Consider the following 49515-nt stretch of genomic DNA (forward strand, 5'->3'; position numbering starts at 1 on the left):
GGGGGTAGACCAATTATTCTTCTAAAAGTTCATCAGTACCAGTTGACGAAGAACCCTTTTTTTGCATGTCAGATAAATTTAGGGGAATGCTTGTCATTTCACTAGCGCTTGCGTTACAATCTACAAATGGCCCCACGTAAATCCGCCATTTGGATTGCGTGGGGTGAAATCTTACAATTGTTTTTTATATAGGAGAGAAAAATGTGGCGATATCTGAAACGGGTTTTGATTGGGAAACCACTGAAAACCCTTGATGAAGGGCAGGCCCACTTGACTAAGTTCAAGGCCTTGGCCCTCTTGTCATCGGACGCTTTATCGTCGGTTGCCTACGGGACGGAACAAATTACGACCGTCTTGGTAACCCTGTCCGCGGCGGCTTTGTGGTATTCGTTGCCAATTGCGGCCGTGGTCTTGATTTTGCTGTTGGCAATTACCTTGTCCTACCGCCAGATCATTCACGCCTACCCCAGTGGGGGTGGGGCCTACGTGGTGGCAACGAAGAACTGGGGCGACAACGGGGGCTTGATTGCCGGGGGGTCGCTACTGGTCGATTACATGCTGACGGTGGCGGTGTCAACGACCTCGGGGACTGAAGCGATTACTTCAGCCATTCCGGCCTTGTATAAGTACTCGGTACCGATTTCGTTGCTCATTGTCTTGGCGATCATGCTCTTAAACCTGCGGGGGATGAGCGAGAGTGCCAATTTCTTGACGATCCCGGTCTACTTCTTCGTGGTGATGATTTCCGTCATGATCATTTGGGGGTTGATCAACATCGTAACTGGGCACGTTGCTTACCACGCCCCAGCTGACTATGGGCACCCCGTAGCGGGGATGTCTTTGGTCTTGTTGATCCGGGCGTTTTCCGCCGGGTCAGCTTCCTTGACCGGGGTGGAAGCGATCAGTAATGCGGTGCCAAACTTTAACGCTCCCAAGGAGAAGAATGCGGCCAGCACCCTGACGATTATGAGTCTGATTTTGGCGGCCTTCTTCGCGGGCATTACCTTCCTGAGCTTTTACTTTGGGATCATTCCTAACCCCCGGGCGACGGTCTTGTCCCAAATTGCGGCGACCGTTTTTGGTGGCCACGGGGTCGGCTTCTACCTGTTGCAATTAGCAACGGCGATGATTTTGGCCGTGGCGGCCAACACCGGCTTCTCGGCCTTTCCGATCTTAGCTTACAATATGGCCAAGGATAAGTTCTTGCCACACGCCTTTATGGACCGGGGGGACCGGTTGGGGTATTCCAACGGGATTATCAGTCTGGCCGTGGGGGCGATGATTTTGATCGTGATTTTCCACGGGCAGACCAACTTGTTGATTCCGTTGTACGCCGTGGGGGTGTTTGTGCCCTTCACCCTTTCCCAATCCGGGATGATTATCCACTGGTTCCGGGAACGCGATGGCATTTGGCTAGGCAAGGCCGCCATTAACCTGGTTGGGGCCTTGATTTCCTTGGCCCTGGTGGTCTTCTTGTTCTGGCAACACTTTAGCAACGTCTGGCCGTACTTGATCATCATGCCAATGCTGCTCTTGTTGTTCCACAACATTCACAGCCACTACCAAAAGGTGGGCAAGCAGCTGCGGGTGGCCGAAAAGACTAAGGTGCAGTTGCATGATTACGATGGGGCGACGGTGATTGTCTTAGTTGGTAACGTTACGCAGGTGACCCGTGGGGCGATCAACTACGCGCGCTCGATTGGGGACTACGTGATTGCGATGCACGTTTCCTTTGATGAAAATCCAGGCAAAGAACACAAAACGGCCAATGAATTTAAGGCCGAATACCCGGATGTCCGGTTCGTTGACATTCACTCGTCTTACCGGTCGATTGCAACGCCGACTCTGCGGTTTGTCGACGTGATTGCCAAACGCGCGGAGGCCAAGAACTATTCGACGACGGTGCTGGTACCGCAATTTGTGCCGAAGCACCCGTGGCAGCTGGCTTTGCATAACCAAACCGCCTTGCGGTTGCGGACCTTGTTAAACAGCCGGCAGAACATCATTGTTTCCACTTACAATTATCACTTACACGAATAACGGCTGGGGCTGGGAGAAAATATGCTTTTCTTACCAGCCCTTTTGCTTGGCAAATAAGAAAGGATCAGCAAATGCAGAAACGACAACTTGGGGCGACTGTGGCAGGGCTCGGCGGAATTTTATTAATGGCGTCATTTTCTGTGCAAGACAACTGGTTTCATTCTGGCTGGTTGGGGATTTTTGGCAGTGGGCTGATTGTGGGCGCCTACTTGAGTTTAAATTGGCCGCAGTGGCAGGCCCGCAATCCCCGGGTGCGCAAAGTGACCTGGTGGCTGCTGGGCCTCTGCTTGGTCTTGGTGGTTTTACGGGGGCTAGAGACGCTGGTTTAGCCCGCTCCCCGGTCCCGGGCCAACTTCAGTGCGTAAAAAAACTGCGGCAACTGGGCCGCAGCGGGGGAATTATTTAATTTTCATCATTGGTCAGGGGCACCTCGTGGAAGCGCGGGGTGCCTTTTTGAATGGTCAACTGGTTGTTAAAGCGGGTGGTTAAGGCAGCAATTTGGGCTTCAACCTGATCTTCATCGACAAAGACGTGGACCGTGACGGCGGTAGCATAATCCGGTGCCGTTTGGGTCAGGGCAGCTTGATTAAGGTAGTAGTTAACTTGGTCGTACAGGGGGTAGGGGACGGTAATATCCAAAGTTGTCTGCTTGATCCGTTTAATTAGACCGGCTTGGTGAATCGCGCCGGTCGTCGTGTTGCTGTAAGCCCGAATCAAACCCCCGGCCCCGAGCTTGATCCCGCCGAAGTAACGGGTGACGACGGCACAAACGTCGTGGAGGTGTTCTAATTTCAAGGCTTCGAGAATCGGGACGCCCGCGGTCCCACTGGGCTCACCGTTGTCGCTTTCGCGTTGGATTTGATCGTGATCGCCCAGCAGGTAGGCAAAGCAATTATGGGTTGCCTTGCGGTGCTCTTTGGTGATTTGACTGATGAAGGCCTGGGCGGCGGCTTCGTTGGTCACCCGCGCCAACGAACAAATGAAGCGCGATTTCTTAATGGTGACCTCATAGGTCGTATCAGCTGCAATGGTGATGTAGGGTTGGGCTTGGCTCATCGTGCTTTTCCTCCGGAATCAAAATTTGCCCCCTTTAAAAAAGTAAAAATTCGCTTTTTTGACGTATATATAAAGTAGGGGGTGAAAAAACGGAAATTGAATTGTTATATGGGCGCCGGGAATTAGTCCCAGCGGCAACGGCCCTGCCCGCACCAGCGGGAGTGGAAGTCTTGCCCACCATGGCAATTGAAGGCCAGCAGGTGCGCTGTTTGCGGTGCAACCAACGCTTTGATCGGGCCGCGGTCGCCTTGCCTAACGCCCAGTATTATTGTCCGGCCTGCCTGAATTTGGGCCGGGTCGCGACGTTAAATAAATTTTACCATGTTAAGGAGCCAAATCAATTTTCGCCGCCGGCGACGGTGCTGCGGTGGCAAGGAAAATTGTCGCCCTTGCAGGCGCAAGCGGCCGCCGTGGTCAAACAACAAATGGGCAAGCACGCCCACCATTTACTGTGGGCGGTGACCGGGGCCGGCAAAACGGAAATGACCTACCCGGCAATTGAACAGGCGTTAAAGCGCCGGGAACGCGTGGGGATTGCTTCGCCCCGGATTGACGTTTGTCGGGAATTATACCCGCGCTTTAAGCGGGACTTTGCCCTGACTCCGGCCTTATTGTATGGTGGGGCGCGCGAGCCATATGCTTATCGCCAATTGACCATTTGCACCACCCACCAGTTGCTGCGGTTTTATCACGCCTTTGACCTGCTGATTGTGGATGAAGTGGATGCGTTCCCGTACGCCATGGAGCCGGGCTTGCATTACGCGACCCAACAGGCGCTGAAACCGACCGGGGGGTTATTGTTAATGACGGCCACGCCGGATGCGCGCCTGTTGCGTCAGGTCCGCCAGGGGAAATTATCAATCAGTTACCTGCCCTTGCGCTACCACGGCCATTTACTGCCGCCGATTCACCCGGTTTTGGTCTGGAACTGGCGCAAGCAGGTCCAACGGGGCCGTTTACCAGCGGCGGTCTTGAATTGGATTAGTCAACGCTTGGCAGCGAAACGTGAATTTTTATTTTTCGTTCCCCACGTTGCCGATTTACCGGGGGTAGCCGCTGTTTTACGGCACCACTTTCCGGCGGTGGCCTTTACGACCGTGCATGCTGCCGATCCCGAACGGGAAGCCAAGGTGTTGCAAATGCGGCACCACCAGCTGGCGTTTTTGGTGACCACCACCATTTTGGAACGCGGGGTCACGTTTCCGGCCATTGATTTGCTGGTGCTCGGGGCGGACGACCCGGTCTTTTCGGCAGCGGCCCTGGTCCAAATTGCGGGCCGGGTGGGCCGGGCCAGTAGTCGCCCGGATGGGGAGGTAACCTTCTTTTTGAGCGCGTATGCCCGGAATGTGGTGTTAGCAATGAAACAAATTCGGCTGGTCAACCAGAAAGGACGGCGGTTGCAATGACGGGATGTTGTTTGTGTGGGGGCAATTTGGCCTGGCGGCCCACTTTGCTCGAGTTGCTACGGTGGGGGGATGTCCGGCCGCCGGTAATTTGCGCGGCCTGTCAAGCCAGCTTCGCCCCCTGGCCGGCGCCGCATTGTCCGGGGTGTGGGCGGACCAGTGCGCAGGGCCAGCTGTGTGCAGAATGTCGAGCGTGGCAAGATCAATTTGGCCGCTTGGTACCGGTGACGCCTTGCTATCAATATAATCAGGCGATGAAAGCCTTCATGCACCGTTATAAATTTCAGGGCGATTACCAGCTGCGGCGCGTTTTTCAAGCGGAATTGACGGCCCGGGCTGGCCAACTCGGGTCCTTGGTTGTGACCGTACCCGTCAGTACGGAGACCATGGCCACCCGCGGGTTTAACCAGGTGAATGGTTTATTGGCTTTAAACCGGGTAGCGGCCCTTAAAGTCAAAGGCCAGCGCAAGGGGCGCCAAGCGGAAAAAGACCGGGCGGCACGGCTGGCAACGCCCCAACCGTTTGCCTTGACGAAGGCGGCCCAAAGTTTAGCGGGCCAGTCAGTGGTCTTGGTAGATGATGTCTACACCACCGGCCGGACGTTTTATCATGCGGCCAGTTTGTTGTGGCAAGTGGGGTGCACGGAAATTCGAGGCTTGGTGTTGGCCAGTTAAACAGTGCATTAAATTGAGCAAAAGTCAACCAAAATTGCCAAAAATGATCGCAAATCCGTTAATTTTGTGAGAATTTCCAAGAAAAAGAAAACGATTTCCGGAAATGATTGTATATTTTTTATTATTCCTCTATAATATAAGTAAGATATCAAGGAAAGGGCTTTCTTGATATTTCGCAAGCCTTATCGCTTGTACTGAAAGGAGAGAGGTACAATGCTACAATTCAATATTCGCGGAGAAAACGTTGACTTGACTGATGCAATCCGTGATTATGTAACGAAGCGGATCAGCAAGCTCGAAAAGTACTTTGAGGACAACGTTGAAGCCACTGCTCACGTTAACTTGAAGGTGTACACCGACAAGACGTTTAAGGTTGAAGTGACGATTCCACTGCCATACTTAACCTTACGGGCAGAAGAAACTTCCAACGATATGTATGCCAGCATTGACTTGGTAACCGACAAGCTTGAGCGGCAAATCCGGAAGTACAAGACGAAGGTAAATCGTAAGGCCCGGGAAAAGGGCTTTAAGGGACTTGAATTCGTCAACACCCAAGATGATGAACCGGCTACGGATCCATTAAAGATTGTGCGGACGAAGCAAATTTCTTTGAAGCCAATGGATTCAGAAGAAGCCGTTCTTCAGATGGATATGCTTGGCCACGATTTCTTTGTCTTTGAAGACTCCGAAACCAACGGAACCAGTATTGTTTACCGTCGGAAGGATGGCCGGTACGGTTTGATTGAAGTGAACTAAAATACCAATTGTGTGATGAAGCATTTCGTTAGCGCTTGAAATGCAAATCAGGGGAATGGTGGCGATCACCATTCCTTTTTTCTTTTCTTACGGTGATCGTAAATTTTCCCGCACGAGCCAAAAAGCTAGTATAATGGGTAGAGTAACTTTGAACGTCAAGGGGCGTTCAAAGGCAGGCTAGGATTGATTATGGGAGGAATTTGCGATGAGCTATCAGGCTTTATACCGGGTATGGCGGCCCCAACGCTTTAGTGATGTGGTGGGGCAAGGATTAGTGGTCACCACCTTAAAAAATGCCATTATTACCAACCAGATCAGCCACGCCTACCTCTTTGCGGGGCCCCGGGGGACCGGGAAAACCTCGGCCGCCAAGATTTTTGCCAAGGCGATTAATTGCCACCACCAAACGGATGGTGAGCCATGCAATGAATGCCCGACTTGTCAGGCCATTACAGCCGGCCAGCTTGGCGACGTAATCGAAATTGACGCGGCTTCCAACAACGGGGTCGAAGAAATCCGCGACATTCGTGATAAGGCTAAGTACGCGCCCACCCAGGCTGATTACAAGGTCTACATTATTGACGAAGTGCATATGTTGTCGACGGGGGCCTTCAATGCCCTGTTGAAGACCTTGGAAGAACCGCCGGCCAACGTGATCTTTATTCTGGCGACGACCGAACCCCACAAGATTCCGTTGACGATCTTGTCCCGGGTGCAGCGGTTTGATTTTCACCGCATCAGTGCCCAGGATGCGTTTGAGCGGATGAAGTTTATCTTGGACCAAAAGGATTTGGCCTATGATGAACAGGCGCTGTGGGTGATTGCTAATGCGGCGGAAGGGGGCATGCGGGATGCCCTGAGCATTCTTGATCAGGCCCTATCATTTAGTGACAACCAATTGGCCCTCAAAGATGCCCTGTTGGTGACCGGTAGTGTGACCAAGCAATTGCTCAAGCAGTACTTCTTGCAAGTGGCCCAAGGCGACAGTGCCCAAGCGTTGGCGACGATGACGGAAGTCTTGGGGCAAGGCAAGGACGGTCAGCGGTTTATTGAAGACTTGATCTCCTTTATTCGCGACATCTTGCTCTACCAAGAATCGCCGGACTTATTAACCCTGGCCGCGACGGGCTTAGCGGCGGCTGACTTTGAGGAGTTGAGCCAGGCGGCCACTGCGCCGGTCTTATACACAATGATCGATACGCTCAACGAGATTCAAGAGGAAATGCGGTTTACCACCCACCCGGACGTTTACCTGGAAGTGCTCACGGTCCGGCTCAGTCAGCACCGGCCCGCCAGTTCGGCAGCGGGGGCGGCGCCGGCCGAAATTGCGCAGCTGCAAGCGCAAATCGCCGAGCTGCAAAAGCAGGTTCAGAGCTTACTGAACCGGCCGGCTCAACCCGCTACTCCGGCGAGTCAACCAACGGTGCGCTCTGCGGCCAAGAAACCGGGGGGCCGGTCCGGGGAGTTTCGCTTGAATGTTGAGCAGGTTTACCAAGTGCTTGATCACGCCACTAAGGCGGATCTGGCCAACTTGCGGGAGCTGTGGGGCGACGCGCTGAGCTTGCTTTCACCGGCCCAACATTCCCTGTTAAACTTAGCCAAGCCGGTGGCGGCCAGTCCCGCTGGGGTGGTGGTCGCTTACGATAATGACTTTTTGTTGGCCAAGGCGGCTGGTGGTGATTTAGCTACGACTTTGGGCCAAGCCTTGCAACAAGTCAGTGGGACGGCCCGGCAGGTGGCCTTTGTCCCGAGTGGCAAGTGGCCGACGATTCGCCAGGAATTTTTGACCTCGCGGGGGTATTACGATCAGGCCGGGAAAGCGGCGGCGCCCAAGGCACCGCCGCCGCCGGCTGACCCCTTGATTGCCCAGGCCCAACAATTATTTGGCGCGGACGGCATTAAAATTGAAGACAACTAAATTAACGATAAAGGATGGATGAAGATTATGATGCGCGGAATGAACATGCAACAAATGATGAAGCAAGCCCAAAAGATGCAAAAGCAGATGATGGAAGAACAAGCCGCTTTGGCCGCCCAATCTTTTACTGGGGTAGCCCCAGATGACATGGTGAAGGCGACCTTTACCGGTGACAAGAAGTTAGTCGACCTGCAAATCAAGCCGGCGGCGGTGGATCCAGATGATCCAGAAATGCTGAGTGACTTAGTGATTGCCGCCGTTAATGATGGCTTGGCCCAAGTGGATCAAGCTACCCAAGCCAAGTTGGGCAAGTACACGAAGGGGCTGGGGCTCTAATGCAGTACCCGGAACCAATTGCCAAGCTGATTGCTTCGTATATGAAGCTACCCGGGATTGGCGAAAAGACGGCGACCCGGCTGGCTTTTTACACCTTGGGAATGGCGGATGAAGACGTCAAGGACTTTGCCAGTGCCTTGACCGCGGTGAAACGGGATCTGCACTATTGCACGATTTGCGGTAACATTACGGAAGATGACCCCTGCCCCTTGTGTAAGGATGCTTCGCGCGACCAAAAGACGCTGCTGGTGGTGGAACGCTCGCGGGATATCATGGCTATGGAACGCATGAATGAATATCACGGCCTGTACCATGTTTTGCATGGGACGATTTCCCCTAGTGCCGGGACGGGACCGATGGATATTAACATTCCCAGCTTGATTGAGCGCTTGAAGAGCCACCCCGAGATCAACGAAGTGATTATTGCAACCAATGCGTCCTTGGACGGGGAAACGACGGCCCAATACCTGGCGAAGCTAATCAAACCCGCTCAGATCAAAGTAACCCGCTTGGCCCACGGACTCTCAGCAGGGGCCGACATTGATTATACCGATGAAGTAACCCTCTTTAAGGCGGTGCAAGGACGAACGGAGATGTAGACAGGATGAGCCTTTTTAAGCGCACGCCTGACGTGAAGCAGGCAGCGAATGCAGATTTATTAGCGTTGATCTATGCAACTAAGGCCAGTTGGGATCACGCGAAGGAAACGGCCCAGGCGGTGTACGAAAGCCAGGTTGATACCGAATTGGTAGAACGGACCAAATTACAAGAACAAAAGTACCTGTACTTGTATAACTTGGCGCGGCAACGGCACGTGCACGGGACGCTAAACGACGGGGTTATCCAAAATTAGGGGGTGCACATGACAGCACAAGGCTTTTTTATCTCATTTGAAGGACCGGATGGGGCCGGGAAGACCAGCGTCATGACGGCGGTGGCTGCGACGTTGGCCGAACGTTGGGGTAACCAGCGGATCATGCAAACCAGAGAACCCGGTGGCAACCACATTGCCGAACAAATCCGGGCCGTCTTGTTTGATGATGCCAACCGGCAAATGGATGCCCGGACCGAGGCCCTGCTCTTTGCGGCCGCCCGCCGGCAACACGTTGTGGAAGATCTCAAGCCGGCCTTGGCGGCGGGACAGATTATTTTATCAGATCGCTACGTGGATAGTTCCGTTGCTTACCAGGGGGCCGGTCGGGGCCTGGGGATGGCACAAATTTGGGAATTAAACCAGTATGCCGTGGAAAACTGTATGCCCCAGCTGACGATTTATTTAGATCTGCCGGTGCGCGTGGGCTTGGCCCGGATTGCCCAACACCGGGCCGATCAAGTCAATCGCCTGGATGAAGAAGCCCTGAGCTTTCACGAAACCGTCCATGCAGCCTTTGATCAATTGGCTGCCCAACATCCGGCGCGGATTGTCAAAGTCGATGCCAACCAACCCCAAGCGGCAGTGGTTGCCGCGGTCTTGGCTGTGATCAAGGCGCGCTTGGGATTGTAACACGGAAAGCAGAATGGAGGAATTACCATGAAAATGTTGATGGCAATTGTACAACCAAAGGATGCCAGCAAGGTGCAAGCGGCCCTAGCGAAGGCCAAAATTGGGGCAACCAAGCTGCAATCTACGGGGGGCTTCTTGCGGGAAGGTAATACCACCTTTATGATCGTGGTCGATGACGACCGGGTGGACCAAACCCTGGCGATTATCAAGGAAAACGCCAAGACCCGCGAACAATTCGTGGCCCCATCGGCGTACATTGACAATGCCGCCAATGCGGTGCCGATGAACGTCCAAGTCGGTGGCGCCACGGTCTTTGTGCTGCCGGTCGATCAATTCATTCATTTCTAGTGAGCAAGCAGACGGGAGGAAATGGTGGCTTTTCAAGCAGAACTTTTACAGCCGCAATTGTTGGCCCGGATGCAACGGGTAATTGCGCAAGGTGAATTGGCCCACGCTTATTTGTTGGTCGGCCCCAGTGGGTCCGGTAAACTGGCCCTGGCCCAGTGGTTGACGATGCGCTTATTTTGTGAATACGTGGTGGCTGGCCAACCCGACGGCACGTGCCCGGAATGCCAGCGGATTTTGTCGGGCAACCACCCCGATGTCGTGATTGCTCAGGCCGAGGGGCGGCAGATCAAAGTCGATCAGGTTCGACACCTTAAGGCTGAATTTACTAAGACCGGGATGGAAGGCCAAACCAAAGTGTTTATCATTGAAGCGGCCGAAAAGCTGACGGTCAGCGCGGCCAATTCACTGCTGAAATTCATTGAGGAACCGGGCCCAGGGATCTACATTTTACTGTTAACTACCAACAAAAATGCCGTCTTGCCCACGATTCAATCCCGGACCCAGGTGCTGGAATTATTGCCCTTGAGTACCGAGGCGGTGCAAGCCAATTTACAAGCCGCAGGGGTGCCGCCTTACCTCCAACCGGTGATGCTGGGGCTGACGACGGATGCGCAGCTGGCCCAGGCCTGGTTGGCTGATGACTGGTTCCAAAAGGCGGTGGAGGCGGTTTGGCAGTGGTTTAAGGCGGTCAGTCAGGGGCAAGCGCTGGCCTTTGTCCAGGTGGCGACCGATTTGGTGCCCTTGGCAAACGAGCGGCAACAAGCGCAAGTCCTCTTGGATTTGATGACCCTGCTATGGCGGGATGCCTTGCTGGTTAAAAATGGGGTTCAAGCCGGGCTGCACTTTCAACAGTGGGCTGCGGAACTGACGACCCAAAGCCAAGCCCTCCCGGCTGCGCGGGTTCTGGCTGCCAGCGAATTAACCCTGGAGTGCCGGAAACTATTGGATCAGAATTTAAACTTTCAAACGGTCGCAGAGCAATTAACCCTGCGCCAACTTGCAGTTATTAAGCCAGAAGGGGGCAGGTAAGGTGGCAGACCATTTTGACATGAGTGATATTTATGAGCAATTTGCGGCGGTAACGCGCCAAACCAAGGACCTGGTCGACAGCATGGAAGTCCTGTCCGAAAAATTAAGCCTGGTCCTGGCGGAAAACGCCAAGTTAGCGATTGAAAATGATCATTTGCATGAGGTGATCAATAAGCAGCACCGAAAAAAGCAAGAAGAGGGCTTATCGGATTCGCGCAAAATGTTGCAAAAGCTGTACCAAGAAGGCTTCCACGTTTGCAACGATATGTACGGAAAACGCTTGGAAGACCACGAATCGTGCACCTTTTGTCTGGATGCGATCTATGGTCGCCACCAGCAAGCCTAAAGCACTAAAAAACAGCGGGGAGCCTTGTTTGCACCCGCTGTTTTTTGGTACCCTTAAACTAACTACGACACGCAGAAAAGAGAGGAAACTATGCAGCAAGTAAGCAGTTTTGCCCCGACTGAGATGGGGACGTTATACCTGGTGCCCACACCGATTGGCAACCTGGGTGATATGACAATGCGGGCGCTGGAAGTGCTCAAGACCGTGGATTTGATTGCCGCTGAAGATACTCGGCACACCCAACAGTTGTTAAACCACTTTGGGATTAAACAAAAGTTGGTCAGTTTGCATGAGCACAACCACGAGCAACGGGTGCCCCAATTGCTGGCCGCTTTGCAAGCGGGCCAGCAAATTGCCCAGTGCAGTGATGCGGGGATGCCGTCGATCTCTGATCCCGGCAAGGAGTTGGTTGCCGCGGCCACGAAGGCTGGGATTCCGGTCGTGGCCTTGCCGGGGCCCAACGCCGCCTTGACGGCCTTGATCGCTTCGGGGTTGGTCCCGCAACCCTTTACCTTCTATGGCTTTTTGGAGCGCAAGCACCAGCAACAGGTAACGGCTTTGACGGCTCTGCGAGACCGGCCGGAGACCTTGATTTTTTATGAGGCGCCCCACCGCTTGAAAAAGACGCTGCAGGCAATGGCTGAAGTCTTTGGGCCCCAACGGCGCGTGGTGTTGGCCCGTGAATTAACCAAGCGCTACGAAGAGTACTTGCGGGGGAATTTGGGAGAAGCGGTGGCTTGGGCGGAAAGCGAACCGGTGCGGGGCGAATTTGTCGTCCTGGTGGCGGGTAATGACCACCCAACGCCAATTGCAGCCGCTGACACCAGCAGTCCAACCGAAGCGATTGACGCTGCGATTGCAACGGGCCTGTCAACTAATGCAGCGATCAAGCAGGTGGCCAAGCAACGGGGACTGAACCGTCAAGCCTTATATAAGGCCTACCATGGTTTGGCTTAGGGAAGGGACCACGAGAAAAGATGACTATTTTAAACCAATTTGAAATGCAACACGCCATTCCATATTACGAATGTGATGCTAGTGGGCACTTAACGGTGGCAATGTTGTTTCGCTTGTTGATTTTAGCATCGGAGCAGCACAGTGACGCGTTAAAGGTCGGACCGGCGGCAGTTAAAGCCTACGGGGGTGGCTGGGTAATTATCAATTACGCTGGTGAGTTAGCGGCGCTGCCCCGCGAAGGGACCACGATCACGATTGGAACCAAAATTGCGGCCTACAATCGGTTCTTTGTGGTCCGCGATTTTTGGGTGCGCGCTGCGACCGGGGAAGAATTGGTGCGGCTGCAAGGCCTTTTCGCCTTTATGGATCTGACCAAACGCAAAATGGTGACGATTCCGTCGGCCTTGATTGCTCCGTATCAATTAACGGAAAGTCGGCGCCTGCCAAAGGTACCGCGCCCCCTGACGCTTGAACAGCCTGATCCGGCTTGGCAGGGACAAACTTACCGGGTCCGCTTTTTTGATATTGATTTAAATAATCACGTCAACAACGCTGTGTACTTTGACTGGCTCTTGGATCCCTTGGGCAGTGAATTTTTGCTGCACCACCGCTTGATTCACGTAAAGATGAAATACGATCATGAGGTGCGGGCTGGCGAACAAGTCACCAGTCGCTTTGTGATCACCCCGGCGTCCGATCGGGTGGTGACCCACCACCAAATTTGTAATTCTGCCGGCTTAGCGGCCGAAGCGGAATTTGAATGGGTGCCGGCTTAATGAAACGCCCCTGTTTGCCAGGACCAAAATTGGTCTAGGTGGCAAGCAGGGGCGCTTTGCGTAAAAATAATCTAAATTGGTCTAGTTAAGTTCTTCGCTGATCAAGGACAATTCAGTGTCTGCACATTCAGCGTCTAATTGGTGGCGATCCTTGTTGTCAGCGTGGGCTTGCATTAAGGATAATTCCTTTTGGATCTTCATTTCAAATTGTTTCATGGTTTGTTCCTCCCCATTTGATGCGCGGCAGAGCGGATTGGTTGGCCGCACCTTTTTCCTTCTGAATTAGTATGATGATATCATAGCGCTAATTGGTATAGTTTTCAAGGGAGATTAACATTACAAATTTGCTAAAGGTTTAACAATCGTGGTCTAGCTGGTGGGGAAGAAGTTGGGAAAAATGGGGCGCCAGAGGTTGATTTTTTGCCCAAAGTTGGTTACAATCGGAATGTTGATTATTAACGATAGAAAAAAAGGAGGCAGATAGCATGCGTAAAGCACATCCACATGGTGTACAAGGCCGTCGCCCAGTTGCTCCTAAGTACAAGCGGGCATTAAAGGAAAAGAAGATCGAAGAAATTCGTAAGTGGGCCAAGGAAAAGCCAGCTGACGAAAAGTAATTTTATCGATAACAAGTTGTTAGCAGGGTTTTTCAAAAAAGATTGGGAAACAGCTTGCAATTTAGTTATCAATCAGGTATTATAATACCTGTTGATGACGCGCTCTTAGTGTAATGGATCGCACGTGAGATTCCGGTTCTCAAAATCCGGGTTCGACTCCCGGGGAGCGCATTTAGAATTTAATAATTCTATGCCCCAGTGGCGGAACTGGCAGACGCGCAACGTTCAGGTCGTTGTATGGGTAACCATGTACAGGTTCGAATCCTGTTTGGGGCATTGGTGAAACGGCTCGGTTGGCGAGTCGTTTTTTTGTTGGTGTGGGACGAAAAAAGTTAAAATCCCCCTTGGCAAGTGGGGGGATTTTTGGTATTATATATCTTGTTGACGCGCTCTTAGTGTAATGGATCGCACGTGAGATTCCGGTTCTCGAAATCCGGGTTCGACTCCCGGGGAGCGCATTTAAAAACTTAATCTTCTATGCCCCAGTGGCGGAACTGGCAGACGCGCAACGTTCAGGTCGTTGTATGGGTAACCATGTACAGGTTCGAATCCTGTTTGGGGCATTTGAGATGCTCGCTATCGTGATGATAGCGGGCTTTTTTTGTTGTTACCCAATCTCGGTGTTTGTGCCTTCGTTTGAGGCGTGTGATCGGTTTAGCCGGGAAGAAGACTCGACAACAGTTAAACACTCGTGGGAGAGCTTGTAGAGGCTCTATAGAAGCGTAAAAAACGGCTACCGAGTCGGTAACCGTTAAAGTTTGATTAAGTGTTTCTTGATCTCAGTGATTAAACGCTGTTTGTCTGCTGGAGTTAACATTGGCGGGACTAGTTCGTCGATTGAGTCGAAATAAATATAGGCGTCAATGGGGCTAAAGCCGATTTTTTCGTGATCTTCGTCAAATCCTAAAGGATAACAGAACCAATCGCCCATGAAATTGCTAATTTCACCAATTTCTTGATAATGGTACTTATCTTTTATTACCGAACCTGCATTTTCATAATCTACGGGACTGATACGGTATCGCTTAGCCATTCGATCACCTCCAGATTGAGAAGATTGAACTACCTTAAGACTAGGATGGCATTTAAGGACTGGTTTTGTATCTCTAGGTATCAAAAAACGCCCGGTGCGGTGGCACCAGGCGTTAGAAAGAGTAAGAGTGGGTATGAGTGATGGAGAGAGGTTTATTCTGGTTCGTATACCAGGTGGTGGTTAACAAATTCAGTGAAGCCGAATTCGCTTAATTCCCGCCCGTAACCGGAACGCTTTACCCCACCGAATGGGATTTCAGCTAAGGAAGCCCAAGCGGAGTTGATCCAGCTCATCCCGGTTTCAATTTGGGCAGCCACTTCGCGGGCGTGTTGAATGTTAGAGCCAAAGACCGTGTTCCCTAAGCCGTAGCTAGAGTTGTTGGCCATCGCGACGGCTTCAGCTTCCGTCTTGTACGTGTAGACTTCCGCCACCGGCCCGAAGAGTTCTTCGTTAAAGATTGGGCTGTCTTGGTCCAAGTCGGTCAAAATCGTTGGCATAAAGAATTGCCCTGGCAAGTCAACTGGTTCATTCCCGTAGGCTACGGTTGCCCCCCCGGCAATGGCCTTATCCACTTGCTTTTGCAGCTTTTCCTTGGCCCGCTTAGAGGACAGTGGAGCCAATGTCGTGGAACGGTCCAGCGGGTCGCCCATCTTGACTTGGGAGAAGGCGGCCTTGAGCATTTCGACAAATTGGTCCTTCATGCCTTCTGGCACAATGAACCGCTTGGAAGACGTGCAGACTTGGCCGGCGTTGTAGAGCCGGGCAAAGCCGACCGTCGCAGCTAATTTGTCAAGGTCAGCATCTTCTAAGACGATGAAGGCGTCGTTCCCACCGAGTTCCATCGTACTCTTCTTTAAGTGCTTGCCGGCTTCAGCGGCGACCGCTTCCCCGCCCCGTTCGGAACCAGTCAGGCAGACCCCAGCGATCCGCGGGTCGGCAATGATTTCGGAAACTTGGTCGTAGGAAACGAAGAGGTTGGTCAAGCTCCCCTTTGGGGCCCCAGCTTCCAAGACTAAGTCACAGAAAGCTTGGGCGGAAGTCGGACAGTTGGAAGCGTCCTTTAAGACCATTGGGTTCCCGACCAGGAAGTTTGGAATGAAGACCCGGGCGATTTGGTAGAACGGGAAGTTCCATGGTTCTACGGCCAACAGAACCCCAAGGGCTTGCTTTAAAATGTGGGCGTTGCCAGTCGTGGTGTAAATTGGCTTCGGGGCCAAGAATTCGTCGGCCTTTTCGACATAGTAGTCACAGAAAGAAGCGCACAGGTCAACTTCGCCTTCTGCTTCGCCGATCAGCTTCCCCATGTCGCGGGTCATTAATTCGGCCATTTCAGTGCGGCGTTCACGCAGCAATTCGCCTAAGCGGGTAATTACGGCCTTGCGTTCGGCCAGGCCGGCGCCGGTCCGCCATTGTTGGTAGAGTTCGTGACCAGCTGCCAGGGCCGCTTCGATTTCGGCGGCGGTGGAGTTGGCGTATTCGTGTTCAACTTCATTGGTATATGGGTTAACCGTCTTGTAAGCCATTTGTGAATTCCTCCATTCAAGTTGAGTCAATCTTTATTGGTTACTATTGTAATCGTTTTCTGAAATTTCACAAGTCTTTTGGCGAAAAAGATCCTTTGCACAAACCATGAAGATTGGTCTAGCCACAACGAGCCGGCCGTGGTGGGGGCAAAAAAATTTCTTTCACAAATTTTTTCACAAGCCCTCCCAACCCCGGCCAAGAAAAAAAGCCTTGGGGTCTCTGCAGACCTCAAGGCTGGACAGTAAGGGACAGGCGGGCTTCAATCGCTTGGGCTACTTCTAAGGGCGTCAGCTGGTTGGTTTCAATCGTGAAATCAGCACACGCTTGGTAGGCGGCGTGGCGGGCGGCTTTTAGTTTGGCCAGCCCCGTTTGGTCGAGCTTGGCGGCCAGGGGACGGTTTTGATCGTGACCAATCCGGCGCTTGGTTTCGGCTGCCGTCGCGCGCAAGTGGACGACCGGAACGTGACTGGCCTTTAGCAAGGTCCGGTTGTCCTCGCGCAGGGGCGTCCCGCCGCCCGTGGCCAGAATGCCGGGCTGGTCAATTACTTGGGCCAGGACCTGGTGCTCAATCGCCCGAAAGTGGGCTTCCCCGCCCGCCGCAAAAATTTCGGGAATCGACTGACCGGTTTGGGCAACGATTTCGGCGTCCAAGTCCAGGACGGGCAAGTGGTACTTTTGTCCCAGCAGCTGGCTGACGGTAGTTTTGCCGCTGCCCATAAAGCCAATTAAAATCAGTTCCATTAGGTTACCCCCGTTCAATAAGTTCGTACTCGGTCGCTAGTAGCGCTTGGGCTGCTTGGTGCGCCGCTGCGGTGCTGAAGGTCAGTTGCAGAATGCCATTAATGTCTTCTCGGACTTCCAAGAGTTGGATGTTGGTAATTGAGATTCCCGCCGTTGCCAGTTTCCCCGTTACCGCGGCCAGGGTCCCAACCTGATCAGGCAGGTTTAAGAACAAATCGTAAAACGGGGCTTTGACCGGGGCGTTGAGCTGGTCACGACTGTGTTTGGCCTGGGCAAAGAAGCGGTGAATCGCCGCGGCTTCCTGGGTGGCGATCGCCTGATCCAGGGTTTGCAAGTGGGCAATATAATCGGCCAGTTGACGGCGAATCACGGGCGCGTTAGCTAAGAGGATTGCCGTCCACATCGTTGGGTCGGCCGCTGCAATCCGGGTAACGGATTTAAAGCCCCCGGCGGCCAAACGCATCCCCAGGGGCTGGTCGGCAAAGCGTTCCTTGGTTTGGTTGACCAAAGCGGCGGCGATAATGTGGGGCAGGTGGGAGATCTGGGCGACAATCGCATCGTGGGTGGCCGCCGTCACGGTCAGCCACTTCACTTTGGCGCCAACCAGGAGCGCTTGTAAGCGCGCTTGCTGGGCGGCGGTAGCGTTCAGTGGAACCTGGAAGTAAAAGGCGTTCTCAAAGAGGTCGGGCCGGCCAGCGGTAACCCCGCTTTTGTGCGACCCCGCCATCGGGTGTCCCCCGATAAAGGTGATTTTCTGGTCCGCCAGGGCGGCCGCGGCGGTTAAAATCGCCTGCTTGGTCGAACCGACGTCAGTAACGATGACGCCGGGCTTGAGGGGGCGGGTCGCGAGGGTTTTAAGGTCCGCCACGATTTGATCGACCGGGCTGGCTAAAAAGATGAAGTCGGCTTCGGCCACCCGCTCAAATTCGCTGACGCCCGCATCCAACCACCCTTGCTGGCGGGCGTAGGGAATCGTTGCCGGGGCGGGGTCACTGGCCAGGATGATCACGTCGGGATGAGCCAACTTAATCGCTTGGGCCAGGGAACTGCCGATCAGCCCCAGCCCCTTAAAAAAGACGGTCGTCATTAGCGTTCATCCCCCTTCAATTGGGCCAGATCCCGAAAGAAGGTCGGGTAAGAGATGGCAATGGCCTCCGGTTCAGCCAACGTTAAGGATTGGTGGGCCTTGAGCGCTGCCACGGCCAGCATCATGCCAATGCGGTGATCGCCGTGGCTGGTGAGGGTTGAAGTTTGGAGCGCCCAGTTCGGCCGCCCGGTGATGATCATCCCATCGGGCAGTTCTTCAATGGCAACCCCCAGTTTGCGCAACTCGCTGGCGACGGTCGCGATCCGGTCGGTTTCTTTAACCCGTAGTTCGGCCGCCCCACGAATTTCACTGGTTCCGTCAGCACAGGCGGCCAGCAAGGCTACTAAGGGCAGTTCGTCGATTAGGGCCGGGATCTCTGCCGCCCCGATTTGGATCGGGCGCAAGGGACCGTGCGAAACGGTAATATCACCCAGGGGTTCGCCCTGACTGATCCGCGGGGTAATCGTGACGGATGCCCCCATGGCCTGTAGGACCCGCAAAATGCCGGTCCGGGTCGGATTTAAATTGACCTGGGTGAGGGTCACGTTTGATCCCGGAACGATCGCGGCCGCTACCAGGAAGAAGGCGGCCGAAGACAGGTCCCCGGGGACCTGGACGGTTTGCCCGTGCAAGTGGGGAGCCGGGTGAACGGTGATGGTCCGTTGGTCAGCAGCCGTGGTTAAGTTTGCGCCAAATTGTTGCAACATCAATTCGGTGTGGTTGCGGGTTGGCAATTGTTCAATGATTGTTGAAGGGCCGGGGGCTTGCAGGGCTGCTAAAATCAAAGCACTTTTGACTTGGGCCGAGGCGACCGTCATTTGGTAGGTTGCGGCGTGCAGGGGCTGACCGAAAATGGTGGCCGGCAGGGTCCCCTGGGGACTCAAGCGAACTTCCCCGCCAAAGTGGCGCAGCGGCTCGGTGACCCGCCGCATGGGGCGCCGGTGCAAGGATTGATCGCCCTGGAGCGTAGTTTGAAAGGGCCGCCCGGCCAGCAGGCCCATTAACAGGCGAGTAGTGGTGCCGGAATTGCCCATCTCCAGTGGGTGGGCGCTGGCCGTTAAACCAGCCCACCCTTGACCGTGAACGACAACGGTTTCGCCCTGCCGCTCAATTTTCACCCCGAGGGCTTGCAGGGCTCCCAAGGTACTGAGGCAGTCTTCGCCGGTTAAAAAGTGGTGGATCGTGGTATCGCCTTCGCTGATCGCACCCAACATCAAGGCACGGTGGGAAATACTTTTGTCACCGGGGACGGCGAGGGTGCCGTGCAGGCCGGTAGGCGCAGGGGTAAGGGTTTGCATTGAATCTTCCTTTCGTTAGTTGATTAAATAGACGCTCCACAGCATCGGGACCGTCCACCGTTGGTGAATCCGCAGGGGCAAGTGGGTGGGCAGGGCGGCTTGGCTGGTGATGACGTAGCGTCCGTCGGCCAGAAACTGGTCGGCGGCGGTGATTTTGCTGGGACACAAGCAAATTTCGGCGGTGGGAATCAATTGGCGCAGTAAATCCGCGTTCGCAGGGTGGACGTAAGCGCGCTGGTTGGCCCGGGTGGGCAGTTCTGCTAAGACCAACGGGGCCAGCTCATAAAGAAAGCCGTCGACTAAGGTCAAAGCCGCTAAGTAGCGGTAGTGGAGCTGGCCCCAGCTCAGCCCAGCCGGGCTTTGGTAGGCAGCCGGCACCAATAGTTGATCACCGCGATATTTGGTCAGATGCGCATATAATTCCTCAAAGCTGGGGTGATAAGCAACCTGTAACGCCGGGTGGGTCTGACAATACTGGGCGGCCGCCGCGGCGCTGTCTGTTTCTGCCGGCCCTAGGGTGTGTAATTTCATCCGCGTAACTCCTGGCGCCAAGCGGTCACTTGGTCTTGCAAGCGGGCCAGGTTGTCGGCGGCAAAGGCGTCCGTCAGGGCCTTGACCAACTCAATAGCGACCACGTTTTCCACGACTAAGGCGGCGGGCACGATCGCGGTGGTGTCGGAGCGTTCGACGTTGGCTTTTTTGGCTTCCTTGGTTGTGGTGTCAACGGTCGGCAGCGCCTTGTAGAGGGTGGGAATCGGCTTCATGGCCGCGTTAATGACTAATGGCATCCCGTTGGTCATCCCCCCTTCAAAGCCACCCAGGTGGTTGGAAGTCCGGTAGTAGCCCTGGGCTGGGTCGTAGGCGATTGGGTCCATCACCTGACTGCCGGGACGGGTGGCGGCTTCAAAGCCATCGCCAATCGAGACCCCCTTCATGGCGTTGATGCCCATCACCGCGGCGGCCAGCTTGCCATCCAGCTTGGTGTCCCAGGAAATGTAAGAGCCAAGCCCAGCCGGCATGTTTTCGACGACCACCCGGATCAAGCCCCCCAGGGTATCGCCAGCCCGACGGGTATCATCGATCAGGGTGTGGATGGCAGCAACTTGGCTGGCGTCGGTGATCCGTAAGTCGTTGGCCGCAGTTTGGGCCTTGATGGCTTTAACCGTAGTGACCGTTGGATCCTCGGCCAAGACGGGCCCGATTTGGCGCACGTAGCCGACTAAGTGGATGTCCAGGGCGGCCAAAAGCTGTTCACAGATGTTACCGATCGCTACTCGCATCGCCGTTTCCCGGGCCGAGGAACGCTCTAAGACGTTGCGCATATCGGCGTGGCGGTACTTGAGGCCACCGACCAGGTCGGCGTGGCCGGGCCGCGGTCGGGTTACCTGGCGGGTCGTGTTTTCCGGGGTAGCCGGGGCGGTGGGGTCCATAATGGCACTCCAGTGGGCATGGTCGCGATTTTGAATGACCAAGGTGATCGGTGAACCTAAAGTTACCCCGTGGCGGACGCCCCCTAAAATTTGGACTTGGTCGTGTTCGATCTTTTGCCGGTTCCCCCGGCCGTAGCCCCGTTGGCGGTCGGCTAAGGCGGCGTTGATTTGATCCACGTCGAGCTTGAGTCCGGCCGGGATTCCTTCAATAATGCCGGTCAGTTGGGGGCCGTGGGATTCACCGGCGGTCAGGTATGTGAAAGTCATTTACGGTTCCTCCTTTGTGAGCAGGGTTTGTTCCAGGGTGCGCGATTGGGTCATGATGGTTTGAAAAATGGCCTGTAGAGCTGGTTGCAATTCTGGGGTACTCTGGCCCAGCTGGGCCAGGATGGCAGCCTCCCGTTGGGGGTCGCAAACGGGCTGCTGGGTGCGCGCCTTGTGGGCGGCGACTTGTTTGACCAGGGCGAACCGTTTGATGAGCAAATGCTCTAATTCCCGGTTGAGTTGATCAATGTCTTGCCGTAAAGTCGTTAAATCTGGCATGGTCATCCCTTCCTTTCCAAAAGTGCGAGGGTGGCGCGAACCGCGCCGACCGTCAGTTGCCCCGGGGCTGACGCGGCGCCGGCTGTCGCAAAGGTAATGGCGGATGGGAAGATCCCCCCGGTCAGCCGGGTTACCTTCCCCCAATCGCCCATTGCCATTGCGATCAGCGGTTGGGGGCCGTGGTAAGCATTGATGGCTCCCAGGACGGTTAAGACGTCAGTAGCTGATTGGGGCATGACGGCCCACTTGATCAGATCGGCGCCGGTTGCGGCCAGGCGGGCATTAATGGCGGCTAGTTCCGGGGCCGCCGGGGTCGCCGTAAAATTATGGTAGCTGGCGATGACTTTGACGCCTTGTTGCTGGGCTTGCTGACGCAAGGGCTGTACCAGCTGAGCGGGGAGCGCGGCTTCGAGGTCCAACAGGTCAACGGCTGGGGCAGCCAGCAAACTTTGGTAGACGGTGCGGTATTGCGCCGGAGTTGGGGCCAACTGTCCCCCTTCAGCTTGGGTGCGGATGGTGGCTAAGAGGGGAATTTGGGCGTGCATTCGCTGGGCGATTGGTACGATAGCTGCGGTATCAAGCGGGTCGCTGAGGCAATCCAGGCGCCACTCCACCAGGTCAATTTGGTCCAGCGGTAATTGGGTAAACGCCTGCCAAGCGGCCGCGGGGGTGGCGGCGACAATGGGGACGGCGATTTTGGGTTGCCCCGCCCCGAAAGTCAACCGCCCATCAGAAGTCGTTACTGGCATGGGTTCAGTCCTTTCCATTAAAGAGCAAATCGGCAATCGCTTGGACCGGCATCGCTTGGCCCGTCCAGAGTTGAAAGGCTTCGGCGCCTTGGTACAGCATCATCCCTAAGCCGTTAAAGACGTGGCGGACGCCGGCGGCTTGGGCAATGGTCATTAACTTGGTGGTCCGGGGCGCGTAGACCGTGTCGTAAACGATCAAATCCTCGCGCAGCCAGCTGGGGTCAGTGATCAAACTTTGGTCGGCCAGCGGTTTCATCCCCACCCCGGTCGCATCACAGTAAATGGTTGCATCCGCCAATTCGGCTTTGAATTGGGCTTGATCAGCCAGGGGGACGAAGCGGGCGTGGGCGTTGGTTTGTTCATTGATGATTTTCACGTTCTTTTGGGCTTGACTACCTTGGGGATCCGTTGCCCGGTTGACGATGACGATTTCTTTGACCCCGTCGAGGGCGGCTTGAATCGCAATCGGGGTTCCGGCTCCCCCAGCCCCGGCCAGGACCATTTTTTCGCCGCGCAGGTCGATGTTTTCAGCGGCCAGGGCCTGCATGAAGCCAATTCCATCGGTGGTGTAGCCGGTCAATTTGCCATGGTCGTTGACCACGGTGTTGACCGCCCCGGCCAGTTTGGCGGCGGGCGCTAAGTCATCCAAGAGGGGGAGAATGGCCTGCTTGTTGGGCATCGAAATGTTGGCCCCGCGCATTTCCAGGGTGCGAATTGCTTGGACGGCGCTGGGGAGTTCCTGTTGGCCAACTTCAAAGGCCAGGTAGGCGTAGTTGAGGCCGAGCATGGCAAAGGCGTTATTGTGCATGGTCGGTGACATGGAGTGGCGAATCGGGGTGGCTAATAAACCGATTAAAATAGTGTGTCCATCGATGCGTTCCATTATTTTTCCTCCTGTTGGTGATGAGTAAGTGCTAAGCCAATCATTAAGCAGCTGCCGATTAGACTGACGATGAGGTCGCCGCCAAAGGCTGCGGTAATGCTGGTCTTTGATAAGACCCCGGTGATCAGCGGGACGGTAAAGGAAGCCAGGCTGCCAAAGAAGTAAAAGGCCCCCGTGACCATCCCGTGGCGGGCTGGGTAAAGCTTCATGAAGACGGTCAAACCAGTCTGCATGATCCCCCCGGCGGCCGCAAAGCCAAACAGTAAGCTGGTAAGGTTGGCGACCCACGGGGTTTGCCCCGCCCACAGTAAGCTGGCCAGAGCTACGGTGGCGAGCAGGTTTAAGCTGACGAGCAATTTAAGTTCACTGACGGCCCGGTTCAAAAGAATAAATAAGACGACGACCCCGCTGATTGAGCCAATACTGTAGAGTGATAATAAGAAGTGGGCCGCGGTTTCGCCCATCCCTAGGCTTTGTTGGGCAAAGAGGGTCACCCACTGGGTGAACCAGATCATCAAGGCCATCGAGGTGTAGCCGTAGCCAAGCAACAGCAAGGTCGCTCCCAGCCGGTGGTGGGTATTGGTGGGGTGAGCGACTTGGGCGTGGGCGGCCATTTGCTTTAATTCCGCCCGGTTCGGGAAGCGGACGGTCAGGACGTTGAGCAGGTTTAACAAGATCAAGGCCGCCATGACGAGAAAGGACCAGCCGAACCACCAGCCGTGGCTGGCCAAGGTGGCAACCAAGAGCGGCAGGATAAATTCCCCCAGCGAGACGAAGGCCTTGATCAAAATCGTGCCGTCCCCCTTACCACCGTTGATTTCGACCAAGGTGGTGTAGGTCCCGGCATCCAGAGCCGAATTGGCGATCCCCGCCAGGATGGCGAGCCCGTAGGCCACCGGGATCGATGGATTGGCCACCATCCCCAGGGCAAAAATCAGGTAACAGCCCATCCCCAATAAGACGAAGAGCTTGCGGCTCAAGAGGTCGGCTAAACTCCCGGTGATCAGGTAGGCGACTAAGCGCCCGATCCCGATCCCGGAGATGACAAAGGAGACGGTCGCCAGCGGGACGTGCCAAGCCCCGCTGAGGGCGGTCATATTTTGGGCCAGGATGATGATCCCAAAGCCGTGGACTAAGTAGTTGAGGTATAAGGTTAAGGCGAGCCGCCATTTTTGCAGGTTGACTCGGGACGTAGTTGACGGAATTTCCATATTGCCCTCCTTAAATTATTTTCAGTATGCATCAAGATAAATAAAAAAACCAACTAAATGGGTGAAGGGAACCACATCTAGCTGGTTAGCAGAAAAAATTGGAGAGTCTGAGGTGCTCACCGCGCTGCCTAACTAGATGGAAGTACCTAGCTGACAGCATCCACAAAAGCTGACTTTGCTTAGGTACGAACGTCCCCGTCCGTACCAAGCAGTACGGACGCTACTTAAAATAAGCAAAGCCAAAATAAAACGCCATTAATTGTGGTTGGTGAAGCATGATCACAAACTCCTTTCCGATTTGATTGACTATATTAAAACATTCTCATTTTGGTTTGTCAAACCCTAATTTTAATTTTTTGCCCCGGGCGAAAGTGGAGGGATCCCGGCCCGAAAAAACTGGCTGGTGTCCATATTATGTAGAAAAATACCGATTAGTTGATAAAAATAAAAAAGACGGTTGACATTTTCCGAAGTGGTGGTAAGCTGTTCGATAATTAGAAATTGATGAGATGCCGATGAAAAGAAGAGTAGGCCGGCGGCGGTTGCCAAGCGAGCTCGGGGGATGGGAAAGAGCGAACTGCCAAGGGTTGAAGATGAGCTTTGAGGCAGAGTGAGGGTTGTTTAATGCAGCTACTCACCCCGGGCGCAACCGATACCTTGCAAAGTCTCCACTCCCCAGTGAGTGGGTACTTAATGAGTCGCCAACTGTGAGGTTGACGAAGTGCAGGGTGGTACCACGAACCTTCGTCCCTGGATTTCAAGTCTGAAATCCGGGGGCGGAGGTTTTTTTGTTGGCCGAAGCAAGAAGGAGGGAATTACAATGGCAAAATTTCAAACTCAATTAGTTCATGGTCCAGTAGATACCAATGATCCTTACGGGGCGGTGGTGTTGCCAATTTATCCGGCTACAACTTACGCCTACCCCGCGATTGGCACGGCCCCGCAATATGATTACGGCCGCTCGGGCAACCCGACGCGCCATGCCGTGGAGGCTCAATTGGCAGCCTTAGAAGGGGGCCAAGCGGCCTTTGCCTTTGCCTCGGGGATGGCGGCGATTCATGCGGCGCTGGCGATTTTTCAGGCTGGCGATCATTTGGTGGTTGGCAAGCAAATCTATGGAGGGACCTTTCGCTTGCTTAAGGAATTTTTTGCCCGGTGGGATTTAACGATTACCGCCGTCGATACCCGGGATTTAGCGGCGGTGGCCGCAGCGATCCAGCCCAATACCAAGGCCATCTACTTTGAACCGGTCACCAACCCCTTGTTGCAGGTTACCCCGGTCGCTCCGCTGGCGCGCTTGGCCCACCAGCATGGCTTGTTAACGATCGTGGATAACACCTTTTTGAGCCCGTATTTGGCCCAACCCCTGCGCTGGGGAGCCGACATTGTGATCCATTCGGCTACCAAGTACCTGGCGGGGCATTCCGAGGTTTCGGCTGGCGTTTCACCAGGTGGTTAATCCCGCCGCTTTAGCAGTCACGGGGATTACCGCTTTATCCCCGCAATTACTGAACGCAGCCCGGCAGTGGGGACTGAAAATTCGCCTCTTGGCGCGGGCCCAACGCCGGGACCAGCGGCTCTTGGCGGAAGTCGCTCCCGTTGCAATCGGGCCCCAATCGGTTTTTTATGGCCTCGATGGGGTCGACAATGCGGTGGCCTTAACCAGTGAACGGCTGGGGCAGACGGTTTATCAAGGTCCTGGGGCCGGCGGCTTGGCCACGGCCAACAGTATCTTAAGTGACCTTTACCGTCTGACCAGTGCGCGTGGCATCAGCTTTACCCCAGCGGTGCCTGGTCGGGTGTACCCGTTAGCCCAAGCACCGCGCACCTATTTGGCGGTGAGCGCCGCTTCGTTGCCCCTTGGGGGACCCTGGCAAAAACGCCAAGCGGGCAGTGCCTTAACCCGCCCCCTAACGGCAAGCCAACAGGCCACTTGGGCCCAGCGCCTGCCCCAAGTGGCCTGGATGCCGGTCAGTGCGATATCCGGTTAACTACCGCGCTAATTAAAGGCGGAAAAAGGGTTGACAATGGTCAATTAGTCGGATTATGATAAATCCGTTAGAAAATTTAAGAATATGCTAATTTGACAGTAAGCAACCGGAAAGGAGGAAAACATGATGTTAACGCTAATTAAGTTGATGATTGTTTTTCTGACTGACCGGGCGCTGCTGACGGCCTGTTGTTAATTCTGATTTCCAACCGGGGTTGCGGGAAGGCAACCCGGCTTCTTTAAGGTTCTCATCGTGAGGTGGGACGGGAATCAGCGGGGACAACAGGCTTTTTTTGTACCTAATTTTAGGCCGAAAGCGGATTAGCGAATAGAAAGGGTGAGGTAATGTGGATTGGGCAGTAATCCAGCAAAGTTTGCCGGAGTTTGCCAAGGGCTTTCAATTAACGCTGTGGCTATCAGCCAGCGGCATTGCGGGTGCGTTGGTGGTTGGCGTGGTGGTCAGCTTGCTGCGGTACTTTCAAGTTCCCGTTTTGGGGCGACTCAGTGGGGCGTATGTCGAAGTGGCCCGCAACACCCCGTTGTTGATTCAGTTGTTCTTCTTGTACTACGCTTTTCCGGTGCTGGGGCTGAAATTTAGTGCCGCGACCTGTGGGATCATTGGCTTGGTCTTTTTGGGTGGGGCGTACATGGCCGAAGGCTTTACCGGGGGCTTTAACGGCGTCAGCCAAACGCAAGTGGAATCAGGCCGGGCCCTGGGGATGAACCAGTGGCAATTGGCCCGCTACGTGGTCTTACCGCAGGGCTTGGCCCTCAGCGTGCCAGCCCTGGCAGCTAATGTGATTTTTTTGATCAAGGAAACTTCGATTTTTTCGGTGATCGCGATTCCGGAATTGACCAATACGGCCTTGGATTTAATCGGTCTGTACTACCGGTCGAATGAGTACTTGCTTGTCTTGGTGGTCGCCTATGCCATTATTTTGATTCCCTTGTCCTTGCTCTTAACTTGGTTGGAAAGGAGGGTGCGGTATGCCACATTCGGGGATTAACGTCTTGTTTGAAGGCCATAATTTGGTGCGCCTGCTGGGTGGTTTATGGACAACGGTTTGGATTGCCGCTTTGGCCCTAGTGCTTGGCCTGAGTCTGGGGGCGCTGCTCGGCGCTTTGCGGACACTGAAAAATCCGGTGCTGCGGCTTGGTTTGCGCTTATATTTGGAATTTTTTCGGATCGTGCCGACGGTGGTCCTGCTCTTCTTGGCCTACTACCTGGTGCCGGAGCTTTTTCACGTCGATAGTCTGCCGGGCAGCTGGATGGCGGTAATTGCCTTTGGCCTCTGGGTGGCGGCGGAATTCAGCGACATTGTCCGCGGCGCGCTCCTGTCGGTCCCAGTGCACCAGCGCGAATCGGGGCTGGCCTTGGGAATGAACCGCTGGCAACTTTTCCGCTACGTCTTGTTGCCCCAAGCCTTGAAGTTAGAATTGCCCGCGACAATTAATTTGGCCACCCGGGTGATCAAGACGACTTCGCTGTTGATGTTGATCAGTGTGATGGACGTGATCAATATCGGCCAGCAGATCATTGAAGCCAATAATACGACTTACCGGACCGGGGTCTTTTGGGTCTACGGGGTGATTTTTATCTTTTACTTTGTGGTCGACTATCCCCTCTCCCGCTGGGCCCAGCGTTTAGCGGCCCAGCAAAAGGTCTGATCGGCAGAAAGGAAGCAGTAATGGAAACGGAAATTTTAAAGGTAACCCACTTAAACAAATTCTACGGGGCGCGCCAGGTCCTCTTTGATGTGAATTTTACCCTGCACCAAGGCGAAGTGCTGACCCTGCTGGGCCCCTCGGGGTCGGGGAAGAGTACCCTGCTGCGGACCTTAAACGGCTTGGAAGCCTTTCAGGCCGGGACCTTGACGTTTAACGGTCAGCCCGTGGTCGCCGATGAAGCCCACTGGCAAAAATTGCGGCAAAAAATCGGGATGGTCTTTCAAAGCTACGACCTGTTCCCGAATTTGACGGTGCTCGAAAACATCACCCTGGCCCCGGTAAAGATTCAAGGCCGGTCGGCCGCGACCGTGCAAGCAGAAGCCCTTGCCCTGCTCGAACGGGTGGGGCTGAGCGCTTATGCGAAGGCCTATCCGCGGGAGCTGTCCGGGGGGCAAAAGCAGCGAATCGCGATTGTGCGGGCCTTGGCCTTGCACCCGGAATTAATGTTGTTTGATGAAGTCACGGCTTCCTTGGACCCGGAAATGGTGCGGGGGGTCTTGGAAATTATCAAGCAGTTGTCACAAGAAGCAGCGATGACGATGATCATCGTGACCCACGAAATGAACTTTGCCGCCCAAATCGCCGACCGCGTCCTCTTCTTAGCTGATGGCAAAATCGTCGAGGACACGCCGGGGCAGCAATTTTTTGCCCAGCCGCAAACGCAGCGGGCGCAAGAATTTTTGGATAGCATGGACTTTTAAGAAGGAAGGTCAACCAAATGAAGAAAATTTTCAAAGCAATTATCCTGAGTCTCGGGGCCCTGCTCTTAGCCTTGGCCCCGCTAGCCACTTTGGCCCGGCCCGCGCAGGCGGCCACAAACCCCAGCTCAGTGGCCGCGATTAAGAAGCGCGGCACCTTGCGGGTCGCCGTTTTTGGTGATTTAAAGCCTTACGGGTGGGTTAATCAAGACGGCAAGCGGGTCGGTTACGACGTTTACTTGGCGCGGCGCTTGGCCAAGGACTTAGGGGTTAAGGTCAAGTTTATCCAAGTCAACGCCAACAACCGGGTCGATACCTTAAATGCCAATAAGGCCGACTTGGTCTTGGCCAACTTTACGGTGACGCCGGAACGCAAGCAGGTCGTCAGCTTTGCCAAGCCATACATGAAGGTTTCCGTCGGGGTGGTGTCCAAGAAGGCGAAGCCAGTAACCAAGGTCAGCCAGTTAAAGGGCCAAAAGTTGATTGTCACCAAGGGGACCACGGCGGAACAATACTTTACCCAAAAACAAAAGCAGGTCCAATTGCTGAAGTTTGACTCCAAGACCCAACAGTTCAACGCCTTAAAGAACGGGCGGGCGACGGCCTTGGCGGATGACAATTCTTACCTGTACGCTTGGGTCAAGCAACACCCAAAGTACACGGTCGGCATCAAGCAATTAGGGGCCAGCTCCTACATTGCCCCGGGAATCAAGAAGGGGAACACTTCCCTGCTGAAGTGGACGAATCGAGAAATCACCAAGCTGAATAAGGAAGGCTTCTTTGCCAAGGACTACAACCAAGAATTAAAGCCGTACTTTGGCAGTGAAGTGAAGCCAAGTGACATTATTTTGGATAAGTAAGCAGGTAACGCGGTTCCGGGGGGAGCCGCGTTTTTTGGTGGTATGATTAAAGAAAACGACGCATGCCAAGTACGGAGGAAATGACATGAAACAAGTTCAGCAACTCGAAATTCTTAAGCGCTTAATTGCCATCCCCTCGGTCAATGGCCGAGAAGCAGCAGTGGCCGATTACTTAACCAAACTTTTCACCCCCTACCAAGATCAAATTCAAATCGAGCGGGTGACCTATGCGCCGGGACGCGACAACTTAGTGATTACCGCTGGTCAGGGTGCAAAGACCCTCGGCTTGGCCGGCCACATGGACGTGGTTGCCCCCGGAGATCTGGCTCAGTGGACAACTGATCCCTTTAAAGCCACGGTTAAGGCCGGTCGTCTATACGGGCGGGGCGCGTGTGACATGAAGAGTGGTCTGGCAGCGATTGTGGTGGCCCTGCTGGAAATGTTGGAGCACCAGACCCTGCCGGGGAGGATCCGGTTGTTAGCCACGGTCGGTGAAGAGACTGGCGAGTACGGTGCTGCCCAGTTGACCAAAGCGGGGTATGCTGATGACCTGGCCGGGTTGGTGATTGCCGAGCCAAGCGCCGACCTTCGCGAGGTCGGCTACACCGCCAAAGGAGTGATCGATTACATCTTGACTGCCAAGGGCCAGAGCGCGCATGCCTCCCAGCCGCAACTGGGGATCAACGCTCTCGACCATGTGCTGGAATTTGCCACTCAGGCTAAGGCCCGCCTGGCTAAGCTCGATCAAATCGATCCGGTGCTGGGGCCTTTGACCCACGTGATCAGTGTGATCAACGGTGGTGAGCAAATCAACAGTGTCCCAGCCCAAGCGACCTTGCAGGGCAATATTCGCACGATTCCCGCCCATCCCAACCAGCAGGTCTACGATATTTTGGCTGGCCTAGTGGCGGAATTGAACCAGCGGCCAGGCTACGATTTGCGCCTGACTTACAGCTTTCCGGAAGAGCCGATGCCGGGAGTAGCAGACGCCTCGCTGCTGAAATTGATTGATCAGGTCCATCAGGACGTCTTTGGTACTTCGGTCACGCCGGTGGGGCAAGCCGGGGCCAGTGATGGTTCCGAATTTCTGCATGCGAAGGGCGACTTTACGATCGCTTTGATCGGTCCTGGTGGTGACACTAGCCACGCCAGCAACGAATTCGTTGACCTGGCCGTCTACTACCAGGCGATTGAATTCTATCAGCGACTGGCCGCTGCTTTCTTTGCACCGGATAATTAAAGCGTTTTCTAACTTGTGAAAAGCATTGCTGGCTGCAGGACGCCAGCAGTGGTGCAATCAACTTGAAGGCTGTTGAAATAAAAAAGTTTGTGAAAAAAGTTAAAAATCGCTCCGTTTCGCGTATATATAATTAGGGAGAAAGCTCCCGAGTAAAAGTGGCACGCCCGGCTCGCTGAAAGGCAGTGGGGATGCTACAATAAGAATAGGAGCGATGAAATGGCGCAAGAGTACTTTGATTTCACCAACGATTTGATTTTCCGCTGGGTGATGGAACGCGAGGAAAATTGTTTGGCAATCCTGCGGGCGATCTTACCGGAGCTCAAGATCACGGCGGTCAAACGGCGGGAGAATGAGCACCCTGTCAATTACCTGGCCTTTGATGATGAGCGTGGTGTCCGCTTTGATGCAATCATTGAGGACGATCAGGAACGGTTCTACGACGTGGAAATGCAAGTCGCAAACCAACCGGGGCTGGGCAAACGGGTCCGCTACTATCAGGCGCAGATTGACCAAGAGACGCTGAAGAAGGGTGAAGATTACGATGACCTGCGGGAAAGCTACGTCATCTTCTTTTGCGCCTTTGACCCCTGCGGGCAGGATCGGCGATTATATCAGTTCCACTACTACGAGGATGACGACCGGCAGTTGCGCCTGCCGACCAACTCGCACGTGATTCTGATCAATGCCTTGGGCACCAAGGGTCAAATCACCCCGGCATTGGCAGCGGTCTTGGACGTCATGAACCGCCGGCGCGATAACGCCAACCCGTTGGCGGTCAGGTTGGTGAAGGAAATCGATGACTATAATCGGGATAAGAAACGGAGGCGAGCACTGATGAATTTAAAAATGCGGCTGAAGGATGAATGGCGACTGGGGCTAAGCGAAGGTCTTGACCAAGGGCGAGCGGAAGGAAAAGTAGAAGGTCGTGCAGAAGGAAAGGCAGAAGGCCGCGATGAAATGACGCTTGGCTTGATTCATGCTTTGCAGGCCCAAGGGATGCCGCAAAAACAAATCGTAGAAGCCCTGGCCTTAGCCCGGAAGATCTCATTAGCCGAAGCGCAACATTACTATGATCAGGTGGTGCAAGCTACTAGCGGAGGCGAGCACTAATGAATTTACAAATGCGACTGAAGGATGAATGGCGACTTGGGTTGAGTGAAGGTCGTGCAAAGGGCCGTACAGAGGGCTACGCAGAAGGACGAGCAGAGGGCCGTGCAGAAGGAAGAGCAGAAGGTCGCGATGAAACGATGCTCAGCGTAATCCATACTCTACAAATGCAAGGTCAAACCCAAAACAAATCGTGGAAACGTTAGCCTTGATGCAAAAAAGTTCATTAGCTGCCGCCCAACGTTATTATGAGCAGGTAGCGCAACCTGACAACTGCGGCGAGGAATAAGAAGGGGAGACTAAGCGCACTCAAGAATTTTGCCAACGGAACGAACGGTGGGACTGCTTGAAGCGGACAGGCGGGCCCACCGTTTTTAGTTTGTGAAGATGAAAATTTTGGTGGGTAAAACCCGATTAACCAAGTGCTTAGTGGCCAGAACCAAAAAACTTTGTGAATAAAGTTAAAAATCCCTCTTTTTCGCGTATATACAAAGTAGGGGCTTACCCCGCGTGAGGAGGAATTTAAATGGCAAATAGAACAATGACGCAAGCTAGCGTCCTAGTAGCGCAGTGGCTAGCTGAGCCGACCAGCTTGCGACCATTGCTACAACAGTTGTTGAGTAAACCGTCAGTGGCGACGATCAAGCAAGTCAGCTGGCAGTGTGACACAATCCTGCCGCAGTGCTATAGCTTGGCCGTAATGGTCCAAGACGACTGGGGGCGCTGTACGCCGGTGCAGTTGCGCTTGGTTGCGCCGGCCCGGCAGCTACCAGTCGCCCTAAATCATTTGACAAACTTGGTGACCAAGCCGCGTTCCGCACAACCACCGGTGACCTTTTTCCTGGCCCCGCTGGCCGCTTGGAATATGATCCGCTTTATCGAAGTGAGCTTGGATCGGCTCGGGCCGCGCTTGCGGTGTGGACAGGGAAAGTTAGTTTGATCATGAGCCTCACAAGTAGCAGGTGATTTATCTAATAAAAGGCCTTGTTTATTATTTTTCCTTCTGTATAATTGAAATTGTTTTTCAATAAAGTGATCGTGATCATTAAATCAATTTAATGATCATGACTTTACCAAGTCGGGAGGAATAATTTTGAAAAAGAAGCCAATTATAATTTCGATTCTTGTGGCGGTGCTAATTATTGCTGCAATTGTGGGAACGATGCTTTACCGTCGTGACAGCAATGGAAAACCATTCAAGGCCAGTCTCAACCATTCTAAAGTGATGATGACTCCAAACTGGGATGCTACGGTTAAGTTGACCGCCAATAAAGGTGCCACGTATCAAGTACTCAATAAAGATAATAAGGTGGTTCAAGGCAAGCACGCTACGACTGATGGCAAGGCCACAATCAAGCTTACGAAGGTTGGCGATTACACGATCGTGGCCAGAAGCGACAATGGCCACGTAAGTAAGAAGCTGCCCGTTAAGGTATCGCACTACCAAGCACAGATCAATAAGTGGACCAATGCTGTGGGACCCTTGAAGTTTAAGATTACTAGCGTGGATTACCGGCTGATGTCAAAAAGTGATCATGATACGCCAGACACATCGATGATCGATGAAATCTTTGATCAATTAAATGATCATTACTACCAAGTCCAGGTTAATTATGTAGTGGAAAACACCGGTAATAAAGCGGTGAACCCCCAATACACGATGTGGTTGCCGGAATCTGATGACAATCAAGAATTCTCGGTTCAAACGCCGACGGTCGATGGAGCAGGCATTGATTCGATCATCGGAACAGCCGCAATCAGTCCTAAGAGTAAGCGGAGCGGGAACGTGATCATGATTTCCAACAATAAGTTCTCCGTTCAAAACATGCAATTCAGCATTGACGAAGTTTTGGGCAACAATGGCACCCATATTTCTAAGGGTGGGATCGCCAAGCTTAAATAAGCATCAAAATAACTTATGACTAGTCAACAGGTCACCCAGGTGCGTTTTCACCGGGGTGACCTGTTTATTTACCGTATTTATCCGTAACCGTGAATACCCACGGCTCGAAGTTAGGCCGAATCATGAGCTTGGCGATTTTTTGGTCGGCAGGGAAAGTCAATTCACAATTGATGATCGTCGGGGTTACTTGGTACTCTTTGATCAGGGTGTTAGTGTCATAGGCTAACAGTTCACCGCGTTCGTTATACAACATGATAAAGATTGTAAACTCAATATCGAATCTAGGCTGGATAGCGATTTCACCAGTTAATTGGATCTCAAAGATTTCATCATCAAAATGGTAAGCTTTTCTGGCAACGCAATTGACGTTGGTGATGCCAAAATGCCCCTCCAATACCGTATCACGGATAATGGGAAGTGGAAGCTGATCTTTAGTTTGATAATCATTTAGATCGATGCCTGACTGTGCTTGCGCATTAGTGGGAGTGGTCGAAGGAAGCTGAGCGGCCAATTGGTGCGCCAGATCAAGGCACCACCGGCTGGCGGCCGGGGAGAGGCCGTACTCGGTTTGGAGCTGTTCGCTCGTTTTTTCATCATTTGTTGGTTCATCAAAGAGCAGACCAAATTCCCAGCACACCCGGGTGAGATTGTATTCCAGGCTGGAAAGGCGGAGCGACTGAAGGTGATAACTTAAAGTGGCCCAATCACTGAGTAAAGTTCGGTTGCTAGCGATCAGGTTGATAATAGCGTCAGTTTTTATCATTGTGGTAACCTTTGAGAATAATTTTGCAGTGGTCAACTTCGGGAGCGAGGTCGCTATATTCTTTAAAAGAAAAGGGAAAAGCAGGAAAAAATGGGAGATTGGAGATCACGCTAGTGGTGAATTTACCACCATAAGAGTAGTTTCTTGTGTTAAACAACATGGTGCCATCCTTGGCATAGGCTACAAGAACCATATAGAAGCGGCAGGTGATTTCTTTGGCTTGGATTTGACCGATTACGGTGAGAGAGTCGTCGTGAATGTAGGCCAGCATTTGCAGATCATCGATGCCAAATTCTTTTTCCCAGGCCCGATCCCGGAGAATTTTGTTTGGCGGCAGGTAGCGAAGCGTCATGGTGCGGTCCCCTTTATGAGATTAATTGATTTAATTTTATCACGAATGGGGAACAAAACGATCATCAGGTTGGGCTTGGCCGCGAAGGTACCATAGGATTAATTCAACGAAGTAATCAGGATTTTTTAAGACCTGTTTTGACCAAAAACGAAGAACGATCCATCCCATTGCTTCAAGTTGTTGAGTTACTTCGCGATCATGACGCATATTAGCTTCAATTTTAGGAATCCAGTAGTCACGATTGCTTTTGATGTGTTTTTGGTAATTTTCCCAATCAAAACCATGCCAAAATTCACCATCAATAAAGACGGCAATTTTGTATTTGGTAATTGCAATATCAGGCTTGCCGGGCAACGCTTTGTAATTTGTACGATACCTAACTCCTTTATGCCAAAGTAGTTTGCGCAAGATCACTTCGTCTTTGCCACCAGTAACATGAATTTTGGCCATTTGGTCGTGACGTTGCTTAGTTGTATGAAAATTATATTTCATTTTTCGCTCCATGCTTGACAACTATTAATGTAAGTGATTTTAAAGAGGTTTCTTTTTTGGTATATTAGTAAGTGTTTATAAAATGTGTGAATTTTAGGGTGAATAATTATGGTTTCGAACGATATGAATTCAGAACGAATTGAAGCTATTGAACTTTTGAAATCAAGTCGTAAATTGAGCTGGGAACAGTTAATGACCGAAGAATCCTATGAGCAATATGCTAGTCTTCTGAAGATACTTAGACAAGTAAGTGCTCCGTCTTTTAAAGAATATATCAAATTAATAGATCAACTGAAAAAAGATGAAGAGGGTAGTCGAGCAGTTAGTTTGGTAAGTAGTCCACAGGTTGATAATACAACTGAAATTTCAACAAATCCTCACTCAAGTTGGAACATGTATCGAAAACAATCGCTTAAGGAAGCGCAACACTGGTCCCAAAAGTCGATTATGAATTTAGAACAATCGACTAAAGCCGTTTTGAAGCGTTTGAGTTTAGACATGCAAGCGACTAAAGGACCAGTAAAGGGATTGGTAGTCGGAAATGTTCAATCAGGTAAAACAGCCAATATGACTGGCTTGATGGCGATGGCAGCTGACAATGGTTTCAATGTTTTTATTGTCTTGTCGGGGATGATTGAAAGTTTGCGTGAACAAAACTTGGAACGAATCAGACGAGATCTTTCGCAAGATGGGGCGGATAACCACTGGCATTCATTTAACAGTGCCGAAATCGAAGACCTGCCTGCGGTACAAAATCTAAACCTTAAGTCTAGTTCACATGAACGTTACTTAACAGTTGTTTTAAAAAATAAGAGCCGGCTTGAAAAGCTGAAAAAATGGTTGAACTATGATCCAAATCAAAAGCGCAAGATGAAAGTGTTGTTGATTGACGATGAGGCCGATCAAGCAAGTATTAATACTCAAAACATTGAAAAAGATAAGGCGACGGCCATTAACCGGATTATTAAGGATATCGTGAATGATCCTGACTTTGGTGCTATGAATTATGTGGCCTATACCGCAACGCCGTTTGCGAATGTTTTAAACGAAGCCACCACTGAATCGCTGTACCCCAAGGATTTTATTACCATTTTACAATCAGCTGATGAATACATTGGTGCTGACCAAATTTTTGGAAAAAATGACCCCGACTATCAAGATCGGTTGGATATTGTACGAAGCATTTCTAAAGAAGCAGTTGAAACGATTCGAAAAGTTCAGACTGGTAAGTCTGATGATCCTTTGCCGGTAGATTTTAAAAAGGCCATCAATTGGTTCTTGTTGGCAGTAGCCGCCATGCGGGCCAATGGTTACAGTAAACCGATTTCGATGATGATTCATACCGACTTTAAGGTTGATTCACATAAAATTGTGGATGAAAAGGTTCAAGGATACTTACGAGATCTACGGAAAAATCTTGAAGTAACGTTAGCAACTCTAAAGAAGCAATATCAAATTGAAACTGAAAAGTTGCAAATTCAAGATTTTAAGAAGGTTTTACCCGACTATACCAAGCCAATCGACGATTATCCAGCTTGGCAAGCCGTTGAAGAGGAATTACGATTACTGTTTGGTTTGCCTAATGATGAATATGTAGGACGGATTGCTGAACGAGATGATGGAAAATACCGTTACGGCAACGGAATTCATATTTGTGTTGATAATAGTCGCAGTACCTCAGATGAGGATCATCAAATTCGCTTGCGTTATCCAAGCAAGAATGACGAAAAGGATAAAGCACCAGCGTTTATTGTCATTGGTGGGAACACGCTCTCTCGGGGCTTGACTATTCAAGGATTAGTATCGACGTTCTTCTTACGCAATACCAATCAAGCTGATACATTGATGCAAATGGCCCGGTGGTTTGGGTACCGGATGGGCTATGAGCTATACCCACGAATTTGGCTCGACAGTGCTGCCAACAGCCGCTATCAATACTTACGTGAAATGAATGATGAAATGTTGGATCAATGGAAGATCTTCGCGGCAAACGGGATGACACCCTTGCAGTCGGCACCAAGAGTTAAAACCAGTCCAAGCTATGTCAACGTTAAGATTACTTCAAACAACAAGATGCAAAGTGCAAAGCCGGCTGAATTTAATTTTGCTGGGTACAGTCCACAAATCATTCTGTATGATACTCGAAAGGAAACGATTGAACACAATTTGCGTTCAACGCAACAGTTCTTAAATGGCTTAGGCGCAGACTATTATCGCGGCACTGATGACCGGATGGTTTGGCGTGGTGTCGATACAGAGAGAATCCTAGCTTTCTTAAAGGATTACCGCTCGGTAAAAGAAGATCACCAAGTAAGTTCCATTCCTAACATTATGGAATGGATTAGCCAGAACAACACCGCTAAGCACAAGTTTGCCGACTGGAACGTTATTTATGCGGGGAAAGGCAAACTGCAAAAAGCAACTAACGAGTCTTGGCAAGTTGACGGATGGAGTTTGCAGCCAGTAAATCGTGCGAAGATGTTGTCCGATAATCGCTTGTCAGACACCATCAGTATCGGTGTTTTAAGGAGTCCTTCGCACCTTTTGTATGACATTAATGTGGAACAACTTCAGAAATTGACATCTGAATATAATAAGAAAGTTCTTTCTGCGGATGAAATAGTTGAAATTCGCAAAAAGGCGGGTGTGTTGGATGCGCCACAGTTAATTGTTTATCGAATTGACAAAAACTCGAAGAAACAGCAAAGATCGGTTGGTCGTGAAGATTTAAATGTTGCTGGTGATTTGATCGGACTCAGTATTATGTTCCCCGCGGTTCAAGGAAGTCAAAACAGGAACCGGGTTGAGTACGTTTCAGTTAATTTGGTGCCTGGATTGCCATCAGAGGCTGGGCCAAATGTTGAAGAAGAATTTAGTGAAGAAACAGATGAGGACTAGAAAATGCAAATAAAAATTGCACCAGATGATTCGCAAAGCATGGCCCAATCAGGGGATGCCATTCTTAAGTCGTTGCAAAACTCCAATTTTTCCACGATTGATATTATCGTGCGCGAATCAATTCAAAATGCGCTGGATGCGGCGGTAAAAGGACGACCGGTTACACGTGTTGATTACCAACTGGGGAAGTTTGACGCCCAACGTTTGAATTCTGAATTTGATGATATTAGTGACGAGTTGAATCGTCGCTTCCCGAAAGACGCAGAATTTTTGAGTGTTCGTGATAGCGAAACAGTTGGTTTGACGGGGGACTACAGATCTGATGACACTCGGATTTTAAATAAGAGCAATTTCCAAAAGTTAGTGTTCAGTATTGGGAAAAACCAAGAAGCTGATGGTGCAGGTGGTAGTTGGGGGTTAGGCAAGACCAGTTACTTCCGTTTGGGTGTGGGAATTGTGCTTTACTACACCCGTGTAAAAGATGGTGATGGCTATGAAGAACGGTTGATTGGTTCATTAATTGAAGACCCAAAGGACAAACGAAAACTTTTGAAAAAGAGCAATCGAGGGATTGCTTGGTGGGGAACTTATGAGGGGGAGAAGCCGGCAAAAGAAAACGCCAAAATTTTCCCAATTACTGATCACCAGCGTATCGCTGAAATTCTTGAAATCTTTAATATTCCGGGTTATCGAGATGATCAGATGGGGACGACAATTATTGTGCCATACCTTCATAAGTACGCTCCCTCAAGTGATTCATTACCATGGGAACGGGACCGCGAACGGGCAATTCAAACAGCAGTCCAACGTTGGTACTCACCCCGCTTAGTAAACGAAGTCTATGCAAAGCAAAGTGGTAACTCACAGTTGGTATGTACCATCAACGGAAGTAATCCAATTGGTTTGTACGGTGAATTAGAAAAGCCATTTAAAATGATGCAAGCATTGTACAACGCAGCAATTACAGGAAGTTCAGATAATGCAAAGATTACGGTAAAGCCAATTAAGATTTCGCGGATGGGGATGGAATCACCGAAAGTAGAAGCCGGTAAAATTGCCTTTACCGTTCAAAATAAGGATGAACTTTCAAATGGTGATTTTACGCCATTGAAGTACATTGAAGGTACAAGTGACGAAGATGAAGCAAAAGCATCGATAGTTGCATTTACCCGGAAACCGGGCATGATCGTTAAGTATGATGTGAACGGGGCTTGGTCTAGCGGAGTTAAGGTTGGTGACAACCAAGTCTTGATGGGGTTCTTTGTACCAAATTCGAAGGGAAAACTGTATAAAAAATTCCAAACTGATCGTCATAAAAATTTGGAACAGTATTTACGTGCTAGCGAAAAAGCTGACCATGCGGACTGGTTTGACGTGGACGGATTAACGTTGGTTAACCGTATTACTCGTTTGACAGCTAAAGCTTTGAGCGATGAAACAGAAGGAACCGATGATGGTGGAACTACCTTATTGTCATCTACTTTAGCGCGGCGCTTCGGTCGGTTGTTACCGCCAGAAAACTTTGGCAAAGCTGGTAAAGCACCATCCAATAAGAAGCATAAGAAAACTTCACCACATAAGCGAACGGCTGATATTAAGATCAAGGATAGTTCGATGTTACCAAATGGTAATATCCAGATTCACTTTGAAGCTTCCCTAAAGGGACAAGCGTTAATTGAATTGAGAATTAAGACCCAAGATTCTAGTTTGAAGCTTTCCCAATGGCAAGGAACGTTTGGAGAGTTAGCTTTCCCAATCAGTATCAGTGATGTAACGATTGAAGACGGCATTGTCGAGCTGATGGATTCTGATCAATCGTCTATTACGTTGCAAAACAATCAAGAAGCAGTTGCCACTGTTGAAGGGGCGATTTCTTTACAGTTGACTTCAAACGAATATCAACCGCAAATTACAATTCAGCAAATCAATAATTAAGAGGAAACTCCATGCCAGAAATAAGTCTTTATCGAAAAATTGATGATGAATACTGTGACGAATTACATGCTAATGTTCAAGTCATGGTTCCCGAGTTAACGTATATTAATAGTGAATCTGAAGATGTTTTCATTGAATATCCTGATGAAGCTAAGGAAAGCATTAGTATTAATGAATATGATGATGGGTGGGATCCTCAATTAAATGGTCTTCACTACCATCAATCATTCAAAATAGGTAATCCAAGTGCCTTTTTTGGTCATAGTGAGATCACGGATTCAGCGAATCGAATTGGCGTTGCCGTGCACCTTTTTTCGGCTGATTCAAAATTCCAAAAAACAATGGTTTTACCACAAGACGTATATGATACGGTAGATAATTTAGACATTGAGTTTGATTATGATTTTGAAAAATCATGGATGAGAGGGAAGATTAATTTAGAGTTCTTCTTCTTTTTGAAAACTAGTAAAGTACAACATCCTTTCCAAGCAAACGAAGAAGGGATGCGCTTGAGTTATGATAACCTCTTTCAAACTTGTCTAACTGTTGATGGAACAGGATCGACGTTCCCGATTACCGAAATTGAGAATCCAGGCGGTCCGTTGTGGCAAATGAGGAAGCTTTGGAGTGATCCGTTAGTTGACGCTTTCGATGCTTCTAGTGTTCAAATCGAATTAAACAGCAAACATCCTAAGTTCAAGGCTTTAGTTAATAGCTCAAGTACCTCTAATGGGGTCAGTGCAGTATTGATGGAACAAATCATGGCTCAAGCCGTTGCGATGATTATAGATGAAACGGCGAATGATATGGCAGCTGATGGCTCCGATTTTGAAAATGATGTGCCGGCTGAAGGATCAGTGGCTAAAGTGGTTCAGTACTGGATCAACCTATATGATATTGATATCAAGAACGATAAGATGATGGCAATTTTCAATAAGGTTGCACAAGGCGAAAAAGAAGATGAGGCATAACTAATGAACATTAATTGGAATGCAGTGTCTTACTCAATTCCGAAGGCAAAGCAAGATTTTGAAAGCTTAGTCGTAAAAGACAAAATGATTACTCCGATTAACCCTTCTCCAGAATGGTTACCGTTACGTGAAGAATTGATTCGAGCACGAGATGAAATTTTTGAAAAGAATGGGCTGGACGTAGCTTCAACTTTGGGATACGAGTTTGACGTTGATTACGGATTTAAACTATACGAAATTTTAAATGATCAAATTGGGTTCACAAACCGCGCTGCCAGCAGTAATGATGTATGGCGTTATCTGTCTTTACGGGTGATTCCTGATATTGTACACGCACGGATTGGTTTTGAAGAGAAGCAAGATCACTACTATGCATTGCCACGGCGGGTTTGGCTAAGTACGATTTGGTGGTATATCCACCTTTCTTGGGCCGGGAGCGAAGAGGCTACGCGGGAATTATTGGCAACTAATTCAACAGATACGATTATGAACTTAGTTGAACGTCCTGGCCGAGGCTACTATGTTGATGTTTACCGAGAAATTATGAAACAATACAAGGGCCACACCAGTCGGGATCTTTTTCGTCGGGTCTTAAAGCTCAATACCGCTCGACTGATTACTACTTCACCCGAATTGGTAGCTGGGGGAATTGAGCAGTACGTGCATGATCTGTTTGAATCGGCAGGGGCAGGGAAATGACGCTTTTTGTACACAATTTGTATCAGACAATTGTTCAAGCGAATGCCAGACGCTTTTCGAATGTAAGAGTAATCACAGGGTATAGCTCGGCAAGTTTTTTATTGCGAGTGCTGAAAGACTGTCCTAATCTGAAAATGGATATTTACCTAGGAATGGCCTTGCAAGGAATTTCTGCAAAAGATCATGAGCTTTATAAGCAATTAACGGAAAGTGGAAAAATCAGATTGTGGTATGTTTGTGAAGAGCCAATGGTTCACCAAAAAGTAGTCGATTTCTATAACGATCATAATCATCAATCATATATTGGATCAGCTAATTTTTCAGAACGAGGCTTTCTATCGCAAACGGAAGTCATGACGGTTGTGAACAATAGCGTGGATGCAATTTTTTCAGCGATTAAAGAGCGAGCGTATCTTTGTACATCTCCGGTGGTTGAGGAGTATCTTAGATTTAGTAATACTACTGAAGTTAGTTTCGAGAGTGAGCAGCGTGAAGAAGACGTGTCATCAGAAGTTACTGAAGATAAAGCGGGCTTTTCAAGCTATGAACATAGAACGGTTAATAATGGTTCTGAACAAAGTTGGCGTAAGCCAGTGGGAACTTACATTAAAGGGCTTAGTCTAAATGTTGAAGGAATAAAAATTCCAATAATTAGACCGGATTTTCGTGAGAATTTTGCTTTGAATGCGTCTGATCCTTTTTTGTCATTAAAGGGTGTGGATATGTATGAGCTTCGCGAAGCCGAGCGTTTTAATGTTCAAATTAATGGCAAAGATGATGAGGCAATAGTTACTAATTTCTCAGAACTACGCTTAGCGAGATTCAACATTCGAGATGAAGTCTTAGCAATGCTTAATCTTCACGATAATGAAAAAGTTACCTTAGAAAATGCGGGTGACGGAGTTATCGTTGTACAAGCAAACAAAAAGGCTGCAAAAGATCGGCCAAAGAGATATAATCTCTATTTAATTAAGTGATTTCCATGTTATTAAAGTAATATGAAAATCTTAGAATGAGGTGGGATCGATCATGTTGAAATTGATCGAAACATTTAGCGGCATTGGTGCTCAAGCACAAGCCCTAAAAAATCTAAACGTTGATTATAAAACAGTAACAACCGTTGATTGGGAAATTGGTGCTATTTACGCTTATGATATTATTCATAATGGTAAACAGGACTTAACTGAATATCGGCATCATAATAAAGAGAGTTTGATCGAGTCGGTAGGCCGCTTTAATCTTTCTGGTGATGGAAAGAAGGCATTGTCAGACAAAGCATTGCAAGCAATGTCGACGATCCAACTGAAGAAAATTTTAGCTGCGATTAATCGAACTAAGAACTTAGTTGATATTACTCAAGTGCACGCCAACGATTTGCCGGAAGGTGATATTCTTACTTACTCCTTCCCGTGCCAAGACCTTTCAGCAGGGCGTTATTGGCACCACTACACTGGTGGGATTGATCGCGATGCCAATAACCGAAGCACATTACTATGGCAAATTGAACGGATCTTAAAAGAATATCAAATGTTGGCTAAACCCATGCCGCGGTTTTTGCTGATGGAAAATGTCAGTGATATTCTCTCTAGCAAGAACATTGATAATTTCCGTGAATGGCAACGCTTTTTGGAAAAAATGGGATATGTTAATAAGGTATCCACGCTTGATGCGAGAAACTTTGGGATTCCCCAATCACGGGTGAGAACTTATATGCTCAGCGTTAGAGCAGATAGTGATGCCCAAGCGGACTACATTGATCGATATTTGATGGATAACGATCTGGAAATGATTGCCTTGCCAGACGAAAAAATTAGAAACATTGGTGAATTTTTGCGGTTGGATTACTCTAATCCAGTGTATAGGCAAGAAGCGACAGATAGTACTCCAAACTATACTGACTCGAGGCAACGGATTTTTGAAAATAGTCGAATTTTGGCGATTGATGATAAGCCACAAAAGAATGTTTTTGCCCGGACGGTTACCACTAAACAAGATCGTGATCCCAATTCTGGAATTGTTGAATATCGAAACATTAAGTTTACGCCGTGGAATAAACATTACCGCAATTTAACACCTAGAGAATGCTTTTTATTGATGGGATTTGATGAAAAAGATTTTGACAATTTAGAGGCCCAGAATGATGTGGTTCGGAAAGGGCAAAAAATGTTGCCCCAATCGAAGCTAATCAAATTGGCGGGGAACAGTATTGTAGTTCCAGTCTTAGAGGAGATTTTTAAGCAAGTCGTTGAATTGAATCAGCAATTGGGTTAGTCTACGTTCAAGCTCCAAGGTCGGATGCTTGAACGTTTTTCATTTCCCGGGAAATGGAGTCATTGTTTAGCCGCGCCGGGAAATTTATAATGGGGACAGGAAACTGGGAGGGCTGGAAAATGAACAAGGACAACTTCATCCGCGTAATGCTACGGGAACAATTTGGCTGGGACATTGATATCAAAAAGCCAGATTTTGGCACCTATGTAATCGTGCCGCGGCCCGATAGTACCATGGCGACCCAGATCGCACATGGTTTGTCCGGCCAAGCAACCGAGTGGACGGCCCTGACCGACCGCTTGCGGCTACTTAACCGTTGGGCGACGATCCGCTTTAACCACGTGACCTTCCTGCTGGCAAATCCCCAGGCATCAACCAAGTACCTCTACTTCGTCAAAAATGGCCGGGATCGTTATGCCGTGCCGCTGGACCATGAAACACCGCTTGATATGCCAGCCTGCGGTGATGAGATGGCACGGCTGGTCCAAAGCTGGGACACGGACTGGCACGATCCGGACTTTGCTGATTACCGCAGCCGGGAGGAAAGTACCTGGGAAGCGATCCCGCAGGCGCCGACGATGGTGGATTTTTCGACGGACGTCGCCTTTTTAGATGAGGGGCGGCTCGACGACACCAACGATCAATTGAGCGGCTGGTTGCCCGATGCGCAGGACCTGGCCTTAACTGAAATGTTGGGGGAAACCAGTGCGGTGTTGGACGACCTTGGTGGGGAGCAATTGACGGCCGCCGAGGAAGCCGAAGCGGCTGGTGAACCGCAGCCGGAGATCGATGAGGAGCGGATGGCCGAATTGCAAGCCGAAGTGGCCAAGGACCTGGCCTACGAAGCAGAGCATCAAGATGATGATGACTGGGACCACGACGATGACGATTGGGACCGAGATGATGATGGTGACTGGGATCGTGATGACGATTGGGACCGGGATGACGATGATGATTGGGATCGCGACGATTGGGAAAACGATGATTACGACGCCGAGTGGTCGGATTACGATGCGTCAGCCGATTATGAGCAGTGGGAACCAGAAGATGAATGGGAGTTTGATGACGACTTCGACCGGGATGAAGATTAGAACTACTCGTTTTTTCTCATCATTTTTTAAAAAAGTGATTGACAAATGGTAAGAGGATTCGGTAAGCTAAGACCATCATTTACGAAGGGAGGATTTCCTCATGGTTCAAACGAACGCTTTGATGGCTTGCCAATGCATGTGCTGTCCAGTAATGGCCAGCACCATTTTGGCATACCATCAGCGAATCGCTTGGGTCAATTAACGGGGCGTAATCCTCTGTAAAGCAGATCGGTAAAGTAATACCGGTTTGGTAAGGCCGTGATTCCAAGGATGGGATCACGGCCTTTTTGTATGGTTTGCGTCTAGTAGCTTGTTGGTTGGTAAAAAACATAGGTGAAAGGAACGAGATTGATGAAGAAGATGAAATGGCAGGCTTTATTGGCATTAGTAACTTTAGGCAGCAGTTTGGCAGCGGCTCCCCTTGCCCAGGCGGATACGCTCACGGTCGGGACGACCGCGCAAACCTACCCGACCTCTTATCGTAAGGACGGAAAGTTGACGGGTTTTGACGTGGCAGTGGCCAAGGCGGTGGGGAAGGAAATGGGCGCCAAAGTTAAGTTCAAGGTCGTTGGCGACGTACCGAGCCTCTTTGGTGAACTCGATCAGGGCAATATCGACACGATTGCCAACTCGATTACCGTCCTGCCGGCCCGGGAAAAGAAATACCACTTCTCGCCGGCTTACTCCTACTACGCCGCTCAAATTGCCGTCTTAAAGGACAGCAAGTACCATACGCTGAAGGATCTGGCGGGCAAGACAGTCGCCGCCCCGGTCGGTTCTTCCAACATTGATTTGCTGGAAAAATACGATTCGCGGATCAAGATCAAAAAGTACGATGATCGCAATGCCGTCTTTACTGATGCCAATAATGGTACCGTTGCTGGCGTTTTGAACCAACGCCAGTTCATCCAGGAAACCGTCAAAAAGCAGCACCTTAATTTGCGGATCGTCAAGGGGGTCGCGGGCTGGAACGTGACGGCCTTTCCGTTTGCCAAGGACAAGCAGGCCCAAGCCAAACAAAAGCGTTTTGACAAGGCTCTGACCAAACTGAAACAAGATGGAACCCTGGCCAAGCTGTCCAAGCAATTCTACAATGGCGCCGACGTCACGAAGAAGTCCCTCCAGGACCAATAAACTGAGGAGGACCTCATGGATTTTGCCTACATGTTAAAAGTCTTCCCGCAGATTGGCCGGTATGTCCCGGTGACGCTTTTAATGGCGATTGTCGCCATGGGCTTGGCAATCGTGGTGGCGACGGTCCTCAGCATTGGCCAGCGCTACCCGGTGGTCCAGCGGCTGGTGGCCGGGTATTTGTTGATCTTTCGGGGGTTTCCGACCCTGGTGATCTTTTTCGTTGGCTACTATGGCCTACCCCAGCTTTGGCATGGCCAGTCGCTTTTGCCGGCCGGGGCCGCTGCGACGGTTTGTCTCGCGTTGAAAGAGGGGGCCTACCTAACGGAAATTTTCCGAGCTGGGCTGGCCAGTGTTGGTCGTGGCCAACTGGAAGCGGGCTTGGCGCTCGGCCTTTCCAAGGCAGTTGTTTACCGGCGGGTGATCATTCCCCAGGCAATTCCGATCATGATTCCCCCGGTCGGTAATACCTTTATTGGCCTGCTGAAAGAAACTTCGTTGGCCTTTTCGATTGGGGTAACGGAGCTGTTTGGGGCCGGCAAGTTGCTGGCAACGGAAAACCTCGCTTACCTTGAAGTTTACTTGGTGGTCGGCAGCTGGTACGTGATTCTGATTTACGTTTACACCCATTTGCAACAATGGTTGGAAACTCGGGTCGCCCGGCGCTTTGGTAAGGAGGCACGCGCGTGAAAAACCAATATTTACCGTTGGCTAAGCGGGTGGCGCACCGGTTGGATCAACACCTGAAAAAGACACCGGCGGGGCTGACTTGGGACATCAGTCACTCCTTTGCGGGTCAGTGGCGCTACTACGATGAGGCTTCGCTTTACGCGGGGGCGAGCGGGATCATCAAATTTTACCTGCTCCTGGCTCAGGTTAGTGGCGAAACCCGTTACTTTACGACGGCCTATCAGGCGGGGCAGGAACTGGCCGCCCGGGCACTGGCGCCAGCTGAGCACCTTGAGAAAGCCTTTAGCAAGTATGCTTACACGACGGGCCTGGGAGGAGTGGCCCAAGCTTTGGCCTGGCTCGATCAAGCCCAGCCAACGCCTCGCTTTGCCCAGGCGATTTGCCAGATTCTACAGGGCATCGTGGCTGAACAGCGACCGGATGGGGCCTGGAGTGGTCAAATTGGGATTGTTGCCGATGGCGGGACGGCCCTTTTGTTGGGGCATTTGGCGCCACGCTACCAGATTCCCGGCTGGCAAGCCGCTTTGCGTAAATTTGGTGCTTACGTTTTGCGCCAACGGCAGGTCGATGCACATGGCCAGGCTTACTACGTGGGCTTGGATCTGAACTACGTTGGTGGCCCAGCTGCCAAGTTCAATACTGGGTTTCCCCTTGGTCCGGCGGGAGTGGCTTACACCCTGCTTAAATTGGCGGCTTGGACTGGCGAGGACCGGTTTACAGCTGGCGTGACCGGGATTCGCGAATTTTACGAGTACTATGGGCAAAAGGAGGCGATCTTGCTGCCACATTATCATCCGGATACGGAGGGGATCTGCTACGTCGGCTACTGTGGGGGGCCAGTAGGGGTGGCCCGCTACTTTTACCAGCTAGCCCTTCAGCAAGACGATCGCCAGGCCGCTCGCGATTTTGCCGCGGCAATTGCCGGACTGGACCTGGTGCAAGCCCCGGCTAAGCGCTCGGCGGGCTACTGGCAGACTGAGAACTACTGCTGCGGGACGGCTGGAATCCTAAACTTGCAGTTGGGGGCGTATTTGGCCACGGGCCAGCCGGCCTACCTGACCCAAGCGCAAGCGACCGGTCAACTGCTGGTCAACCGGGCCGTTCAAACGACACAGGCCGTCTACTGGCACCAGGCTTTTGAGCGGAAGGTACCGACCAACATTACGGCGGCGTTGGGCTATTACGATGGTGCCGCCGGAATTGCCAGTCAGCTGTTGGAACTGGGCGAAATTGAGCAGGGGCATTTAAACACCCATCGTTTGATTGACGATCCCTATCCGGCGACTTGGAAGCTGAGCCAATAATTTCCCGGGAAATATGCTCCCAAACGCGTATAATTTAAGTAAATTGCGCGAAAGGGTGGGGGAAATGAAGATCGTAATCGCACCAGATTCGTTTAAGGGGTCACTGACGGCCAAAGAAGTCGGTGAAGCCATCCAAGTCGGGTTAAAGCAGATTTGGCCGGATGCGGAATACGTGTTGGTCCCGATGGCCGACGGGGGTGAAGGGACGGTCCAAGCCCTGGTTGATGCGACGGGCGGGCGCTTTATAACGCGCACGGTCACTGGTCCCTTAGGCTTGCCGGTCGCCGCTCGTTACGGCTTACTTGGTCAGGGGCAAACCGCGGTGATTGAGATGGCCGCGGCCAGCGGCTTACCCTTGGTACCGGCTGATCAATTAAATCCGCTCTTGACGACGACTTACGGGACCGGCGAATTGGTTCGCGATGCCCTCGATCAGGGGGTGCGCGAAATTATTTTGGGCCTGGGCGGCTCAGCGACCAATGATGGTGGCGCGGGGCTAGCCCAGGCCTTGGGGGCGCATTTGTTGGATCAAAGTGGCCAGGAGTTGCCCTTCGGCGGGGGCGCCCTGGGTGAACTAGCTCAAATCGACGTCAGCCAGCTGGACCCACGGTTAGCCGAAGTTAAAATCAAGTTGGCTTCCGACGTCACCAATCCGCTGACCGGGCCGCCGGGGGCTTAGGTGCCGGCCTGTTAGCCTTCACCCACGCCAGCCTCCACCCCGGGGTGGAACTGGTGGTAGAGGCAACCAATTTAAAACGGAAAGCGCACGGCGCCGACCTGGCTTTCACCGGGGAAGGCAGTCTTGATTTTCAGACCCGCTTTGGCAAAACCCCGTACGGAGTGGCCCAGGCGATTAAAGCCGTTGCCCCGCACGCGCCGGTGATCGCCCTTACCGGACACATTGGCCCCGGCGGCGCGGACTTGACTGATGTGATCGACGCCGTCTTTGCGACCCCCACCGGAGCCAAGGTGTTAACCCAAGCGATGGCAGAAGCAAAGGCTGATCTTGAAATTACTGCCACGCAAATTGCCCGGCTCTGGGAAGCGCAAAATAAAAAATTGCGGATGAATGGGAATTGACACACGACATATTTATAGATTAATGTCATTAAGTTAAGCTCTTGACACCAAAT

General features: G+C 51.4%; 52 protein-coding genes, 3 tRNA genes and 2 pseudogenes. 41 read left to right on the plus strand and 16 right to left on the minus strand.

Features of this window, described 5'->3' with window-relative positions:
- Positions 1-201: 201 nt before the first annotated feature.
- Positions 202-2040 (plus strand): APC family permease, encoded by a 1839-nt coding sequence (locus FC43_RS00210; protein WP_019206157.1) that lies wholly within the window; start codon positions 202-204, stop codon positions 2038-2040.
- 71 nt (positions 2041-2111) lie between these two features.
- Positions 2112-2369, plus strand: coding sequence for a hypothetical protein (locus FC43_RS00215; RefSeq protein WP_056953240.1), 258 nt, complete (start codon positions 2112-2114; stop codon positions 2367-2369).
- Positions 2370-2442: 73 nt separating this feature from the next.
- Here FC43_RS00215 and FC43_RS00220 read toward each other — a convergent pair whose 3' ends face one another.
- Positions 2443-3096 (minus strand): YigZ family protein, encoded by a 654-nt coding sequence (locus FC43_RS00220; RefSeq protein ID WP_056953241.1) that lies wholly within the window; start codon positions 3094-3096, stop codon positions 2443-2445.
- 95 nt (positions 3097-3191) lie between these two features.
- On the opposite strand from FC43_RS00220, the gene FC43_RS00225 reads away from it, so the two are divergent.
- From FC43_RS00225 to FC43_RS00285, 13 genes are all read left to right on the plus strand, one after another.
- Positions 3192-4502 carry an ATP-dependent helicase ComFA gene (locus FC43_RS00225; protein ID WP_420865121.1) on the plus strand — a complete coding sequence of 437 codons (1311 nt, stop codon included), beginning with the start codon at positions 3192-3194 and terminating at the stop codon, positions 4500-4502.
- The gene (locus tag FC43_RS00230; protein ID WP_056953248.1) at positions 4499-5173 is read left to right on the plus strand and encodes a ComF family protein; all 675 of its coding nucleotides are present in this window, start codon (positions 4499-4501) and stop codon (positions 5171-5173) included. Before FC43_RS00225 ends, FC43_RS00230 begins: the two co-directional genes overlap by 4 nt.
- Before the next feature lie 213 nt (positions 5174-5386).
- Positions 5387-5929 (plus strand): ribosome hibernation-promoting factor, HPF/YfiA family, encoded by a 543-nt coding sequence (hpf, locus tag FC43_RS00235; protein WP_019206152.1) that lies wholly within the window; start codon positions 5387-5389, stop codon positions 5927-5929.
- Positions 5930-6134: 205 nt separating this feature from the next.
- A complete protein-coding gene (dnaX, locus tag FC43_RS00240; RefSeq protein WP_056953249.1) occupies positions 6135-7847 on the plus strand; it encodes a DNA polymerase III subunit gamma/tau in 1713 nt (570 codons plus the stop codon).
- Positions 7848-7874: 27 nt separating this feature from the next.
- Positions 7875-8183, plus strand: coding sequence for a YbaB/EbfC family nucleoid-associated protein (locus tag FC43_RS00245; protein WP_040469982.1), 309 nt, complete (start codon positions 7875-7877; stop codon positions 8181-8183).
- Positions 8183-8782: a recombination mediator RecR gene (gene recR / locus FC43_RS00250; protein WP_056953252.1), complete on the plus strand. Its 600-nt coding sequence runs from the start codon at positions 8183-8185 to the stop codon at positions 8780-8782. Before FC43_RS00245 ends, recR begins: the two co-directional genes overlap by 1 nt.
- A gap of 5 nt (positions 8783-8787) precedes the next feature.
- Positions 8788-9036: a YaaL family protein gene (locus FC43_RS00255; RefSeq protein ID WP_019206148.1), complete on the plus strand. Its 249-nt coding sequence runs from the start codon at positions 8788-8790 to the stop codon at positions 9034-9036.
- 9 nt (positions 9037-9045) lie between these two features.
- Positions 9046-9687, plus strand: a complete 642-nt coding sequence (gene tmk, locus FC43_RS00260) for a dTMP kinase (protein WP_056953254.1) — start codon at positions 9046-9048, stop codon at positions 9685-9687.
- Positions 9688-9714: 27 nt separating this feature from the next.
- Positions 9715-10035: a cyclic-di-AMP receptor gene (locus tag FC43_RS00265; RefSeq protein ID WP_019206146.1), complete on the plus strand. Its 321-nt coding sequence runs from the start codon at positions 9715-9717 to the stop codon at positions 10033-10035.
- 21 nt (positions 10036-10056) lie between these two features.
- Complete coding sequence (holB, locus tag FC43_RS00270) at positions 10057-11064, plus strand: DNA polymerase III subunit delta' (RefSeq protein ID WP_056953256.1); 1008 nt, start codon at positions 10057-10059, stop codon at positions 11062-11064.
- Position 11065: 1 nt separating this feature from the next.
- Complete coding sequence (locus tag FC43_RS00275) at positions 11066-11410, plus strand: DNA replication initiation control protein YabA (RefSeq protein WP_019206144.1); 345 nt, start codon at positions 11066-11068, stop codon at positions 11408-11410.
- Positions 11411-11500: 90 nt separating this feature from the next.
- On the plus strand, positions 11501-12367 hold the full coding sequence (gene rsmI, locus FC43_RS00280) for a 16S rRNA (cytidine(1402)-2'-O)-methyltransferase (protein ID WP_056953258.1): 867 nt from the start codon (positions 11501-11503) through the stop codon (positions 12365-12367).
- Between the two features lie 20 nt (positions 12368-12387).
- Positions 12388-13143: an acyl-[acyl-carrier-protein] thioesterase gene (locus FC43_RS00285; RefSeq protein WP_056953260.1), complete on the plus strand. Its 756-nt coding sequence runs from the start codon at positions 12388-12390 to the stop codon at positions 13141-13143.
- Between the two features lie 81 nt (positions 13144-13224).
- On the opposite strand, the gene FC43_RS11470 is transcribed toward FC43_RS00285, so the two are convergent.
- Positions 13225-13359, minus strand: a complete 135-nt coding sequence (locus tag FC43_RS11470; protein WP_019206141.1) for a hypothetical protein — start codon at positions 13357-13359, stop codon at positions 13225-13227.
- Positions 13360-13628: 269 nt separating this feature from the next.
- On the opposite strand from FC43_RS11470, the gene FC43_RS11475 reads away from it, so the two are divergent.
- From FC43_RS11475 to FC43_RS00295, 4 genes are all read left to right on the plus strand, one after another.
- Complete coding sequence (locus tag FC43_RS11475; protein WP_006916985.1) at positions 13629-13760, plus strand: hypothetical protein; 132 nt, start codon at positions 13629-13631, stop codon at positions 13758-13760.
- 192 nt (positions 13761-13952) lie between these two features.
- A tRNA-Leu gene (locus FC43_RS00290) sits at positions 13953-14036 on the plus strand.
- Positions 14037-14146: 110 nt separating this feature from the next.
- A tRNA-Arg gene (locus tag FC43_RS10960) sits at positions 14147-14218 on the plus strand.
- Positions 14219-14239: 21 nt separating this feature from the next.
- A tRNA-Leu gene (locus tag FC43_RS00295) sits at positions 14240-14323 on the plus strand.
- 188 nt (positions 14324-14511) lie between these two features.
- Here FC43_RS00295 and FC43_RS00300 read toward each other — a convergent pair.
- The 11 genes from FC43_RS00300 to FC43_RS00350 all read right to left on the minus strand — a co-directional run bounded on the left by FC43_RS00300 (position 14512) and on the right by FC43_RS00350 (position 24259).
- The gene (locus FC43_RS00300; RefSeq protein WP_056953262.1) at positions 14512-14793 is read right to left on the minus strand and encodes a hypothetical protein; all 282 of its coding nucleotides are present in this window, start codon (positions 14791-14793) and stop codon (positions 14512-14514) included.
- A gap of 152 nt (positions 14794-14945) precedes the next feature.
- Positions 14946-16316: an NAD-dependent succinate-semialdehyde dehydrogenase gene (locus tag FC43_RS00305; protein ID WP_056953264.1), complete on the minus strand. Its 1371-nt coding sequence runs from the start codon at positions 16314-16316 to the stop codon at positions 14946-14948.
- 229 nt (positions 16317-16545) lie between these two features.
- Positions 16546-17058 carry a shikimate kinase gene (locus tag FC43_RS00310; protein WP_056953266.1) on the minus strand — a complete coding sequence of 171 codons (513 nt, stop codon included), beginning with the start codon at positions 17056-17058 and terminating at the stop codon, positions 16546-16548.
- 4 nt (positions 17059-17062) lie between these two features.
- Entirely contained in the window at positions 17063-18145 is a 1083-nt protein-coding gene (locus tag FC43_RS00315) for a prephenate dehydrogenase (protein WP_056953267.1), read from the minus strand.
- Complete coding sequence (aroA, locus tag FC43_RS00320) at positions 18145-19443, minus strand: 3-phosphoshikimate 1-carboxyvinyltransferase (protein WP_056953268.1); 1299 nt, start codon at positions 19441-19443, stop codon at positions 18145-18147. The genes FC43_RS00315 and aroA overlap by 1 nt, the downstream gene beginning before the upstream one ends.
- A 15-nt stretch (positions 19444-19458) precedes the next feature.
- A complete protein-coding gene (locus FC43_RS00325) occupies positions 19459-19974 on the minus strand; it encodes a hypothetical protein (protein WP_056953270.1) in 516 nt (171 codons plus the stop codon).
- Complete coding sequence (gene aroC, locus FC43_RS00330) at positions 19971-21140, minus strand: chorismate synthase (protein WP_056953271.1); 1170 nt, start codon at positions 21138-21140, stop codon at positions 19971-19973. Before aroC ends, FC43_RS00325 begins: the two co-directional genes overlap by 4 nt.
- Entirely contained in the window at positions 21141-21416 is a 276-nt protein-coding gene (locus FC43_RS00335; protein WP_056953272.1) for a chorismate mutase, read from the minus strand.
- A 2-nt stretch (positions 21417-21418) separates the two neighbouring features.
- Positions 21419-22165: a type I 3-dehydroquinate dehydratase gene (aroD, locus tag FC43_RS00340; RefSeq protein ID WP_056953273.1), complete on the minus strand. Its 747-nt coding sequence runs from the start codon at positions 22163-22165 to the stop codon at positions 21419-21421.
- Between the two features lie 4 nt (positions 22166-22169).
- Positions 22170-23048 carry a shikimate dehydrogenase gene (locus tag FC43_RS00345; protein ID WP_019206125.1) on the minus strand — a complete coding sequence of 293 codons (879 nt, stop codon included), beginning with the start codon at positions 23046-23048 and terminating at the stop codon, positions 22170-22172.
- A complete protein-coding gene (locus FC43_RS00350) occupies positions 23048-24259 on the minus strand; it encodes an MFS transporter (RefSeq protein ID WP_056953274.1) in 1212 nt (403 codons plus the stop codon). The genes FC43_RS00345 and FC43_RS00350 overlap by 1 nt, the downstream gene beginning before the upstream one ends.
- A gap of 820 nt (positions 24260-25079) precedes the next feature.
- Here FC43_RS00350 and FC43_RS00355 point away from each other — a divergent pair.
- From FC43_RS00355 to FC43_RS00405, 11 genes and pseudogenes are all read left to right on the plus strand, one after another.
- A pseudogene (locus tag FC43_RS00355) lies at positions 25080-25700 on the plus strand (trans-sulfuration enzyme family protein); the annotation flags it as partial.
- A 10-nt stretch (positions 25701-25710) separates the two neighbouring features.
- Complete coding sequence (locus FC43_RS00360; RefSeq protein WP_019206122.1) at positions 25711-26250, plus strand: hypothetical protein; 540 nt, start codon at positions 25711-25713, stop codon at positions 26248-26250.
- 346 nt (positions 26251-26596) lie between these two features.
- A complete protein-coding gene (locus FC43_RS00365) occupies positions 26597-27256 on the plus strand; it encodes an amino acid ABC transporter permease (RefSeq protein WP_056953275.1) in 660 nt (219 codons plus the stop codon).
- Positions 27237-27917: an amino acid ABC transporter permease gene (locus tag FC43_RS00370; RefSeq protein ID WP_056953276.1), complete on the plus strand. Its 681-nt coding sequence runs from the start codon at positions 27237-27239 to the stop codon at positions 27915-27917. Before FC43_RS00365 ends, FC43_RS00370 begins: the two co-directional genes overlap by 20 nt.
- Before the next feature lie 20 nt (positions 27918-27937).
- The gene (locus FC43_RS00375; RefSeq protein ID WP_056953278.1) at positions 27938-28678 is read left to right on the plus strand and encodes an amino acid ABC transporter ATP-binding protein; all 741 of its coding nucleotides are present in this window, start codon (positions 27938-27940) and stop codon (positions 28676-28678) included.
- Positions 28679-28695: 17 nt separating this feature from the next.
- Positions 28696-29535, plus strand: coding sequence for a transporter substrate-binding domain-containing protein (locus tag FC43_RS00380; RefSeq protein WP_056953279.1), 840 nt, complete (start codon positions 28696-28698; stop codon positions 29533-29535).
- 85 nt (positions 29536-29620) lie between these two features.
- Positions 29621-30775: an ArgE/DapE family deacylase gene (locus FC43_RS00385; RefSeq protein WP_056953280.1), complete on the plus strand. Its 1155-nt coding sequence runs from the start codon at positions 29621-29623 to the stop codon at positions 30773-30775.
- 216 nt (positions 30776-30991) lie between these two features.
- Positions 30992-31885 (plus strand): Rpn family recombination-promoting nuclease/putative transposase, encoded by an 894-nt coding sequence (locus FC43_RS00390; protein WP_056953281.1) that lies wholly within the window; start codon positions 30992-30994, stop codon positions 31883-31885.
- Positions 31885-32088: a hypothetical protein gene (locus FC43_RS00395; protein WP_056953283.1), complete on the plus strand. Its 204-nt coding sequence runs from the start codon at positions 31885-31887 to the stop codon at positions 32086-32088. The genes FC43_RS00390 and FC43_RS00395 overlap by 1 nt, the downstream gene beginning before the upstream one ends.
- A gap of 320 nt (positions 32089-32408) precedes the next feature.
- Complete coding sequence (locus tag FC43_RS00400; protein WP_156648210.1) at positions 32409-32822, plus strand: hypothetical protein; 414 nt, start codon at positions 32409-32411, stop codon at positions 32820-32822.
- Between the two features lie 153 nt (positions 32823-32975).
- Positions 32976-33785 carry a hypothetical protein gene (locus FC43_RS00405; protein WP_235807560.1) on the plus strand — a complete coding sequence of 270 codons (810 nt, stop codon included), beginning with the start codon at positions 32976-32978 and terminating at the stop codon, positions 33783-33785.
- A gap of 64 nt (positions 33786-33849) precedes the next feature.
- On the opposite strand, the gene FC43_RS00410 is transcribed toward FC43_RS00405, so the two are convergent.
- Genes FC43_RS00410 through FC43_RS00420 form a run of 3 tightly spaced genes read right to left on the minus strand, consistent with a single transcriptional unit; the run spans position 33850 to position 35392 of the window.
- The gene (locus FC43_RS00410) at positions 33850-34548 is read right to left on the minus strand and encodes a hypothetical protein (RefSeq protein WP_056953285.1); all 699 of its coding nucleotides are present in this window, start codon (positions 34546-34548) and stop codon (positions 33850-33852) included.
- Positions 34535-34900, minus strand: coding sequence for a hypothetical protein (locus tag FC43_RS00415; RefSeq protein ID WP_056953286.1), 366 nt, complete (start codon positions 34898-34900; stop codon positions 34535-34537). Before FC43_RS00415 ends, FC43_RS00410 begins: the two co-directional genes overlap by 14 nt.
- A 39-nt stretch (positions 34901-34939) precedes the next feature.
- Positions 34940-35392: a very short patch repair endonuclease gene (locus FC43_RS00420; RefSeq protein ID WP_056953287.1), complete on the minus strand. Its 453-nt coding sequence runs from the start codon at positions 35390-35392 to the stop codon at positions 34940-34942.
- A 108-nt stretch (positions 35393-35500) separates the two neighbouring features.
- Here FC43_RS00420 and FC43_RS00425 point away from each other — a divergent pair, with 108 nt between their 5' ends.
- The 11 genes and pseudogenes from FC43_RS00425 to FC43_RS00475 all read left to right on the plus strand — a co-directional run bounded on the left by FC43_RS00425 (position 35501) and on the right by FC43_RS00475 (position 49462).
- Positions 35501-38290, plus strand: coding sequence for a Z1 domain-containing protein (locus FC43_RS00425; protein ID WP_082611416.1), 2790 nt, complete (start codon positions 35501-35503; stop codon positions 38288-38290).
- A gap of 3 nt (positions 38291-38293) precedes the next feature.
- The gene (locus FC43_RS00430; RefSeq protein ID WP_191979085.1) at positions 38294-40225 is read left to right on the plus strand and encodes a hypothetical protein; all 1932 of its coding nucleotides are present in this window, start codon (positions 38294-38296) and stop codon (positions 40223-40225) included.
- 11 nt (positions 40226-40236) lie between these two features.
- Positions 40237-41196 carry a hypothetical protein gene (locus FC43_RS00435; protein ID WP_056953289.1) on the plus strand — a complete coding sequence of 320 codons (960 nt, stop codon included), beginning with the start codon at positions 40237-40239 and terminating at the stop codon, positions 41194-41196.
- A gap of 3 nt (positions 41197-41199) precedes the next feature.
- Positions 41200-41895, plus strand: a complete 696-nt coding sequence (locus FC43_RS00440) for a DUF6339 family protein (protein WP_056953290.1) — start codon at positions 41200-41202, stop codon at positions 41893-41895.
- Positions 41892-42872: a phospholipase D family protein gene (locus FC43_RS00445; RefSeq protein ID WP_056953292.1), complete on the plus strand. Its 981-nt coding sequence runs from the start codon at positions 41892-41894 to the stop codon at positions 42870-42872. Before FC43_RS00440 ends, FC43_RS00445 begins: the two co-directional genes overlap by 4 nt.
- A 52-nt stretch (positions 42873-42924) precedes the next feature.
- Entirely contained in the window at positions 42925-44166 is a 1242-nt protein-coding gene (gene dcm, locus FC43_RS00450) for a DNA (cytosine-5-)-methyltransferase (protein ID WP_056953293.1), read from the plus strand.
- Positions 44167-44285: 119 nt separating this feature from the next.
- Complete coding sequence (locus tag FC43_RS00455) at positions 44286-45257, plus strand: hypothetical protein (protein ID WP_056953294.1); 972 nt, start codon at positions 44286-44288, stop codon at positions 45255-45257.
- 351 nt (positions 45258-45608) lie between these two features.
- Positions 45609-46391, plus strand: coding sequence for a transporter substrate-binding domain-containing protein (locus tag FC43_RS00460; protein ID WP_056953295.1), 783 nt, complete (start codon positions 45609-45611; stop codon positions 46389-46391).
- Between the two features lie 15 nt (positions 46392-46406).
- The gene (locus FC43_RS00465) at positions 46407-47078 is read left to right on the plus strand and encodes an amino acid ABC transporter permease (protein ID WP_056953296.1); all 672 of its coding nucleotides are present in this window, start codon (positions 46407-46409) and stop codon (positions 47076-47078) included.
- Positions 47075-48382 (plus strand): lanthionine synthetase LanC family protein, encoded by a 1308-nt coding sequence (locus tag FC43_RS00470; RefSeq protein WP_056953297.1) that lies wholly within the window; start codon positions 47075-47077, stop codon positions 48380-48382. Before FC43_RS00465 ends, FC43_RS00470 begins: the two co-directional genes overlap by 4 nt.
- Positions 48383-48446: 64 nt before the next feature.
- Positions 48447-49462 (plus strand): annotated as a pseudogene (locus FC43_RS00475) (glycerate kinase).
- The last annotated feature ends 53 nt before the right edge of the window (positions 49463-49515 follow it).

This window comes from Limosilactobacillus ingluviei DSM 15946, from assembly GCF_001435775.1.
Classification (GTDB): domain Bacteria; phylum Bacillota; class Bacilli; order Lactobacillales; family Lactobacillaceae; genus Limosilactobacillus; species Limosilactobacillus ingluviei.

Coding starts and splice junctions, on each gene's coding strand:
- FC43_RS00210 (WP_019206157.1), top strand. CDS start 202: ATGTGGCGATATCTGAAACGGGTTTTGATTGGGAAACCACTGAAAACC.
- FC43_RS00215 (WP_056953240.1), top strand. CDS start 2,112: ATGCAGAAACGACAACTTGGGGCGACTGTGGCAGGGCTCGGCGGAATT.
- FC43_RS00220 (WP_056953241.1), bottom strand. CDS start 3,096: ATGAGCCAAGCCCAACCCTACATCACCATTGCAGCTGATACGACCTAT.
- FC43_RS00230 (WP_056953248.1), top strand. CDS start 4,499: ATGACGGGATGTTGTTTGTGTGGGGGCAATTTGGCCTGGCGGCCCACT.
- hpf (WP_019206152.1), top strand. CDS start 5,387: ATGCTACAATTCAATATTCGCGGAGAAAACGTTGACTTGACTGATGCA.
- dnaX (WP_056953249.1), top strand. CDS start 6,135: ATGAGCTATCAGGCTTTATACCGGGTATGGCGGCCCCAACGCTTTAGT.
- FC43_RS00245 (WP_040469982.1), top strand. CDS start 7,875: ATGATGCGCGGAATGAACATGCAACAAATGATGAAGCAAGCCCAAAAG.
- recR (WP_056953252.1), top strand. CDS start 8,183: ATGCAGTACCCGGAACCAATTGCCAAGCTGATTGCTTCGTATATGAAG.
- FC43_RS00255 (WP_019206148.1), top strand. CDS start 8,788: ATGAGCCTTTTTAAGCGCACGCCTGACGTGAAGCAGGCAGCGAATGCA.
- tmk (WP_056953254.1), top strand. CDS start 9,046: ATGACAGCACAAGGCTTTTTTATCTCATTTGAAGGACCGGATGGGGCC.
- FC43_RS00265 (WP_019206146.1), top strand. CDS start 9,715: ATGAAAATGTTGATGGCAATTGTACAACCAAAGGATGCCAGCAAGGTG.
- holB (WP_056953256.1), top strand. CDS start 10,057: ATGGTGGCTTTTCAAGCAGAACTTTTACAGCCGCAATTGTTGGCCCGG.
- rsmI (WP_056953258.1), top strand. CDS start 11,501: ATGCAGCAAGTAAGCAGTTTTGCCCCGACTGAGATGGGGACGTTATAC.
- FC43_RS00285 (WP_056953260.1), top strand. CDS start 12,388: ATGACTATTTTAAACCAATTTGAAATGCAACACGCCATTCCATATTAC.
- FC43_RS11470 (WP_019206141.1), bottom strand. CDS start 13,359: ATGAAACAATTTGAAATGAAGATCCAAAAGGAATTATCCTTAATGCAA.
- FC43_RS11475 (WP_006916985.1), top strand. CDS start 13,629: ATGCGTAAAGCACATCCACATGGTGTACAAGGCCGTCGCCCAGTTGCT.
- FC43_RS00300 (WP_056953262.1), bottom strand. CDS start 14,793: ATGGCTAAGCGATACCGTATCAGTCCCGTAGATTATGAAAATGCAGGT.
- FC43_RS00305 (WP_056953264.1), bottom strand. CDS start 16,316: ATGGCTTACAAGACGGTTAACCCATATACCAATGAAGTTGAACACGAA.
- FC43_RS00310 (WP_056953266.1), bottom strand. CDS start 17,058: ATGGAACTGATTTTAATTGGCTTTATGGGCAGCGGCAAAACTACCGTC.
- FC43_RS00315 (WP_056953267.1), bottom strand. CDS start 18,145: ATGACGACCGTCTTTTTTAAGGGGCTGGGGCTGATCGGCAGTTCCCTG.
- aroA (WP_056953268.1), bottom strand. CDS start 19,443: ATGCAAACCCTTACCCCTGCGCCTACCGGCCTGCACGGCACCCTCGCC.
- FC43_RS00325 (WP_056953270.1), bottom strand. CDS start 19,974: ATGAAATTACACACCCTAGGGCCGGCAGAAACAGACAGCGCCGCGGCG.
- aroC (WP_056953271.1), bottom strand. CDS start 21,140: ATGACTTTCACATACCTGACCGCCGGTGAATCCCACGGCCCCCAACTG.
- FC43_RS00335 (WP_056953272.1), bottom strand. CDS start 21,416: ATGCCAGATTTAACGACTTTACGGCAAGACATTGATCAACTCAACCGG.
- aroD (WP_056953273.1), bottom strand. CDS start 22,165: ATGCCAGTAACGACTTCTGATGGGCGGTTGACTTTCGGGGCGGGGCAA.
- FC43_RS00345 (WP_019206125.1), bottom strand. CDS start 23,048: ATGGAACGCATCGATGGACACACTATTTTAATCGGTTTATTAGCCACC.
- FC43_RS00350 (WP_056953274.1), bottom strand. CDS start 24,259: ATGGAAATTCCGTCAACTACGTCCCGAGTCAACCTGCAAAAATGGCGG.
- FC43_RS00370 (WP_056953276.1), top strand. CDS start 27,237: ATGCCACATTCGGGGATTAACGTCTTGTTTGAAGGCCATAATTTGGTG.
- FC43_RS00375 (WP_056953278.1), top strand. CDS start 27,938: ATGGAAACGGAAATTTTAAAGGTAACCCACTTAAACAAATTCTACGGG.
- FC43_RS00380 (WP_056953279.1), top strand. CDS start 28,696: ATGAAGAAAATTTTCAAAGCAATTATCCTGAGTCTCGGGGCCCTGCTC.
- FC43_RS00385 (WP_056953280.1), top strand. CDS start 29,621: ATGAAACAAGTTCAGCAACTCGAAATTCTTAAGCGCTTAATTGCCATC.
- FC43_RS00390 (WP_056953281.1), top strand. CDS start 30,992: ATGGCGCAAGAGTACTTTGATTTCACCAACGATTTGATTTTCCGCTGG.
- FC43_RS00395 (WP_056953283.1), top strand. CDS start 31,885: ATGAATTTACAAATGCGACTGAAGGATGAATGGCGACTTGGGTTGAGT.
- FC43_RS00400 (WP_156648210.1), top strand. CDS start 32,409: ATGGCAAATAGAACAATGACGCAAGCTAGCGTCCTAGTAGCGCAGTGG.
- FC43_RS00410 (WP_056953285.1), bottom strand. CDS start 34,548: ATGATAAAAACTGACGCTATTATCAACCTGATCGCTAGCAACCGAACT.
- FC43_RS00415 (WP_056953286.1), bottom strand. CDS start 34,900: ATGACGCTTCGCTACCTGCCGCCAAACAAAATTCTCCGGGATCGGGCC.
- FC43_RS00420 (WP_056953287.1), bottom strand. CDS start 35,392: ATGAAATATAATTTTCATACAACTAAGCAACGTCACGACCAAATGGCC.
- FC43_RS00425 (WP_082611416.1), top strand. CDS start 35,501: ATGGTTTCGAACGATATGAATTCAGAACGAATTGAAGCTATTGAACTT.
- FC43_RS00430 (WP_191979085.1), top strand. CDS start 38,294: ATGCAAATAAAAATTGCACCAGATGATTCGCAAAGCATGGCCCAATCA.
- FC43_RS00435 (WP_056953289.1), top strand. CDS start 40,237: ATGCCAGAAATAAGTCTTTATCGAAAAATTGATGATGAATACTGTGAC.
- FC43_RS00440 (WP_056953290.1), top strand. CDS start 41,200: ATGAACATTAATTGGAATGCAGTGTCTTACTCAATTCCGAAGGCAAAG.
- FC43_RS00445 (WP_056953292.1), top strand. CDS start 41,892: ATGACGCTTTTTGTACACAATTTGTATCAGACAATTGTTCAAGCGAAT.
- dcm (WP_056953293.1), top strand. CDS start 42,925: ATGTTGAAATTGATCGAAACATTTAGCGGCATTGGTGCTCAAGCACAA.
- FC43_RS00455 (WP_056953294.1), top strand. CDS start 44,286: ATGAACAAGGACAACTTCATCCGCGTAATGCTACGGGAACAATTTGGC.
- FC43_RS00460 (WP_056953295.1), top strand. CDS start 45,609: ATGAAGAAGATGAAATGGCAGGCTTTATTGGCATTAGTAACTTTAGGC.
- FC43_RS00465 (WP_056953296.1), top strand. CDS start 46,407: ATGGATTTTGCCTACATGTTAAAAGTCTTCCCGCAGATTGGCCGGTAT.